Source organism: Rothia halotolerans, from assembly GCF_004136635.1.
In the GTDB taxonomy this organism is placed as follows: Bacteria; Actinomycetota; Actinomycetes; order Actinomycetales; family Micrococcaceae; genus Rothia; species Rothia halotolerans.
Genome location: NZ_NOIU01000001.1, coordinates 335,504 through 391,915, shown reverse-complemented (window position 1 = coordinate 391,915; position 56,412 = coordinate 335,504). Strand labels below are relative to the sequence as shown.

Here is a 56,412-nt window from a genome sequence, read left to right as displayed (position 1 = left end):
GCCCCCGCCAGCAGCCAGGGGTAGGCGGCGTCCTCGGCCGGGTCGTGGCCGCGGGGCAGGAGCATCGCCCGGACCCCCTCGCGGCGCTGGGCGATGGTCGCCTCGGGCACCGCGGTCACGATGACCATCCCGTACGGCCCCTCGGCGGGCGTGCCGCGGCTGACCAGCAGCTTCACCGTGTGCTCGGCGCCCAGCTCGCTCGGGGTCCCGGCGGGGGCGGCGCTCAGGGCGAGCCGGATCGCGGCCTCCCAGGCGGCGTCGTCGTACTGCGGCAGGTGCAGCAGGCGCGAGGACTGGGCGAGGCGGAGCAGGTGGAGGTCGAGCTTCCGGACGGTGAGGTCGAGGGCGAGCATGGTCTCGAAGGCGCCGTCGCCTCGGGTGTACCCCTCGTCCTCGATGCTGATGAGCGGGCCGGCGGCGTCGAGGAGACGGGGCTCGGGGGAGGACCGGTCGATGCGGACTGCGGTGGGTGTCATAGCCTCATTGTTCCCTCTGGCGCGGGGTCAGGGCGAGCGCGCCGACCGAGAGCGTGGCGCAGACCAGCATCGTGACGGCCATCGGCAGCACGGCGGTCTCCCCGCCGAGTCCCACCAGCGGCGAGACCAGAGAGCCGGTGCCGAACTGCAGCGAGCCCAGCAGCGCCGAGGCGGAGCCGGCGACGTCGCGCCCCTCGGTCACCGCCATCGAGGTGATGTTGCCGAAGATCAGCCCCTGCGCCGCCACGCACAGGAAGAGCATGATCAGCGTGGGGACCAGGCTCGGCCCGGCCAGGGCGAGCAGCACGATCCCGATGGCGCCCGCCAGCGAGATCAGCTGCCCCACCGTGGCCAGCCGCCGCGGATGCACCCGCCTGACCAGGACGCTGGAGACGATCGTGTTGCCCAGCAGCCCCAGCGAGTTCATCCCGAAGACGAGCGCGAACTGCGTCGGGCTCAGCCCCAGCACGTTCTGCAGCACGTAGGTGGAGCCCGAGACGTAGGCGAAGAGGGTCCCGAAGGAGAGGATGAACGCCAGGACGAAGCCGACGTATCGGGGCCTGCGCAGCAGCGCGAGGATGCCGCGCCCGGCCGAGAGCAGCCCGCCGGGGCGGCGCCGCTCGCGGGGGAGGGTCTCCGGGGCGAGGAGGAGCACCGCCAGCGCCAGCAGCAGCGTCAGGACGGTGAGGAACCAGAAGATCGCGCGCCAGTGGGCGAAGCTGAGCACGAGGCCGCCCAGGGTCGGCGCGAGGATCGGCGCGAGCCCGTTGATCATCATCATGAAGTTCATGTACCGCGCGGTCTGCGGCCCCGCCGTGAGGTCGGTGATCATGGAGCGGGCCAGCACCACGCCCGCCGCGCCGGAGAAGCCCATCACGAAGCGGCCGCCGATCAGCAGCTCGGCGCTCGGGGCCAGCGCGCACCAGACGGCGCTGAGGCAGCAGATGACGGACCCCGCCACCAGGGGCCGCCGCCGTCCCCATTGGTCGGAGAGCGCCCCGATGACGAACTGCCCCACGGCCAGCCCGAGCATGAAGGCGGAGAGGGTCAGCTGGATGGAGGAGGCCGGCGCCCGGAGGTCCTCGGACATGGCGGGGAAGGCGGCCAGGTACATGTCGGTGGCCAGGGGCGAGACGCCGCACAGGGAGCCCAGCAGGATCAGCAGGGGCAGGGACACGCGGGAGGACTGGTGGGACACGGCGGGACGGACTCCAAGGGTGGTGCGAGCGGGTGGCGGGGGACCTTCAGAGGGAGAAGAGGCGCTCCTCCTGCCCGGCCCACAGGTCCCAGTAGGGGCGGTACATCTCCCCGTCCCGGCGCAGCGCGCGGCGCCGGCGCAGGGGCTCCTCAAGGTGGAGCCACACGCCGAAGTCGGGGCGGGCCTCGGGATGGCCGGGCGCTGTCGAGCCGACGCCCTCCGTGATGAGCAGGGGGACGTCGGCGGAGAGCGTGCGGGGCCGCGGGTCGGTCCGGTCGTTCTCCCAGTCCCAGGCGTTCCAGTCGGCGTCCCGGCCCCGGTGCAGCTGGGCGAGCATCCCGGCGTAGAGGTCGACGCCGGCCGCCAACCCCTCCCAGCCGGGGTAGAGGACCTCCAGGTGGAAGACCCGGACCGAGTCCGCGCCGTCGCGCTGCTGGAGGCGGTCGCGCAGCAGCAGGGCGAGGCCGGACTTGCCGGCCCCGGAGCGCCCGTCGATCGAGACGATGAACGGCCCCGGCCCCGCGTGCCGGGCCCGGGCCCGGTCGATGCCGCGCAGGAGGTCGGAGACGTCCGCCTCGGAGATGCGCTGGGAGGGGATGACCCACACGACCGGGTGGCCCCCGGGCTCGCCCGGGCGGTCCAGGTGCTCGGGGATCACGCCGTCCCGCTCCGGGAGCCGGACTGCTGGGCGGCATGCTCGATCACGCCGGGCACGGCGTCGCGGATCATCGCGTAGGTGGCCTCGAAGTCGCCGGCGTCGCCGTACCAGGGGTCGTAGATGCCGAGGTCCTCGTGCTCGCGGTGGGCCGCGGCGGGGTCGAACTCGCGCAGGAGGCGGACCTTCCCGGCCTGGCGTCCGTCCGCGGCCATGCGCTTCAGGGCGCGCTCGTGGTCCACGTCCAGCGCCAGCACCAGGTCGGCGTCGGCGAGCTGGGCGGCTTCGAAGGGGCGGGCGGAGTGCTCGCTCGGGTCGATCCCCTCCCGCAGGAGGACGGTGCGGGCCCGGGGATCCACCGGATTGCCCTGCTCCTCGTCGCTGATGCCGGCCGACTCGACGACGACGCCGTCCAGCCCCGCCTCGGCGGCGGCCCGGCGGATCAGGTAGGCGGCCATGGGAGAGCGGCAGATGTTGCCGGTGCAGACGGTGATGATTCGGTACATGCCTCCAGGCTACTCATCCGCGCCGCCCGGCGCCCGGGGCGTCCGCCGCAGCGGGGCTTTGTCATCGGCCGGGGGTGGCGCCGCGGCGGGATGGGGCGGAGGATCGTGAGGTGAGGGCTCGTCCCGCGGCAGCGAGGCGGGCGCTCGGCGAGCCGTCCCCGGCCGCCGCCGACCGATCGAGAGGCAGGAACCGCCATGGGAGATTCCCCGCAGCAGCCGTCGCAGGAGCCGCCGGTCCCCGGTGGGCCGGAGGATCCGGAGACGCCGGCCAGTCCCGGCCCCGCTCCGTCACCCGGCGCCCCGGGGCGTCCGGAGGAGCCAGGAGGTCCGGAGGAGCCGGGCGGCCCTGAGACGCCGGGCCCGCCCGAGACGCCAGGCGCCCCGGAGACGCCGAGGGCCCCCGATGCCCCCGACGCACCCGCGACCCCGGGGGTCGACCCCGGCGGCCCGCAGGTCCCCGCCCGCCCGGCCGCTCCGGACGATCCGGCGGCCCCCGAGGACCCCTCAGAGCCCGCCAGCCCCGGCCGGGAGGAGGATCCCGCGGAGGAGGATCCCGGGAACCCCCGGCGGCCGGGAGGCCCGGGGGAGGAGGGCCGGGAGCGGCCTCCCGGTCCGGGGCCGGCGCCGGGCTCGTGGTAATTTGTCAGTTTGTCACCCGCCCGGTGCTCGGGAAGGGTGGCACCGACATCCACTGAACCGGCGCCGCGCCAGCGAGCGCGAGTGAGGAGAAGCCCTTGGCACAGAAGGTCAACGTCATCCTGGAGGACGACCTGGACGGCGGCGCGGCGGCCGAGACGGTGCGCTTCGCCCTGGACGGCAAGCAGTACGAGATGGACCTCTCCGCGGAGAACGCGGAGCGGCTGCGCGCCGAGCTGCGCCCCTTCGCCGAGAAGGCCCGCCGCTTCAAGGGCCGCTCCGGCCGGGCGGCGTCGGGCCGGGCCGAGTCCCGGTCCAGCTCCTCCGACACCGCCGAGATCCGCCGCTGGGCCCGGGAGAACGGCTACGAGATCTCGGACCGCGGCCGCATCCACAAGGACATCCGCGAGGCCTACTACGCGGCCCAGAAGGAGTCCTGAGCGCTCGCTTCCCGATGCACCCGCATCTCCTCCGGAGGGCGGGCGGGGCGACCACGTGCTGGTCGCCCCGCCCGCCCTCTGCCCGTTCGGGAGGGGGCGACGTCGTCCTCGCCCTCCCGCAGGGATGTGGCCTGGGGCGTCGTCGCCAGGGGCGGAGGGGTCATGCCGAGGCCCCAGGGCCAACAAGGCGCCGATGGCGGCCGAGGCAGGAAACTTGAGCGGATCTAACTCAGGTCTCTTGACATCTCCCCGGAACGTGGCAGACTTGAGTCAGGACAACTCAAGAAGTGAGACCTCCGGGTGCGCCGATCCGGATCGGACGGATCGGCCCCGGCCTTCGGACAACATGTAAGGAGCCAGAACATATGTCACGTGCAGTAGGCATCGACCTCGGTACCACCAACTCCGTGGTGTCCGTGCTCGAGGGCGGCGAGCCCTCGGTCATCGCCAACGCCGAGGGCGCCCGCACCACCCCGTCGGTCGTCGCGTTCGGCAAGGACGGCGAGACCCTGGTCGGCGACATCGCCAAGCGCCAGGCCGTCACCAACGTGGACCGCACCATCGCCTCCGTCAAGCGCCACATGGGCACCGACTGGAGCACCGAGATCGACGGCAAGAAGTACACCGCCCAGGAGATCTCGGCCCGCACCCTGCAGAAGCTCAAGGGCGACGCCGAGTCCTTCCTCAACGACCAGGTCACCGACGCGGTCATCACCGTCCCGGCCTACTTCAACGACGCCGAGCGCCAGGCCACCAAGGAGGCCGGCGAGATCGCGGGCCTGAACGTCCTGCGCATCGTCAACGAGCCCACCGCCGCGGCGCTCGCCTACGGCCTGGACAAGGGCAACGAGGACGAGCTCATCCTGGTCTTCGACCTCGGCGGCGGCACCTTCGACGTCTCCCTCCTGGAGGTCGGCAAGGACGAGGACGGCTTCTCCACCATCCAGGTCCGCTCGACCGCCGGCGACAACCGCCTCGGCGGCGACGACTGGGACCAGCGCGTCGTCGACTGGCTGCTGGAGCAGGTCAAGTCCAAGACCGGCGCCGACCTGTCCAAGGACAAGATCGCCCTGCAGCGTCTGCGCGAGGCCGCCGAGCAGGCCAAGAAGGAGCTCTCCTCGGCCTCCTCGACCAACATCTCGCTGCAGTACCTCTCGGTGACCTCCGAGGGCCCCGTCCACCTGGACGAGAAGCTGACCCGGGCCAAGTTCCAGGACCTGACCAAGGACCTGCTGGAGCGGACCAAGAAGCCCTTCCAGGACGTCATCAAGGAGGCCGGCATCAAGGTCTCCGACATCGCGCACATCGTGCTGGTCGGCGGCTCGACCCGCATGCCCGCCGTGGTGGAGCAGGTCAAGGAGCTGGCCGGCGGCCGCGAGCCCAACAAGGGCGTGAATCCGGACGAGGTCGTGGCCATGGGCGCGGCCCTGCAGGCCGGCGTCCTCAAGGGCGACCGCAAGGACGTCCTGCTGATCGACGTGACCCCGCTGTCGCTGGGCATCGAGACCAAGGGCGGCGTGATGACCAAGCTCATCGAGCGCAACACCGCGATCCCGACCCGCCGGTCCGAGACCTTCACGACCGCCGAGGACAACCAGCCCTCCGTGTCGATCCAGGTCTTCCAGGGCGAGCGCGAGTTCACCCGGGACAACAAGTCGCTGGGCACCTTCGAGCTGACCGGCATCGCCCCGGCCCCCCGCGGCGTGCCGCAGATCGAGGTCACCTTCGACATCGACGCCAACGGCATCGTCCAGGTCTCCGCGACCGACAAGGGCACCGGCACCGAGCAGTCGATGACCATCACCGGCGGCACCTCGCTGTCGAAGGACGACATCGACCGCATGGTCAAGGACGCCGAGGCCAACGCTGAGGCGGACAAGGCCCGCCGCGAGGCGGCCGACCTGCGCAACAACGCCGAGACCACCGCGTACCAGATCGAGAAGCTCCTCAAGGACAACGAGGACAAGCTCCCCGAGGACGTCAAGTCCGAGGTGCAGGGCGACGTCGACGAGGTCAAGAAGGCCCTGGAGGGCGAGGACGACGACGCCGTGAAGGCCGCGTTCGAGAAGCTCCAGGCCTCCCAGACCAAGCTCGGCGAGGCGATCTACTCGCAGGCCCAGGCCGCAGGCGCCGAGGGCGAATCCGCCGAGGCGAGCGCCGAGGACGACGACGTCGTGGATGCCGAGGTCATCGACGACGAGGACGAGAAGAAGAAGTAATCATGGCTGACAGCGAGAACACCAACAACCCCGAGAGCAGCGACCCGCTGGAGGACGCCTTCAACGCCCCCGACGCAGAAGGTGCTCCCGAGGCCGAAGGTGCGGAAGCTGGCGCCACCGCGGGGCAGGCGCCGGAGGCCGAGCAGGCCTCCGACGCCGCCGAGGCGGAGTTCATCGAGAACCCCGACTCCGAGGCCGAGAGGCTGGCCAACGAGCGGCTCGAGGACCTGCGCCGGCTGCAGGCCGAGTTCCTGAACTACAGGAACCGGACGCAGCGGGAGAAGGACCAGCTCCGCGAGTTCGTGGTCGCGGACGTCCTGAACACCCTGCTCCCGGTCATCGACGACATCGATGCCGCCCGGAAGCACGGGGACCTCGAGGACGGCCCGTTCGCCTCGATCGCCAACAAGCTCCAGGAGGCGCTGACCAAGCAGGGCCTCGAGGCGTACGGCGAGGTGGGCGAGGCCTTCGACCCCAAGGTCCACGAAGCGGTGATGCAGCAGCCCACCAGCGAGGTCTCGCCGGACCAGGTCTCCCTGGTCCTGCGCAGCGGCTACAAGGTCAAGGACCGCGTGCTGCGCCCCGCGCAGGTGGCGGTGGCCGTCGAGGAGTCCTGACCGGGCTCCCGCCGGGCATGGGCTGAACCGAACGACGACGCCGGGGTGACCCCGCTCCCGCCGCCCATCTGCGCGGCGGGTGCGGCCCCCGGCGTCGTCGTTTAATCGGGCGGTCGGCGCATCCGCGTCAGAAGAAGCGAAGAATGTCCGACACAGTGAAAGGAGGCGTCGATGGCTAGCGAAAACTGGCTGGAGAAAGACTTCTACAAGGTTCTGGGCGTCTCCAAGGAGGCCAGCCAGGACGACATCAAGAAGGCGTACCGCAAGCTGGCGCGCAAGTACCACCCGGATCAGAATCCCGGGGACCAGGCCGCGGAGCGGCGGTTCAAGGAGATCTCCGAGGCCAACACGGTGCTCGGCGACCCCGAGCAGCGCAAGCAGTACGACGCGATTCATGCGATGGGCTCCGGCGCGCGCTTCAGCGCGGGCGCCGGGGGCCAGGGCGGCGGGCCCACCGGGGCCGGCGGCTTCGAGGACCTGTTCGGCGACATCTTCGGCGGCGGGGGCCGCTCCTCGCGCGGCTTCGGCGGCGCCGGGGGGCCGCGGGTCCAGTACGGCTCCGCCGGCGGCGGGGACCCCTTCGCGGACCTGTTCGGCGGGGGCGGCGGCAGGAGCTACGGGGGCAGCCCCTTCGGCGCCCCGCGGCCCGAGCCCGCCCCCGACGCCGAGGCGCAGGTGAGCATCGACCTCGGCCAGGCGCTCGAGGGCGCCAAGGTCCGCGTGCACCGTCCCGACGGCACCAGCACCACCGTGCGCCTGCCCCAGGGCGTGCGCGACGGCCAGCGGGTGCGCCTGCGCGGCAAGGGCAACATCGGGCCGGGCGGGAAGTCCGACCTGATCGTGACGGTCCACGTGCGCCCGCACGAGGTCTTCGCCCGCGACGGCGACGACCTCACCATCCATGTCCCGGTGACCGTGGAGGAGGCGACGCTGGGCACCGTGCTGAGCGTGCCCGCCCCGGACGGATCCGTGGTCAAGCTCCGGCTGGCCCCGGGCCAGGAGGCCGGGAAGCGGATGCGCGTGAAGGGCCGCGGCGTGAAGACCAAGAAGCATACGGGCAACCTCTACGTGATCCCCGAGGTCACGGTGCCCACCGGGCTCAGCCCCGAGGCCGAGGAGGCGCTGCGGCGGTTCACCGAGCTCGCGGAGCAGCCCGACCCGAGGAAGAGCCTGTTCGACAAGGCGAAGGTGTGACCAGCCATGCAATTCAGTGATGCCAACCAGCCGCTCTTCGTGATCTCGGTGGCCGCTGAACTCGCGGAGATGCACCCGCAGACCCTGCGTCAGTACGACAGGATGGGACTGGTGACGCCCTCGCGCCTGCCGGGCCGTGCCCGCCGTTACTCGCAGCGCGACGTCGAGCGGCTGCAGCAGATCCAGCAGCTCTCCCAGGAGGGCGTGTCCCTCGAGGGCATCAAGCGGGTCCTGCAGCTGGAGAACCAGGTGGACGCCCTGCAGTCGCGGGTGCGGGAGCTGACCTCGGAGCTGCAGGAGGCCCGGGACCAGCTCAAGGAGTCCAGCCGCATCTTCGCGGCGGGGCTGGGGGGCGACGTCGTGCGGCTGGGCCGCGGGCAGCGTCCCGCCCCGCGCAGGTACTCCCGCGCGCTGATGCTCTACGATCCGTCCCGCGGCCGGGACGCCGCCCCCTGACCTGCTCCGGGCCCTCCTCCTCGTGTAACGCTCTCGTGAAAAGATCCGCCGGCCGCCGCGTCGAATTGCCGGTTGTTTCCTCGTCCCCCTAATGTGATCTAGATAATCACCGAATTTGACGAGGCGAGGCAGGCCTATGCTGGAGAATCTTGAATCCGTGCTGGGGGAGATCAGCGCCGTGGTGTGGGGCCCCTACCTCCTGATCCCGCTGCTGCTGGGCACGGGGGCGTACCTGACCATCCGGCTCGGGGGGCTGCAGTTCACCAAGCTGTTCGCCGCCCTGCGGCTGGCCTTCTTCCAGCGTAAGGACGCGGGGGCGAAGGGCGGGGACATCTCCCAGTTCCAGGCGCTCACGACCGCCCTGGCGGCCACCGTGGGGACGGGTAACATCGTGGGCGTCGCGACGGCGATCGCGGTCGGCGGCCCCGGCGCCCTGTTCTGGATGTGGGTCACCGCCCTGCTGGGCATGGCCTCCAAGTACTCGGAGGCCTTCCTGGGGGTCAGGTTCCGGTCGAAGGACGCCAAGGGCGAGGTCTCCGGCGGGCCGCAGTACTATCTCCAGCGGGGGATCCGCGGCGGCTTCGGCAAGTTCCTGGCGCTGTTCTTCGCGATCGCGGCGGTGATCGCCTCCTTCGGCATCGGGAACATGACGCAGGGCAACTCCATCGCCACCAACGTCGAGGGCTCCTTCGGCGTCCCCGTGTGGATCACGGGCGGGGTGCTCGCCGTCATGACCCTCCTGGTGCTGGTCGGCGGCATCAAGTCCATCGGCAGGGTCACCTCGGCCCTCGTGCCGGTCATGATCCTGCTCTACGTCCTCGGCGCCCTCTACATCCTGCTGGTCAACGTCGTCGACATCCCGGAGGCCTTCGGCCTGATCTTCACCAGCGCCTTCACCGGGCACGCCGCGGCGGGCGGCTTCCTCGGCTCGACGCTGATCCTGGCGGTGCAGATGGGCGTGGCCCGCGGCATCTTCTCCAACGAGTCGGGAATGGGCTCGGCCGCGATCGCGGCGGCAGCGGCGAACACCACGCACCCGGTCCGCCAGGGTCTGGTCTCGATGACCCAGACCTTCATCGACACGATCATCGTGGTCAGCTGCACGGGCCTGGTCATCATCACCACCGGCGTGTGGGACCGGGGGGAGGAGACGGCCGGGGTGATGACCAACCTCGCCTTCGGCCACGGCCTGCCCGGCGAGTACGGCGGCATGATCGTGACCGTGGGCCTGGTGCTCTTCGCCTACTCGACGATCCTCGGCTGGGCCTACTACGGCGAGCGCAACGTCGAGCGCCTGTTCGGCCGGCGGGGGGTCATGCCCTACCGGGTCTTCTTCTCCGCGGTCGTCTTCATCGGGGCCACCGTGCCGCTGAGCCTCGTCTGGACCTTCTCGGACCTGGCCAACGGGCTGATGGCGCTGCCCAACCTCGTCGGGCTGCTGATCCTCTCCGGCCTGATCGCCCGGGAGACCAGGCACTACCTCCGCAACGACCCGCAGCTGAGGGCCGACAAGGCCCAGGTGGACGCCTTCATGGAGGGGCGGCCGGGGGCCATCGACTCCTACGAGCTCGAGGTCGCGGACCGAAGGTAGCGGGAGGCCCCGCCCGTCGGAACGGGCGGGGCCAGGAGGTGAGAGCGGGGGCGCGTACATCGTCGCCCTCGCCGTTCCGCTGCCACCGCCGGGCCGAGGCTCGCTGGGGCCTGCTGGTCCCGGCGGAGGATCTCAGACCCTGCGGTAGGTCAGGTCGTGGGCGCGGCGCCCGGCCTCCCCGGCCTTCCGCTCGAAGCTGGTGAGGACGCGGCCCTCCCAGCGGGGGGCCCATCCGCCCTGCGGGTCCTCCTCGCTGGCTCCCGCTCCCGGGTGGACGTTCTCGAAGCGCTCCGAGGCCTCCAGGACGTCGCGCATCACCAGAGCGTACTCCTGCCAGTCGGTGGCCAGCCGCCACAGCCCGCCGGGCTTGAGCGCCCGGGCCGCCTTCTCCGCGAAGTCCGGTGAGACCAGGCGGCGCTTGTGGTGGCGGGTCTTGTGCCAGGGGTCCGGAAAGAAGACCCACAGCTCGTCCGCCGTCGCCTCCGGCAGGAGGTGGTCCAGCACCTCGGGGGCGTTGGCCTGGACGCATCGCACGTTCTCCACCCCGGCCTGGCCCATCTTCAGCAGCAGGTCGGCGATGCCGGGCTTGTACACCTCCACGGCGAGGTAGTCGTTCTCCGGGTGCTCGGAGGCGGCGTGGACCACGGCCTCGCCGAGGCCGGAGCCGATCTCCACGACCAGCGGCGCCCTGCGTCCGTAGATCCCCTCCTGGTCGAAGCGGGCCTCCGGCGCCACCGAGGTGTCGGTGAGCTCGCGGGGGACCTGCAGCACGTGGGTCGGGGAGTACTCGTCCCACGCGGCCTGCCGGCGGGCCGTCAGCCGGTCCCCGCGCCGGACGAAGGAGTACGGCTGGCGGTGGAACTTCTGCGGTACCTCGTTCATGGTCTCCCTCCGGGCGGTTCGGCGACGTCGCGCGGGCCTTCGGACGCCCATCGCGGCCGGTTCAGCTTACCGCACGCGTCCTCCTCCGGCCGGAGCGGCAGGGGAGTGAGCCGGTCTCAGCCTCGCGGCCCGTCCGTGCCTCCGTCGGCGGGGAGCGAGGCGGCTCCCTGCCCGGCCGGCTCCTCCCCGGCGGGGAGCTCGAGCGAGGGGTGGTCGGGGGAGAGGACGACCACGTGGTCGATCTGGGCGTCCAGGGCCCCGGGGTCGTCCCCCATGAAGCGCTCGATCTCCTCTGCCGAGGCCTCGAAGCGCGGGTCGTGGACCAGGTACTTCCTGGTCTCGCGGACCACCAGGCCCGAGAGGATGATCAGGCCGATGAGGTTGGGGATCGCCATCAGCCCGTTCATGATGTCGGAGAACGTCCACACGAGCGCCAGCGGGGCGACGGCGCCCAGCCCGCACGCCACCGAGAAGACCAGCCGGTAGACCGCGATGCCGCGCCGGGCGCCGCCGAGCCGCGCGACGCAGCGCTCGCCGTAGTAGGCCCAGCCGAGCACGGTCGAGTAGCCCAGCAGCACGAGGCAGATCGTCACGACGATCCCGCCCCATTGGCCGGGCAGCCCCGTGGCGAAGGCGACGGAGGTCATGGTGCCGGGATCCTCGCCGCGCCAGGCGCCGGTGGTGAGCAGCACGAAGCCGGTGATGGAGATGACCACGAGGGTGTCGACGAAGGTCTGCGTCATGGACACCAGCCCCTGGCGCACCGGGTGGCTGGTGCGCGCGATCGAGGAGGGGATCGAGGCGGTGCCCATGCCCGACTCATTGGAGAACAGCGAGCGGGCGACGCCGATCTGCGCCGTCATCAGCAGCGAGCCGAAGATGCCCCCGCCGACCCCGTGCGGGGTGAAGGCGTTGCCGAAGATCAGCCCGATCGCCTCGGGGAGGCCCTGGAGGTTGAGGAGGATGATGTACAGCCCGCCCACCAGGTAGAGCGCGATCATGAGGGGGACGCAGAGCACCGTGACCTTGGAGATCGACTTGATCCCGCCGATCAGGGCGAGCATCGTCAGGACGCCGACGACCACGGCGGTGACGACCGGCGCGACGCCGAAGGTGTCCTCGAGGTTCACCGCCATCGCGTTGGACTGCGTCATGTTCCCGATGCCGAAGGTCGCGACCACCGCACACGCGGCGAACATCACGGAGAGGAACCAGCCGAAGCGGTTGGGGATGCCGCGGACCAGGTAGGTCTGGGGGCCGCCGGTCATCTCCCCGTTCTTGTCCCTCGTCCTGAACCGCACGCCGAGGAAGCACTCGGCGTACTTCGAGGCCATCCCGATCAGGGCCGTGACCCACATCCAGAACAGCGCGCCCGGCCCGCCCATCTGGATGGACAGGGCCACGCCCACGATGTTCCCGGTCCCCACGGTGGCCCCGAGCGCGGTGGACATGGCCTGGTAGGAGGAGATCTCCCCCTTCTCCCCGTCCTGCCGGCGACGCCGCCCGAAGGCCAGGGACATCGCCTTGCCGAAGAGCCGCAGCTGGATCCCGCCCAGCCGGACGGTCAGGAAGAGCCCCGTGCCCAGCAGGAGGGGCAGGAGGAGCCACGGACCCCAGATGAAGCTGTCGAGGGCATCAAGGGCGGCGTTGAGGGTGTCCACAGGGGGTCCTTAGAGCGTGGGAGGGGGAAGCGGAGCCGGAAAACGCACGACGCCGCCCGCGAGACCACCATCCGCGTGGTGCGGGCGGCGCGTCTTGCGGGCGGCGTCGGGCGCACGGCGGGCGCCGTGCCCGCCGGGATGCAGCGGGGCCTACTTCCTCTTGGCCTTCTTGGCCTTCTTCTTGCCCTTCCCCTGGATCAGCAGAGCCAGCGCGATGGCGGCCAGCCAGGAGTCCTTGGCCAGGGGGGTGCCGGACTGGGAGGGGCGGACGCCGTCGTCGAGGGTCATCCCCTCGGTGCGGAAGTACATGGTGAGCATGCCCGCGGAGAAGGCGCCGAGGGCGAGGCCGGCCAGGCGGTTGGGGAGGATCGGGAGCAGCAGGGTCGATCCCACGGCGATCTCCGCTCCGGCGAGCAGCTTGCCGAAGGTCTCGGCGTCGAGGTCCTTCACGGCGGGGAAGGCGTTGGCCGCCATGGACTGCAGGCCTCCCGCGGACTCGGCGTCGAGCTCGAGCTTGCCGATGCCCGAGTTGAGGATGAAGGCGCCCGGTACGGCGCGCAGGGCGGCGTTGGCGAGATTGAAGGCCATGGTCGAATCCTTACTCTTACGGTGGTCCTGTGCTCATCGTCCGGGCGCTGGCGCGCTCCGCACTTAATGATTCAGCCTATACAACCTCCGGGCCCTGCGCGCTGCGGGGCGGCTGCGTGTTCTCCGTGCGGGGAACTCGTGGACGCAGGCGGGACACGCGAGGAGCCCGGCGGTCGCGCTGCGATCCGCCGGGCTCCACGCCGGTGTGTGCGATGTTCCGGCTCCCCGCGGAGCCGGAAGAATAGGGGGCTTACTTGTCCAGGACGCCCTCGTTGTTCTCCAGGTGGGCCCGGATGAACCACTGGAACTTCTCGAGCTCCGCGGTCTGGCCGATGAGGATGTCCTCGGTGATCGGGTCGATGTCCCGGCTCTTGGCCATGGCGACGCGGTGGTCCTCGATGACGCCGGTGTAGACGTCGTCCAGGGCGCGCAGGTGCTCGCTCACCAGGGCGCGGCCGAGCTTGTAGTCATCCCAGTTGCGGGTGGCGACGAGGTCGCCCGGGGTCCCGTTGGGGGAGACGCCGAGGGTGGCCATGCGCTCGGCCAGCTCGTCGGCGTAGCCGCGGACCAGGTCGATCTGGGGGTCCAGCATCTCGTGCACGCCGATGAAGTTGGGGCCCACCACGTTCCAGTGGGCGTGCTTGAGGGTGAGGTGGAGGTCGTTCAGCGCGTGCAGACGCAGCTGGAGGACCTCGCCGACCTGGTGGCCGGCGTCGGCGGAGAGGCCCGGGACGGTGTACGGTGCGTTCTTCTCAGACATGATCTTCCTTCCTGTATGACGCGGCGGCCGGGCGGGGGTGTGATGCGGGCCCCGGGCCGGACGCCTACTGTTATGAATGATTCATAACAACGTTATTATGAGTACATCATAATAGAGGGTCCCCGTCAAGCATTCGCCGCGAGGTTCTCCGGCCTCGGGGCGAGGCGGACGGGCGGCCTGCACGGCGGCTCAGAGCCCGGCGGGGACGGTCTCCTCGCGCACGGGGAACAGCGAGCGGATCCCCTGCAGGGTGAGCTCGGCGTGGGGGATGCGCAGATCCCCCAGCTCGGCGGGGACCTCGAGCATGCCCGGCACCACGACCACCTTCATGCCGGCCGCCGCGGCGCTCGCGGCGCCCGCGGGGGAGTCCTCCACCGCGACGCAGCACTCCGGCTCGACGCCGAGCCGCTGCGCCGCCATGAGGTACGGCTGGGGGTCGGGCTTCGGCCGGGTCACGTCCTCGTTGCCGATCACCGCGCGGATCAGCCCGGCGGGGGCGCGGCCGGCGGTCACGGAGGCGATCTCCGCCGTCGCGTTGGTGACGATGGCGGCGGGCACCTCCGCCTCCGCCAGCTCCTCCAGCAGCGGGGCGATGCCGGGCAGGAAGTCGATCCGGGTGCGGGCGACGACGTCCTGCGCCGCCGCGGAGAGCCGCTCCAGCAGCTCGTCCCAGGGGAGGTCCACGCCGATCTCCTGCAGCCTGTCGATCGTCTCCGACATGGGCCTGCCGAGGCAGTCGAGGGTGTCCTGCTGGGTCCAGACGGCGTCGTGCCGCGCTGACAGCTCGACCTTCGCCTCCTCCCACAGGGGCTCGGTGTCGACGAGGGTGCCGTCGTGGTCGAAGAGGACTGCGCTGAGGATGGGGTGGCTCATGGGTCCAGCCTATCCGGTGGGGGCGCCGCGCGCCGGGGGTCTCCGCCTCGGCGGTGGATCCGCCGGGAAGACGACGGGGCGGTGCCGGTGCGCGCGGACGGTGCGGAGGGTGGAGCCGGCGGCGTCCTCTGCACGGCCGGCGACGTGCCGCAGTGCCGCGGATCACACGATGCGAACACCCGTTTGCGCAGCGCACGTGCGCCATGCTGTTATGACGAGGCTCATAGGGCCTTCACGGCACGTGCGACGAGGGGAACGATCATGGCACAGGCGACGACGGCGGCTGCCGGCTTCGACCAGCGGCAGGCGCGGCGCGCGGCCGCCTCGAGCTTCGTCGGGGCGGTGGTCGAGTGGTACGACTTCCTGCTCTACGGCCTCGTCGCGGCGACCGTGTTCAACCGCCAGTTCTTCGCCTTCGAGAGCCCCTCGATGGACCTGCTCGCCTCGTTCGCCGTGCTCGGCGTCGGGTTCCTGTTCCGTCCGCTGGGCGGGCTGTTCTTCGGGCACATGGGGGACCGGCTGGGGCGCAAGCGCGTGCTCTACCTGACCATGACCATCATGGGCGTGGCCACGGTGGCCATCGGGCTGCTACCCGCCTTCGACGCCGTCGGCTGGTGGGCTCCGGTCTTCCTGGTCCTCCTGCGGGCCGTCCAGGGCTTCGCGGTCGGCGGGGAGTGGGGCGGCGCGGCGCTGCTGGCGGTGGAGAACGCCCCGCGGCACCGGCGCGCCCTCTACTCCTCCGGCGTGCAGGTGGGGTACGCCGTCGGCCTGGTCATGGCCACCGGCGCGGTGAGCATCATGCAGCGCGTCGCGGGCGAGGGGTACGAGCAGTGGGGCTGGCGGATCCCGTTCTTCGCGGCGGGCCTGCTGATCGCCGTCGGGCTGTGGGTCCGCTCCTCGGTCTACGAGGAGCCGCCCGCCCCCGCGGACAAGACCGCCGAGCTGCCGATCGTCACCGCGATCCGGAAGCACCCGCGCGCCTTCTTCGAGATCATCGGCCTGCGCTGCGTCGAGCTGTTCTCGATGTACATCGTGACCACCTTCGCCGTCAGCTACGCCAGCGGCGTGCTCGGGCTGGACCGCTCGTTCATGGTGGACATCGGGCTGCTGGTCGGCGTGCTGGGCATCTTCTTCATCCCCTTCTTCGCCTACATCTCGGACCGGATCGGCCGGCGCCGGGTGTACGTGGCGGCCTCGCTGGTCGCCGCGGCCGCGGCGGTCCCCTTCTTCCTCACCCTGGAGGCCGGCAGCGCGTGGGGAGTGGCCCTGACCGCCGTCATCCTCATCAACATCGGGCACGACGCCGTGGTCTCGACGCAGCAGCCCCTGATCACCGAGATGTTCGGCAGGGAGCACCGGAACTCGGGGGCCTCGGTCGGCTATCAGGTGGCCGCGGCGCTGGCGGGCGGCTTCACGCCGTTCATCGCGACCTGGCTGGCGGAGGTCGGCGGCGGGTGGCACCTGGTCGCCGCCTACCTGATCGCCGGCTCGCTCGTCTCGGCGGCCGTGGCCGCGTGGGTCACCCGTGAGAGGACCCTGCCGGAGGACCTAGAATCGGAAGGGTGAGCGAGCGACCCCAGAACCCCAGCCCCGGCCACCCGACGCGGGACGGCGCGCCCCCGGAGGAGCCGCCCCTGCTGGAGGGCCGCCGCGACAGCGCCTGGCTGAGGGCCTCGCTCTGGCTCTCGGCCCCCATGACCGTGCTGGCCGCGCTGTGGGTGACCGCCGGGCGCAGCCTCTTCGGGGCCGGCGGCGAGCTGCTGGGCATCTTCGCGATCAGCCTGGGCCCGCTCATGCTCGTGGTCATGGGCGCGGCCTCCGTGCTGATGCACCGGGACGCCCGCCGGTACACCCGCCGCGTGACGACGCCGCTGCTCTCCTTCACCCAGGCCGCGACCTGGGTCCTGGCCCTCTTCTTCGGGCTGCTGATCCCGGACCGGGTGGACGGGCGCACCGTCTCCGCCGTCTCCGAGATCGCGGGAGACCACCTCGTGGGGCTCTCGGCCGGCTTCGGGAACACCGTGGGGATCCTGACCTACGTCGCGGCCTTCGCGACCCTCATCATCGCCTCGACCGAGCAGCGTCGCAGCCGGCGCGCCATCGCGGGGGAGCCCGCCACGGAGGACGAGATGCTGGACCGCGCGCAGTACGACGGCGGCCCCTACAGCCCCCAGCGCCCCTTCTGACCTCCGGCCGGTCGGGTCGCGTCCTGCTTCCCGGCTCGGTCGGGCCGCTCAGCCCCAGGGTCGCCGATCCCCCTCCGGTCCCGGTCAGCTCGTTCGTCCTCCCGTCCCCAGCCGGCTCGCCCCTGATCCCGGGTGGCTCCCCGGCCTTTGCGGGCTCCGGACGGTCCGCGGAGGCCTCCTGCGCCGCCTCCGCCCCGCTGGTCCTCCGGCGCCGGCGGTTCCGCGGCAGCACGGGCGAAAACCTGTGGAAAACTTCTTCGCCCCTCTGTACTCACGAGCTTGAGCGTAGTAGACTCAAGTTAGCTGAACAGCGCAGAAGCAAGACCTTGCCCGCCGGATCGCGGCGCGGCGGGAGCCACCGACACGAAGGAGCCGGCATTGGACACCAAGTTCACCACCAAGAGCCAAGAGGCTCTGAACGCAGCCAACATGAACGCCCAGACCGCGGGCAACCCCCAGATCGAGCCCGCGCACCTGCTGAAGGCGCTGCTGGACCAGCGCGACGGCGTCGCGGTCGCCGTGCTGAAGTCGCTCGGCGTGGAGATCGACGCGCTCTCCGCGCGCGCCAGCGCCGCCATCAAGGCGCTGCCCGCCTCCTCGGGCTCCTCCGTGGCCCAGGCCCAGTTCTCTCGGCAGGCCCTGCGCGTGGTGCAGAGCGCCCAGGAGGCCGCGGCCAGCCTCGGCGACGAGTACGTCTCCACCGAGGTGCTGCTGCTCGGCCTCGCCCGGGCCGGCGAGGGCGAGGCCGCCCGCGCGCTCGCCGAGGCGGGCGCCACCGCCGAGGCCATCGAGGGCGCCATCCCCGCCGTGCGCGGGGACCGCACCGTGACCTCCCCGGATCCCGAGGGCAGCTTCCAGTCGCTGGAGAAGTACGGGACCGACCTGACCGCCGTCGCGCGCTCGGGCAAGCTGGACCCGGTCATCGGCCGCGACTCCGAGATCCGCCGCGTCATCCAGGTCCTCTCCCGGCGCACCAAGAACAACCCGGTGCTGATCGGCGAGCCCGGCGTCGGCAAGACCTCCGTGGTCGAGGGCCTGGCGCAGCGCATGGTCTCCGGCGACGTCCCGGAGACGCTGCGCGGCAAGACCCTCATCAGCCTGGACCTCGGCTCGATGATCGCCGGCGCCAAGTACCGCGGCGAGTTCGAGGAGCGGCTCAAGGCCGTGCTGGACGAGATCAAGCGCTCCGAGGGGCAGATCGTCACCTTCATCGACGAGCTGCACACCCTCGTCGGCGCCGGCGCCTCCGAGGGCTCGATGGACGCGGGCAACATGCTCAAGCCCATGCTGGCCCGCGGCGAGCTGCGCCTGATCGGCGCGACGACCCTCAACGAGTACCGCGAGAACATCGAGAAGGACGCCGCGCTGGAGCGCCGCTTCCAGCAGGTCTACGTGGGCGAGCCCTCGGTGGACGACACCGTGGGCATCCTGCGCGGGCTCAAGGAGCGCTACGAGGCGCACCACAAGGTGCAGATCGCGGACTCCGCGCTGGTCGCCGCCGCCAACCTCTCCAACCGCTACATCCAGGGCCGGCAGCTGCCGGACAAGGCGATCGACCTGGTCGACGAGGCGGCCTCGCGGCTGCGCATGGAGATCGACTCCGCGCCGGAGGAGATCGACCAGCTGCGCCGCGTCGTCGACCGGATGACCATGGAGGAGCTGGCGCTGAAGAACGAGACCGACCCGGCCTCGGTGGAGCGCCTCGAGTCCTTGCGGGCGGACCTCGCGGACAAGAGGGAGCAGCTGGACGCGCTCAACGCGCGCTGGGAGGCCGAGAAGGCCGGCCTGAACCGCGTGGGCGAGATCAAGACGCAGATCGATCAGATGCGCTCGCGGGCCGAGGTGGCCCAGCGCGAGGGCAACCTCGCCGAGGCCTCCCGCCTGCTCTACGGGGAGATCCCCGCGAAGCAGGAGGAGCTCGAGGCCGCCCAGCAGGCGGAGGAGGACATCGAGTCACAGGACACGATGGTCTCCGAGGAGGTCTCCGCGGACGACATCGCCGAGGTCATCTCGGCCTGGACCGGCATCCCGGCGGGCAAGATGCTCCAGGGCGAGTCGGAGAAGCTGCTCCACATGGAGGAGGAGCTCGGGCACCGGCTGATCGGGCAGAAGGCGGCCGTGCAGGCGGTCTCCGACGCCGTGCGGCGCTCCCGCGCCGGGATCTCGGATCCGGACCGGCCCATCGGCTCGTTCCTGTTCCTCGGGCCCACCGGCGTCGGCAAGACCGAGCTGGCCAAGGCGCTGGCGGAGTTCCAGTTCGACGACGAGCGGTCGATGATCCGGATCGACATGAGCGAGTACGGCGAGAAGCACTCCGTCTCGCGGCTGGTCGGGGCGCCTCCGGGCTACGTCGGCTACGAGGAGGGCGGCCAGCTGACCGAGGCGGTGCGGCGTCGTCCCTACTCCGTGGTGCTGCTGGACGAGGTGGAGAAGGCCCACGTGGAGGTCTTCGACATCCTGCTCCAGGTGCTCGACGACGGCCGGCTCACCGACGGCCAGGGCCGCACGGTCGACTTCCGGAACGTGATCCTGATCCTGACCTCCAACCTGGGCAGCCAGTTCCTGGTGGATCAGAGCCTCGACGCCGAGGCCAAGCGGGACGCGGTGATGAACGTGGTCAACGCCTCCTTCAAGCCGGAGTTCCTGAACCGCCTGGACGAGGTCATCATGTTCGACGCCCTCTCCGGCGACGACCTGACCCGGATCGTGACCCTGCAGGTCCAGGCGCTCGCGCAGCGGCTGGCGGCCCGCCGGCTCACGCTGGAGGTCAGCGACGCCGCGACCGAGTGGCTCGGGATCACCGGCTACGACCCGGCCTACGGCGCCCGCCCGCTGCGCCGGCTGGTGCAGAAGGAGATCGGCGACCGCCTGGCCAAGGGCATCCTGGCCGGGGAGATCCACGACGGCGACACGGTCCGCGTGGACGTGGACCCGGACCTCGCCGCGGACGGCCTGACCGTCACGGCGGAGCGGTAGCGCTCCGCCGGGCCCCGGACCGCCCGCCCAGCGCCTGACGCGCCGGGCGGACGGTCCGGGGCCCTTCGCCGCGCAGGCGGCACCGGGCCCGCGGCCTCCCGAGCCGCGGGCCGTACGAGAGGAAGAGGGGAACGCGATGGAATCCACGGCGCTCGACGACGCGCGGATCGGCGCCGCGCACCGGGCCGCCCTGCGCTCGATCGGCAGGGTGGTCGAGGAGACGGCCGAGCCGACCCCGCCCGGGGAGGCGCTGGAGGGGATCGCCGGCATGCTCGAGGCCGGCCCCGCTCTGGCGCTGACCGGCGCCGGCGTCTCGACCGACTCGGGGATCCCCGACTACCGGGGGCCGCGGGGGTCGCTGCGGAACCACCGCCCCATGACCTACCAGGAGTTCCGGCACGACGAGGCGGCATCGCACCGCTACTGGGCCCGCTCCTTCGTCGGCTGGCGGCTGATGAACCGGGCCCTGCCCAACCGCGTGCACTACGCGCTGGCCGAGCTCGAGCAGGAGGGGCGGCTGAGCGGCGTCGTGACCCAGAACGTCGACGGCCTGCACGCCCGCGCAGGCAGCCGACGCCTGGTGACGCTGCACGGGGACCTGGAGACCATCGTGTGCCTGCACTGCGGTGCGGTGGAGGATCGCACGCACCTGGACCTCCGGCTGCGCGAGCTCAACCCCGGCTACCTCGAGTCGGTCGAGCTGGACCCGAGCCAGGTCAACCCCGACGGCGACGTCGAGCTCACCGAGGACCGGGTGGAGCGGTTCCGGATGGCCGGATGCCTCGCGTGCGGCTCCCGCCTGCTCAAGCCCGACGTCGTCTACTTCGGCGAGCCGGTGCCGCCCGCCCGGAAGGCCGCCGGCTCCCGGATGCTCGCGGACTCGGCGTCGGTCCTGGTGGCGGGGTCCTCGCTGGCGGTGATGAGCGGGCTGAGGATCGTGCTGGACGCGCTGCGGCAGGGCAAGCCCGTGGCGGTGGTCAACGGCGGCCCGGGCCGGGCCGATGCCAGGGTCTCCTACCTCTGGCGCACGCCCGTGGCCCCGGCCTTCGACGCGCTGCTGGACCGGCTGGACCTGTGAGGCCGGAGGCGCCGGGCGGCGGGGCTGCCGGACTGGCTGGGCCCTGCAGGTCCGGAGCCGCGGGCGGAGGGGACTCGGGACGTCCTCGACTGTGATGCCCGACACTTCCGCAGGGATGTGGGGCTGGGATTTCATCACCGGCTGAATGCGGGCCCGTGTTACCGTGACCCGGCGGTGGGCAGAGGCGAGCCAAAACATGTAACCTTAAGGAACGAAAGATTGACAGATTTTCCGGGGCCTCGCTGTGTGCCCAATCAGCGTGTCCGGAAGCGAGCGATAAGAGGGGGTCACGCCATGGGGCGCGGCCGTCAAAAGGCTAAGGCAACGAGGCAAGCGCGGGAGATGAAGTACTACAGCCCGCAGACCGACTACTCGGCGCTCGAGCGCGAGCTGACCGGGTCGAAGTCCGGTCAGGGCTTCGAGCGCGAGCGTGAGAGCGCGGAGCGCGAGGAGTACTCGGACTACGAGGACCCCTATGACGAGGAGTACTCGGACGAGCGGTAGCCCTCACTCCCCCTGTGTCTGAGAAGGCCCCGGAACACATCCCATGTTCCGGGGCCTTCTGCTGTCTCGTGAAGCGGGGGGGGGCGGCACCGCAGCTGGGACGCCGTTCCGGGCGGGCATCGGACGCGCCCGCCCGGAACGGGTCAGGCGTAGGAGCCCAGCAGGCGCACGGCGCCGCCGTCGACGCCCTTGGCCCCCTGCACGTAGTCCACGTCCTGCTCGGCGGGCGGCTCGGCCGCGGCCACGGTGCCCATGGTCCACGCGGGCACGCCGCGGGCCGTCAGGTGGGCCACCGCGGCGTCGGCCGCCGAGGCGTCCACGATCGCGACCATGCCCACGCCCAGGTTCAGGGTGCGCTCCAGGTCGGCCTGGGGCACCTTGCCGAGCTCGCCGATGACGCGGAAGATCGCCGGGACCTCCCAGGTCGAGCGGTCGATCCGCGCCTCGAGGCCGCGCGGCAGCACGCGGGCGAGGTTCGCGGCGAGCCCGCCGCCGGTGACGTGGCTGAAGCCGCGCACGCCGGCGCCCTGCTCGCCGTCGGCGCCCAGGACCGGGAAGGCCCGGGCCAGGTCGAGCACGTCCGAGGCGTAGACCCGGGTGGGCTCCAGGAGCTCCTCGCCCAGGGTGCGGCCGAACTCGGAGACCTCGCGGTCCAGCGACCAGCCGGCCACGTTCACGACCTTGCGCACCAGCGAGTAGCCGTTGGAGTGGATGCCGGAGGAGGCCATGCCGATCACGACATCGCCCTGGCGCACCCGGTCCGGGCCGAGCAGCTCGTCGGCCTCGACGACGCCGGTGGCCGCGCCCGCGACGTCGTACTCGTGCTCGCCCAGCAGGCCCGGGTGCTCGGCGGTCTCGCCGCCCACCAGGGCCGTCCCGGCCGCCTCGCAGGCGCCGGCGATGCCGCGCACGATGTCCGAGATCCGCTCCGGCACGACCCGGCCGCAGGCGATGTAGTCGGTCATGTACAGCGGCTTCGCGCCGACCACCACGATGTCGTCCACGACCATGCCGACGAGGTCGTAGCCGATGGTGTCGTGCACGTCCATCGCCTGGGCGATCGCGACCTTGGTGCCGACGCCGTCGGTCGAGGTCGCGAGGTAGGGACGCCGGTAGGAGGTGAGCTCCGAGACGTCGAACAGCCCGGCGAAGCCGCCGACCCCGCCCACCACGCCGGGCGTGTGGGTGGCCTTGACGGCGTCCTTCATGAGCTCGACGGCGCGGTCTCCGGCCTCGACGTCGACGCCGGCGCTGGCGTAGGTCAGGCCGCTGCCGGGGTGCTGGGGATCAGCCATGTTTCGGGTCCTTCGGGGTATGGGTCAGGGGCGGGTGCTGGAAGGGCGGATATCGGGGGCCGGGACGACGACGCCGGGGCGGACGGGAGCGGGGCGGCGAGGCCCCGCGGCAGGGCTCAGTCCCGCGCGTCCCTCCGGTCCTTGGGCAGGACCAGGGACTCGAGGTCGGAGTCGGGGCCCGGCTCGCAGGCGCTGCCGGTCGCGGCGAGGTCGGCGGCCTCCTCGGCCGCGGCGGCTTCGGAGGTCCGCTCGCCCGCGGCGGGCGCGGACGGGGCGGCAGGAGCAGGCGCGGAGGCCCCCGGGGCGACGGCTTCGGCTTCCCCGCTGGAGGCGGCGGACACGCCAGCGGCGGCCCGTCCCGCGGCGCCGCCGGCGGACCGGCCGCCCGGCACCGAGGCCGCGGGCCGCGGCGCCTGCCGGATGCGGTGGACGTCGAAGAGGTTCTTGCCCAGGCGGGCGGCGTCGGGCAGCTCGATGGGGTACTCGCCGGTGAAGCACGCGGTGCACAGGCGGGAGCGCGGCTGCCCGGTGGACTCGATCATGCCGTCCTCGGAGATGTAGCCGAGCGAGTCGGCGCCGAGGGACTGGCAGATCTCCTCCGTGGACATCCCGTTGGCGATCAGCTCCGCCCGGGAGGCGAAGTCGATGCCGTAGAAGCAGGGCCACTTGACCGGGGGAGAGGAGATGCGCACGTGCACCTCGCGCGCGCCGGCCTCGCGCAGCATGCGTACCAGCGCGCGCTGGGTGTTGCCTCGTACGATCGAGTCGTCGATGACGATCAGGCGCTTGCCCTCCACCACGCTGCGCAGCGGGTTGAGCTTGAGCTTGATGCCCATCCGGCGCATCGTCTGGGTCGGCTGGATGAAGGTCCGGCCCACGTAGGCGTTCTTGACCAGGCCGTTGCCGTAGGGGATTCCGGACTCCTCGGCGTAGCCGATCGCGGCGGGGACGCCCGACTCCGGCGTCGGCATGACGAGATCCGCCTCGACGCGGTGCTCGCGGGCGAGCTGGCGGCCCATCTCGACGCGGGACTCGTAGACCACGCGGCCGTCGATGATCGCGTCCGGGCGGGAGAGGTAGACGTGCTCGAAGACGCAGCCGGCCGGCGTCGCCTCCGCGAAGCGCTGCGAGCGCAGGCCGTCCTCGTCCACGGCGATGAACTCGCCGGGCTCGACCTCGCGGACGAAGCTCGCGCCGACGATGTCCAGCGCCGCGGACTCCGAGGCCACGACCCAGCCGCGCTCCAGGCGGCCCAGCACCAGCGGGCGCACCCCGTAGGGGTCGCGGGCCGCGTAGAGGGTGTTCTCGTCCATGAAGGTCAGGCAGAACGCGCCCTTGAGCGTGGGCAGCAGCTCCAGGGCGGCCTGCTCCAGGGAGTCGTGCGGGTGCTCGGCGAGCAGTGCGGTGACCAGGGCGGTGTCCGTGGTGTTGCCCTGGGCGACCTCGCCGGCGGAGGGGAAGCCGGACTTGTCGATCAGCCGGTCGTAGAGGTCGGCCGAGTTGGTCAGGTTGCCGTTGTGGGCCAGGGAGACGGTGCCGTGCGGCGTGGAGCCGAGGGTCGGCTGGGCGTTGGCCCACGTCGTCGCGCCCGTGGTGGCGTAGCGGCAGTGCCCGACGGCGATGTGGCCGCGCAGGGTGCTGAGGATGGTCTCGTCGAAGATCTGCGAGACCAGGCCCAGGTCCTTGTAGACCGAGATGCGCTCGCCGTTGCTGGCGGCGATGCCCGCCGACTCCTGGCCGCGGTGCTGCAGCGCGTAGAGGGCGAAGTAGGTCAGCGTCGCGACGTCCTCGCCGGGCGCCCAGACTCCGAAGACGCCGCATTCATCCTGCGGGCCCTTCTCTCCGGGGAGCAGATCGTGTGACAGTTTTCCGTCCGGACGAACCACGAATACTTCTTCCTGAAGGTGTGCGGAAAGGGAAGAGGCGGCCGCGTGGGGCGGCCACGCACCAGTCTAGCGGCTTCCGCCATCCTCGGGATCCCTCGCGGGGCGCTCGGGAGCCGGGCCGGCCGGGGGCTCGGGGGCGGTGGCGGGGCCGCCGGCGGCGGGGTCCTCCGGCGTCCTCGGCTCCTCGTCCCCGCGCACGGCCCGGAAGCGCTGCGCCCGGCGCCGGGAGCGCCAGTCCAGCAGCAGGGCCACCAGCGCCCCCAGCAGGACGCCGGCGGTCCCGAAGATCACGGCGAGGATGCCGAAGATCGCGGGGCCGGTGTAGGCCTCGTCGGGCGGGCCGAACAGCGTCGAGAACAGGGCGACGAGCAGGCCCAGCACCAGCCCCAGGACCATGAAGGCGACGATGGAGGGGGCGCTGCGCACCGTCACCTCGCGCTCCCGCGGGGCGGTCTGGGGGGCCTCGCGCTCCTCGGGGGCGGGGGAGGGGCGCTCGCCGTTCGCTCCGGGGGCCTGCTCGGGGCGGTCGGACGGGGTCTCGGTCATCTCTGCTGGGTATCCTTCGTCGATGTCTCGGTCCTCCTCCGGGCCGCCGTCCGCGTCGCGAACAGGGGCAGGAGGGAGGAGATGTCGCTGCGGTTGCCGGAGGCGTCCAGCGCCCCGGCCTCGTGGGCCTCGGCCCACGTCGACGCGCCGGTCACCAGGCCGAGCCAGGTCCGCGCGTCGGTCTCCACCACGCTGGGCGGGGTGCCGCGGGTGTGCCGGGGGCCCTCGACGGCCTGGGTCACCCCGAAGGGCGGGACCCTCACCTCGACCGAGTTGCCCGGCGCCCGGTGCGCCAGCTCCTCCAGAGCGTAGCGCACCGCCAGCGCGAGGGTCCTGCGGTCGGTGCCGTCCGGGTCGGCCTCCCAGGCGCGGACGGCGGCCAGGCCGGCGTCGTCGGGGATCCTGCGCTTGGCCATCACGCCTCCCGGCCCGGGGCGTCGGCCCCCTCGGCGTCGCCGGCGGTCCGGCCGGCCAGCGCCGCCCCGAGCTCGATGCCCCCCACCGGCTCCTCACCGCCGAGGACCGGGCGGACCACCCGCTCCAGCACGGCCTCGACGCGGTCCCCCGGCAGGAAGCCGCTGCGGGCCAGGAGCGTCAGGGCCACCAGCGTCGTGGCGCGGGCGGAGCCGTCCAGGACCTTCACGGCGACGCCGGCGCCCTCCCGGGTGCCGACCGCGAGGATCCCCTCGGCGCCGAGCTTGGCGACGACGTCGAGCTCCTCCGAGACCACGGTGTCGGGCCGTCCCGGCCCCTCGACCATCTCGGGGTAGTCCACCATCGCGGTGGCCAGGGTCGCGGTGCGGGCCTCCGCGCCGATGTTGCGGATCGCACTGCCCAGGCGGCCGTAGCCGCGGGCCAGGGCCTCGAGCGGGAGCGCCGCGACCGGCGCGCCGCAGCCGTCGACGCCGACGTGGGCGGGCGCGGCGCCGGTCGTCTCCTCGATCACCTCCATGACCAGCCGCTGCAGCGGGTGCCCGGGGTCCAGGTAGCCGGCGGTGTCCCAGCCGTTCTCCACGCACGCGCGCAGGAACGCCGCGTGCTTGCCGGAGCAGTTCATGGCGATGCGCTGCTTCGGCTTCTCCCGGCCCAGCAGGTAGGCGCGGGCCCGGGGGTCGCTCGGGTAGGCGGGCGGGCAGGCGAGGTCCTCGGGGGTCAGCCCCGCCTCCTCGAGCATGCCCGCGACCACCGTCATGTGCTCGAAGGAGCCGGCGTGCGAGCCGGCCGCGATGGCGACCTGCGCCCCGCGCAGGGGCGCGCCGGCGGTGAGCGAGGCGATCGCCTGGAAGGGCTTGAGCGCCGAGCGGGCGTACACCGGGGCGCCCGGATCCCCGACGGCGTGCACGAGCCCGCCGTCCGGACCGGTGACGGCGGCCGAGCCGATGTGCCTCGACTCGGTGAAGCCGCTCCTGACGACCACGGCCAGCTCCGCCGCGGCATCCCAGCTGAAAGTCTGCATGGGGCCATTCTTCCACGGCGGGCTCCGCGGACCCTCCACGGCGGCGTCCTCGGCCTCCGCGGCGGGATCTCTCGGCCTGCCCCCGCGGGCCCTGACGGGCGGATGCGGGGCGGGCGCCGGGCCCTCGAGGCGGTGGGGGCCTGGCCGATTCGTTATGGTTGCTCCATGAAGGTTTTGGTGCTGGGCCCCGGGGGCCGTGAACACGCAATCATCAGCGCGCTGCTCAGGGACCCCGCCGTGACGGAGGTGCACTCCGCGCCGGGCAACGCCGGCATCGCCGCCCTGGTGCGGACCCACGCCGTCGACGCCGACAGCCCCGAGGAGGTCACCGCCCTGGCCGAGCGCCTGGCCGCGGACCTCGTGGTGGTGGGCCCCGAGGCGCCCCTGGTGGCCGGCGTCTCCGACGCGCTGCGCGAGGCCGGCTTCCCGGTCTTCGGCCCCAGCGCCGAGGCCGCCCGGCTCGAGGGCTCCAAGGCCTTCGCCAAGGAGGTCATGGCCGAGGCGGACGTGCCCACCGCCATGGCGCGCGTGGCCCACGACGAGGCGGGCGCCGCCCGGGCCCTCGACGCCTTCGGGCCGCCCTACGTGGTCAAGGACGACGGGCTGGCCGCCGGCAAGGGCGTCGTCGTCACCGAGGACCGGGAGGAGGCCCTGGCCCACGCCCGCTCCTGCTTCGAGTCCGGCTCGACCGTGGTGATCGAGGAGTTCCTGGACGGCCCCGAGGTCTCCCTGTTCGTGATCTGCGACGGCGCCCACACGGTCCCGCTCTCCCCGGCCCAGGACTTCAAGCGCATCTTCGACGCCGACCAGGGCCCCAACACCGGCGGGATGGGCGCCTACACGCCGCTGCCCTGGCTGCCCGAGGGCTTCACCGACGAGGTGGTCCGCCGGGTCGCCCAGCCGACCGTGGACGCGATGGCCCGGCGCGGCACGCCCTTCGTCGGCGTCCTCTACTGCGGGCTCGCGGTGACCAGCCGGGGCCTGCGCGTCATCGAGTTCAACGCCCGCTTCGGGGATCCGGAGACCCAGGCCGTGCTGGCCCGGCTCGCGACGCCGCTCGGGCAGCTGCTGCTCGCCGCGGCGGCCGGGGAGCTGGACGGGCAGGAGAGGCTCCGCTGGGACGTGCGGCCGGCGGTCGGCGTCGTCATGGCAGCCCAGAACTACCCGGACTCGCCCCGGAAGGGGGACGCGATCAGCGGGATCGCCGAGGCCGAGGCGCTCGAGGGGGTCTCGGTGCTGCACGCCGGCACCCGCTCCGAACGCGACGCCGAGGGGCGCGAGACCGTCCTGACCGCCGGGGGCCGGGTGCTCGCCGTCGTCGCGCTCGCCGAGGACCTGGAGCAGGCCCGGGCCCGGGCCTACGAGGGGGTCGGGCGCATCGCGTGGCCCGGCGCCCAGCACCGCACCGACATCGCCGCCCGCGCCGCCGCGGGCGAGATCAGCATTCCCACCGCCTAAGCGACGCAGCAGAGCAGGAGCCACGTCTATGTCCCACGAACCGGTCGAGATCCCGGGCTGGCAGCACATCTACTCCGGGAAGGTGCGGGACCTGTACGTGCCCGCCCAGGGGTGGGACGTCTCCGGCTCCTCGCTGGCCGACAACGCGGAGGTCCGGGCCGGCTCCGTGATGGTGGTCGCCTCCGACCGCATCAGCGCCTTCGACCACGTCCTGCCGTCCCTGATCCCCGACAAGGGCAAGATCCTGACCCAGCTGAGCCTGTGGTGGTTCCGCCAGCTCGAGGGCATCCCGAACCACGTGCTCTCCACCGAGGTCCCCGACGCCGTGCGCGGGCGGGCGATGATCTGCAAGTCGCTGTCGATGTTCCCGGTCGAGTGCATCGCCCGCGGGTACCTGACCGGATCCGGGCTCGCCGAGTACCGGCGCTCCGGGAGCGTGTGCGGCGTGGAGCTGCCGGACGGCCTGGTGGACGGCTCGCGGCTCGCCGAGCCCATCTTCACCCCCACCGGCAAGGCCGAGGTGGGCGAGCACGACGAGGCCATCACGTTCCAGGAGATGACCGAGGCCGTGGGGCGCTCGATGGGCGAGCGGCTGCGCGAGCTGACGCTGCAGATCTACTCCACCGCCGAGGCCGTGGCCCGGGAGCGCGGGATCGTCCTGGCGGACACGAAGGTCGAGTTCGGCCTCGACTCCTACCGGGGCGAGGTGACCCTCGGCGACGAGGTGCTGACCCCCGACTCCTCCCGGTTCTGGGACGGCGCGACCTGGGAGCCGGGAAGGGCCCAGGCGAGCTTCGACAAGCAGTACGTGCGGGACTGGCTCACCTCGGACGCCTCCGGCTGGGACCGGGCGACGACGCCGCCGGAGCTGCCGGGCGACGTCGTGGAGAAGACCCGACAGCGCTACGTCGAGGCCTACGAGCGGCTGACGGGCACCGAGTTCACCGCCTGAGCGGCGCCGCGCCCGAGGACGGGCCGGACACGCACTAGCGGCGGGCCCCGGCGCGGACGGAGGGGTGCGACATCGGCCGCCCACCCGGCGTCGTGCAGCAGGCGGGTCCCGGCGCGGATGAAGGAGCCCGGGTCAGCCCTCCGGGAAGGCCCGGGCGTGGAACCAGCGGATGTGCTCGGTCACGGCGCGGGCCGCGGCCTCGGCGTCGTGCCCCGCCACCGCGGCCAGGATCTCGCGGTGCTGGACCTGCAGACGGCGCCGCACCTCGGCCCAGTCGGTCAGCCGCAGGACGCCCTCCTGGACGTAGCCCACGGTCGCCTGGCGCAGCGACTCCAGGATCGTGCCGACCACGACGTTGCCGCCCAGCTCGCTGAGCATCACGTGGAAGCGGGCGTCGAGCTCGTGGAAGCGGGCGTCGGGCAGGTCCGGGTCGTCGAGCTCGTCCAGGACGCGGCCGGCGCGGGCCAGGACCTCCTCGGCGCGCTCCCCGGACCAGGCGGCGGCGGCCTTCGCGGCGGCGTCGGACTCCAGCAGCACGCGGGTGGAGACCATGTCCGCCACCGGCAGGAAGCGGGAGGCCAGGTGCATCCGCAGGCCCCAGCCCAGCGCGGCCGAGGGCTCGGAGATCACGACGGCGCCCGCCGATGGCCCCGAGCCGACCCCCGAGCGGACCAGCCCCATCGCGTCCAGCACCCGGATCGCCTCCCGCACCGAGGTGCGGGAGATCCCGAACTCCTCGGACATCGCCCGCTCGGAGGGGAGCCGGTCCCCCACGCTCAGCTCGCCCGAGCGGAGCCGCTCCTCGATGGCGCCCAGCACCACCTCGTACGTCTTGTTGCCGATGACGGCGCTCTTTCCCACATTAGGGAATCATCCACGCCAGGACCGTGGACTGCAAGAAGACGAGGACGCAGATGATGAGCAGCAGGGCGAAGCTCCACGGCAGGACCCGCTTGAAGATCTCCGACTCCTTTCCCTCCATCCGCACCGCCGTGGCGGCGATCGCGAGCGACTGCGGCGAGATCATCTTGCCGACGACGCCGCCCGAGGTGTTGGCCGCGAGCAGCAGGTTGGGGTCGATCCCCGCGTTGGTCGCCGCGGTGTGCTGCAGGTTGGAGAACAGCGCGTTGGCCGAGGTGTCCGAGCCGGTCACGGCCGTGCCGAGCCAGCCCAGCAGCGGGGAGAGGAATGCGAAGGCGCCGCCGAGGGAGGCCAGGTAGAAGCCGACGCTGACGGTCTGCCCGGAGAAGTTCATGACGTAGGCCAGGGCCAGCACGGCGACGATGGTGAGCGCGGCCCAGCGCATCCGGTGCGCGCACACCCAGATCTGCGCGAGCGCCGTCCCCATCCCGAGCCGGTACCGCCCGCCCTCGCTGAAGAGCGTGTAGACCACCGCCACGATGAGCCCGGCGATCAGCAGCATGGTGCCCGGGCTGGAGAGCCACCCGAAGGTGAAGGTCGCCCCGGAGATCGGGGTACCGTCCGCGGTGACGATGCGCTCCGAGATCACCGGCCAGGGGATCTTGACGTCGGTCGCCTCCAGCGCCTTCGGGACGTCCACGCCCAGCGTCCAGAGCTTGCCGACGGCGAAGACCCCGACGACGACCAGGTACGGCACCAGCGCCATCCACACCCGCACGGCCGGCAGGGCCTCGGCGGCCGGCGCCTCGCGGATGCCGAGGCGCTCCTTGAACTGCCGGGCCCCGCGGGGCCTCCAGACCTTGAGCAGCAGCACCGCGACGCCGAGGGAGACCAGGCAGGCCACGATGTCGGTGAGCTCGTAGGAGAAGTGCGTGGCCGACCACCACTGGGCGAGCGCGAAGGAGACGCCGATGACCAGGGCGGCGAGCCAGGCGTCCCGCAGGCCCCGGACGCCGTCGAGGATCCAGAGCAGGATGAAGGGGACGAGGACCGCCACGAACGGCGCCTGGTGACCGACGATGGCCCCGATGTGCGCGGGGTCCTCGCCGGTCAGGGTGCCGGCGGTGGTGATGGGGATCGCCAGCGCCCCGAAGGCCACCGGGGCGGTGTTGGCCAGCAGCACCGTCACCGCCGCGCGCAGCGGCTTCACCCCGAGCGCCATGATCATGGTCGCGGTGATCGCCACCGGGGCGCCGAATCCGGCCAGCGCCTCCAGCAGGCCTCCGAAGCAGAAGGCGATGAGGATCGCCTGGATGCGCAGGTCCCCTCCGCCGATCCGGTCGAAGGTCCGGCGGAGGTCCTCGAAGCGGCCCGAGCGCACGGTCAGCTCGTAGAACCACAGGGCCATGACGATGATCCAGACGATCGGGAAGACGCCGAAGGCGGCCCCCTGCGTCCCGGAGATCAGCGCCAGGTCCAGCGGCATCCCGAAGCCCAACCAGGCGACGAGCAGCGCGGCCGCCAGCGCGGCCAGCGCCGAGGTGTGGGCCCGCGCCTTGGCGCCCAGCAGCATCGCGAAGAAGGTCAGCAGGGGGATCAGGGCCACCAGGGCGGAGAGGCCGGCGGATCCGCCGACGGCGTCGGTGGTCGCGGTGAAGAGCTCCACGCGCACTCCTTACGTGTACGACCGTGCGCCTCCAGGCGGCATCGGCATTGATGCGGAAGTTCTGTTCCGACCACTGCGGATCGCAGTGATGTGAGATACGATACACACTGTGGTCGGACCACACGATACAGCACCTGAGGGAGGAGGTTAAGCCGGGTTTCCGGGCAGCCGGTGCCTCACGGCGTCGTGCCGCGGCAGGACGGAGCGGAATCGGATTAGAAAAGAAAAACATGATCTAAAAAGAGGCGCGTCATATTCGCGGACTTCCGGGATATCCTCGGGAATGACGCGCGGAGATATGTCTGAACGGCGCCCGCCGGTCACTATGGTGGAAGGAGGGCGCACCGGCCATCCCCGTGGAGAGGGGCCGGACCGGGCCACGCACGCCACCGGAATCGAACAACGGAGAACCATGCGGATCGCACTCTTCTCAACCTGCATCGTCGACGCCATGTACCCGCGCGTCGCCCGCGCCACGGTGGACATCCTGGAGCGCCTCGGCCACGAGGTGATCTTCCCGCCCGGCCAGACCTGCTGCTCGCAGATGCACGTCAACAGCGGGTACTTCGACGACGCGTACCCGATCGTGAAGAACCACGTGCAGGCCTTCTCCGAGTGGGACTACGACGTCGCCGTCGCCCCCTCGGGATCCTGCGTCGCCTCCCTGGGACACCAGCAGCCGATGATCGCCCGCCACGCCGGCGACGAGGCCACCGCGGAGGCCGCCGAGGACGTGGCCGGCCGGACCTTCGAGCTCTCCCGGCTGCTCGTCGACGTCCTCGGGATCACCGACGCCGCCCGCCAGCTGGGCTCGTACTTCCCGCACCGGGTCACCTACCACGCCAGCTGCCACGGGATGCGGCTGCTGCACCTGGGCACCCGGCAGTCGGACCTGGTCCGCACGGTCGAGGGCCTCGAGCTGGCGGAGCTGCCGGACATCGACCAGTGCTGCGGCTTCGGCGGCACGTTCTCCTTCAAGAACGCGGACACCTCGGGCGCGATGGTCGCGGACAAGGTCGCGAACATCGAGTCGACCGGAGCCTCCCTGTGCACCGGCGGCGACGTCTCCTGCCTCATGAACATCGGCGGGGCCCTGAGTCGCAAGGGCTCGGACGTGGCCACCCTGCACTACGCGGAGATCCTGGCCAGCACCCGCGAGAACCCGCTCGAGGTCCCGGCCTCGGCGCCCGTCAGCATCACAGAAGGGAAGTGACCATGTCCGTCACCCAGCTGGGAATGCCCAAGGTCTTCCACGGCAGCGGGAACATCGTCGCGGACGAGCCGTTCCCGGACTTCGCCCGCAGGGAGCTGAAGAACGAGCAGCTGCGGGCCAACCTCGGCTTCGCGACCCACACGATCCGCTCCAAGCGGGCCAGCGTGGTCGGGGAGCTGCCCGACTGGCAGGAGCTGCGCACCGCCGGCTCGGAGATCAAGCAGCGGGTCATGGCCCGGCTGCCGGAGCTGCTGGAGCAGTTCGAGGAGAACGTCACCGCCCGCGGCGGGCAGGTGCACTGGGCGCGCGACGCCGAGGAGGCCAACCGCATCGCCCTGGACCTGATCCGGGCCGAGGGCGCCGAGGAGATCATCAAGATCAAGTCCATGGCGACCCAGGAGACCGGGCTCAACGAGTACCTCGCCGAGCACGGCGTCGGCGCCGTGGAGACCGACCTGGCCGAGGAGATCGTCCAGATGGGCGAGGACAAGCCCTCGCACATCCTGGTGCCCGCCATCCACCGCAACCGCACGGAGATCCGCGACATCTTCCTGAAGCGGATGCCCGGCGTCGACCCCGGGCTCACGGACAACCCGCCCGAGCTGGCGGACGCCTCGCGCAGGCACCTGCGGGAGAAGTTCTTCCGCACCGGCGTGGCGGTCTCCGGAGCCAACTTCGGCGTGGCCGACACGGGGACGCTGGCCGTGGTGGAGTCGGAAGGCAACGGGCGGATGTGCCTGACCCTGCCCGACACCCTGATCACCTTCATGGGGATCGAGAAGCTGGTGCCGACCTTCGAGGACCTCGAGGTCTTCTTCCAGCTGCTGCCGCGCTCCTCCACCGGGGAGCGGATGAACCCGTACACCTCGCTGTGGTCGGGCAGGACCGAGGGCGACGGGCCGCAGAACCTCCACGTCATCCTGCTGGACAACGGGCGCACCGCCGCGCTCGCGGACGAGGTGGGGCGGCAGGCGCTGCACTGCATCCGCTGCTCGGCGTGCATGAACGTGTGCCCGGTGTACGAGCGCGCGGGCGGGCACGCCTACGGGTCGACCTACCCCGGGCCCATCGGCGCGATCCTCTCGCCGCTGCTGACCGGCGTCGAGGACCGCTCGAACAACTCCCTGCCCTACGCCTCCTCGCTCTGCGGGGCCTGCTACGAGGCGTGCCCGGTGAAGATCAACATCCCGGACGTGCTGGTCCACCTGCGCGGCAAGGACGTGGACGCCCGGCACGGCAAGGGCGAGGGCGGCAGGAAGCGGCGGATGCCGGATCAGATGGACGCGATGATGGCCGGGGCCAAGGCCGCGTTCAGCAACGCGAGCCTGCTGAGCCTGGCCGAGCGCGGGCTGCCCGCGGGCAAGCTCGCGGCGGGCCGGAAGCACCGGATCTCCAAGCTGCCCGGCGTGGTGAGCGGATGGACCCAGTACCGGGACGTGCCCGAGCCGCCCGCCCAGTCCTTCCGGCACTGGTGGAAGAAGAACCGGCAGAACGGGACCAGGCAGCGGCCGGCGGGCGAGCGCGCCGACGTCGAGGCGATGATCGAGGCCAACGCCGGGCTGGCGGATGAGCTGCACGAGCGGTTCGCCGCGGAGGCCGAGGAGCAGCAGCGCGCCGCGGACCGCGCGGCGTTGGAGGCGAAGGTCGAGGAGAAGGAGGAGGTCCAGGCGGGGGTCTCCCGGGAGCTCGACGCCGGCGGGGACGGCCCGCGGGACACCGAGGCCGGCAGCACCGAGCCCGAGCGCCCGAAGCCCGCCGCGGAGAAGATCGCGCGGGCGGCCTCCGAGGAGGCGGGGCCGGGCTCGGACCTGAGCGACAAGGGCCCCGGCCGGGCCGATCCGGAGCCGAAGGGCAACGCCCCGATGGAGAGCGAAGAGGAGCGCTGAGCGATGACGGAAGCGAAGGCAGAGATCCTGCGCAGGGTGCGCGCCGCGCTCGCCGACGGGCCCAGCGCCCCCGAGCCCGCGCGCGAGTACCGGCGGTCCTCGGACAAGCCGCTCGACGCGGTCCTGGAGATGCTGGTGGACCGCCTGGAGGACTACAAGGCCGCGGTGCACCGCGAGGACCTCGGCAGCGTCGCGGGACGGATCGAGCAGCTGCTGGGCCGCTCGAGCCGCTACGTGATCCCGAACGGGCTGGACCAGTCGTGGCTGCCGCGGGACAGCGCGGCACGGGTGCGCATGGTCGACTCGGGGCACGCCCGCAAGGCGGGCTCCCTGACCGTGCGCGAGCTCGACGCCGTGGACGCCGTGGTGACCGCATCCAGCGTCTCCTGCGCTGAGACCGGCACGATCTTCCTCAACGCCCGACCGGACGAGGGACGCCGCGCGATCACCCTGGTGCCCGACCACCACATCTGCGTGGTGCCGGTCTCCACGGTCGTGGAGCTCGTCCCCGAGGCCATGCGACGGGTGGGCCCCGAGCGGCCGATCACGATGATCTCGGGCCCCTCGGCGACGTCGGACATCGAGCTGCAGCGGGTCGAGGGCGTGCACGGGCCGCGGCGGCTGGACGTCATCATCCTGGACGACGGCGACGAGGCCCCCGGCGGCGACGGCGCCGGCGGGGCTTCCGGGGACCGCTAACCGGGGCGGCGCCGGCCAGGACGGGGTTCCCGGGGCGTTACGAGGCGGGGAGAGAACCGGCCCGGAGAGCCCGGTGGAACCGGAAGCGTCGATCCGCTGCCGTCCCCAGCCGTCTCCGAACCCTGGCTCGCCCGGCCTCGTCCACAGATCCGGTCTCCGAGGCCCCTGCCCACGGTGGGCGGGGGCCTCGCCGTGCCAGCATGCGGTCATGGGGGAGAGGACGACGCCGCTCGGGCGGCCGGGAGCAGGAGGTCGGCGGGTGCCCGCGCCCGGCCGGCGGACGCGGGGGAGCCGTGTGCCGGGGCTCCTTGCCGGTGCGGCCCGGCCGGCGCCGTGGGTCGTGCTCGCGCTGCTTCTCCTGGCGGCCGCGCTCGCCTGGCGGGTCTGCGGCGGATGGGGGCCGCAGGGGCCGGGCGGCGTCGTGCTGTCCCAGCAGTCCGCGGAGAGGATCGCCGGGCTGCCGGTCCGGGAGAAGGGCGGGCCGGAGTACAGCCGGGAGGAGTTCGGTCCCGCGTGGGCCGACGTCGACCGCAACGGGTGCGACACCCGCAACGACATCCTCGCCCGGGACCTCTCGGAGGCGGAGCGCGGCCCCGGCGAGCGGTGCGAGGTGGCCCGGGGCGTCCTGGAGGACCCCTACACCGGCAGGCGCATCGACTTCGAGCGGGGGAGGACCTCGCGGGACGTTCACATCGACCACGTGGTGGCCCTCTCCGACGCCTGGGCCTCCGGCGCGCACGCCTGGGACCGGCCGGCGCGGCAGAGCATGGCCAACGACCCGGCGAACCTCCTGGCGGTCGAGGGCCGGGCCAACACGGACAAGGGGGCCTCCGACGCCGCGGGCTGGCTGCCGCCGCGTCGCGAGTACCGATGCGCCTACGTCGGCCGGCAGATCCTGGTGAAGTCCGTCTACGGGCTCAGCGTGACCGAGGCGGAGCGCGAGGCGATGCTGGGAGCCCTGGCGGACTGCCCGGGCTACGAGCTGGGCGAATGAGGGGGCGATGTCCTGCTCCTCCTCGTCGCTCCGGCCGAACGGGCCGGGATGCAGAAGGGGCGCGGCCCGCGTGCGCGGGCCGCGCCCCTTCCAACAGGTGCGGTGTTGTCAGCAAGTATACAGGTCCGGAGGGCGAATGCTCAGGTTCGCCCTCCGGATCCGGAGCTGGCGATGGGTCACGGGCTCGGGGTCAACCCCCGAGGACCCCCACCACGGCATCCCACACCTGGTAGATGCCGAGGATGCCGAAGAGGACGGCGCACACCGCGAGGCAGAGGTTGGTGAACCAGCCGTTGCGCCATCGCACCGGCACGCGGCGGGTGTTGAGGATCCACAGCAGCGTCACCGCCAGGAACGGCATGAAGAGGGCGCCCAGGACGCCGTAGAGAAGGATCAGGAAGATCGGCCGGTCCAGCAGGAGCAGCAGCATCGGCGGGAAGGTGATCCACAGCAGGAAGAACTTGAAGTACTTGCCGCCGGTCACGGTGTCCGGGTGCCCCGCGGGCTTCTTGCGGACGTTGCCCCAGAAGTCGGCGAACATGAGCGAGACGCCGGACCACACGCCGATCACGGAGGAGAACGACGCCGCCCAGAACCCGATCAGGAAGGTGTGGCCGATGATCGTGCCGTACCGCTCGTCGAGCACCGCGGAGAGGTCCAGCAGCCCGCGGTCGCTCGCGGAGACGGCAAGCCCGGCGGAGTAGAGCACCTCGACGCCGAGGATCAGGGTCGCGATGACGAAGATGCCGGACATGATGTACGCGACGGTGTTGTCCAGCTGCATCACCCGCATGAACCTCGGCCGGTCCCAGCCCTTCTCCCGGAGCCAGTAGCCGTATGCGGCCAGGGTGATGGTGCCGCCGACGCCGCCGGCCAGCGCCAGCGTGTAGGTGAGCCCGCCGCTGGGGATCAGCGGGACGAGGCCCTTCAGCGCCTCCGGGACGTTGGGCACGGTGTAGATCGCCAGGCCGACGATGACCAGGAACATCAGCCCGATCATGATCGCGGAGACCTTCTCGATGACGTGGTACCGGCCCAGCCAGACCAGGGTGAAGCCGATCAGGCCCATGATGATGGCCCACGCCCACAGCGGCAGGAAGGGGAAGAGGACGGCGAGCGGCATCGCGGAGGCGCTCATCGCCGTCGCGCCGTACACGAAGCCCCAGATCATGATGTACGGGCCGAAGTAGACGCTGGTCCAGCGCCCCAGCGAGCGCCAGCCCTCGAAGATGGTGCGGCCGGTGGCCAGGGTGTAGCGCCCCGCGCCCTCGACCAGGACGATCTTCATGACGACGCCGACGAACACGGCCCACAGCAGGGCGTAGCCGTAGCGCGAGCCGGCCACGAGCGTGGCGACCAGGTCGGCGGCGCCGATGCCGGTGGCCGCGACCACGAGCCCGGGGCCGACGATCTTGTACCGCTTCGGCGACTCGACGGCCTCGTCGGGGTCGACCAGCGGCGGAGGGAAACGGGTCTCTCGGGCGAGTGGCATGGGCGGGCACCTCGTGGGGTCGGCCGGTGCGAGGGAGGTCGGGGACGACGTCGGGATCCTCGGGCGCAGGACGGCGGGCGGATGATCTGGCTCAGCCTACCCGAGGTGATCTCGACCACGGAAAGTCGGGGGTGGAGCAGCGCGGCTCGCCGTCCGCCCCCGCGCTGGGCATCCCAGGCTCCCTTCCCGGCTCCGGGGCCTCGAGGCTCCTCCTCGTCTTCCCCGGCTCTGGGGTTTCCCGCTTCCCTAGCCCTCGGCCCCCGAGACCGTCCGCGTCGACCCTTCCTCCAGGGCCCCGTCGAGCTGCCGCTGGATCCTGTGGATCAGCATGTCCAGGGCGACGAGGTTGCCGCCGCCCTCCGGGATGATCAGGTCCGACCGCCGCTTGGAGGGCTCCACGTGCAGCTCGTGCATCGGCTTGACGGTGCCGAGGTACTGGCTCTCGACGGACTCGACCGAGCGGCCGCGCTCCAGGACGTCGCGCTTGATCCGGCGCAGGATCCTCACGTCGGCGTCGGTGTCCACGAAGAGCTTGATGTCGCAGCGCGAGCAGATCTCCTCCTCGGCGAAGATCAGGATGCCCTCGACGACGACGATCGGCTGCGGCTGGATCCGCGCGGTGGCCTCGGAGCGGTTGTGGATGCTGTAGTCGTAGACCGGTCCCTCGACGGCGGCGCCGGCGATGAGCCGGTCCAGCTGGTCCACCAGCAGGTCGTTGTCGAAGGCCTCGGGGGCGTCGTAGTTGAGCTCGCAGCGCTGGGCGTAGGTCAGGTCGTCCCGGCGCCGGTAGTAGTTGTCGTGGAAGACGACGGCGACGCGGCCGTGGAAGGCTGCGATCAGCTCGCGCGTGAGCGTCGTCTTGCCCGAGCCCGTTCCGCCGGCGATTCCGATGACGAGCGGCTTCATGGCGGGGTCCTCCTGGGCGGTGACGAGCTTCGGGTACATTCTGCCGCACGGCTCGGCACCGCCCAAGACGAGCGGGCCGGGGCGGGGATCCGACCCGGCCCGTCTGCCGGCCCCGGTCCGCCTGCCGGTCCTCAGAGTCGCAGGCTGGTCCTCAGGCCCGCCAGCCGGTCCTCAGGACCACCGCGGCTCGGCGTCGAGCAGCCGGAGCCAGATCTCGCTGGCCGTCGGGTAGCTCGGCACGGCGTGGCGCAGGGTCTCCAGCGTCATCCGCCCGACGACGGCCACGGTCGCCGAGTGCAGCAGCTCGGCGGTCCCCGGCCCGACGAAGCTCGCGCCGATCAGCTCGCCGGTCCCGGCCTCGACCACCAGCCGGGCCCGGCCGGAGGCGTCGTCGCGCAGCAGGGCGGCTCCGGCGGCGGAGGCGTAGTCGGCGTCGTGGACCACGACGTCGACGCCGGCCTCCCGGGCCGCCGCGGCGGTCCGCCCCACCCAGCTGACCTGCGGATCGGTGAAGACGACCTGCGGGACGGGCTCGGCTGCGTCGCCGGGGTCGAAGGCCGCGACGGGATCCTCCCCGGCGGCGGCCGAGGCGATCGCGAGCCCGACCTGACGGGCACGGTACTTCCCCCAGTGGGTCAGAGGCGCCTCGCCGGCGGCGTCGCCGACCAGGTAGAGCCACTCCGGCAGGGGAGAGGCGCCGCCGGCGTGCGTCCAGCCGCGCAGCTCGCGGGCGGAGAGGCCGATGCCGTCCAGGCCGAGGCCCTCCAGGACAGGACGGCGTCCGGTCGCGATCAGGACCTCGTCCACGGTCAGCAGCGAGTCCTCGCCCTCGGCGCTCGGCGGAGCGTCCTCGGCTGACGAGCCGTCACGTCCCTTGGACGAGCCGTCACGGTTCCTCGGCGACTCGTCATGGGCCACTGGCGAGTCGTCACGCAGCGCTGACGAGTCGTCGCTTCCAGAGGCTGACGGGGCGCCGCCTCCACCCGGCGCGGAGGACGCCCTCGAGGTCAGGAACAGCCTCGCGGGACCGCCGTGCGGCACGCCCGTCCCCGCTTCGGGGTCCGCAGCCGGCCGTTCGGCGCGTTCGGCCTCCACTCCGAACAGGATCCGCACGCCCTGCTCCCGCAGCGAGGCGGCGACCGCCTCCCCGGCGAAGGGCTCCGCGGAGCCGAGGAGGGAGCCGCCCCGGACCAGCATCGTCACCCGGGAGCCGAGCGCGCTCATCCAGCGCGCGGCCTCGCAGGCCACGACGCCGCCACCGACGATCGCGAGCCGCTCCGGCACCTCGCGGACCCCGGTGGCGTCCCGGGAGCCCCACGCCGCGATCCCGCGCAGCGCCTCCGGGACCACGGGGGCGGAGCCGGTCGCCAGGACCACGGCCTCCCGGGCCTCGATCCGCCGCGTCGACCCGTCCTGCCCCTCGACCTCGACGAGGCGCGGCCCGGCGATCCGTCCGCGCCCTCGCACCGGGACGATCCCGGCCGAGCGCGTCCACTCCTCCTGACCGGCGTCGTCGTAGTGCGAGACCCACTCGTCGCGGCGGGCGAGCAGGGCCTCGGGGGAGACGCGGACCGGTTGCTCGACGCCGCTCAGGTGGTTCGCCTCGGCGATGACGTCGAGCGGGTGCAGCAGCGCCTTGGAGGGCATGCACGCCCAGTAGGAGCACTCGCCTCCGTACCGCTCCGCCTCGACCAGCGCCGCGGTGCGGTCGGTGCCGCGGATCGCGTAGTCGGCCGCGTTCTCTCCCACTGGCCCGCCGCCGATCACCACGACGTCGTAGACCTCGGCAGGGGCATCCGCCCGCGCGGCCTCCGCGCGCCGGGCGTCCGGCCGCTCCGCCTGCGGCCGCCGTTCCTCGCCTCCTCCGTCCTGCTCGGTGTCCCGCTCGGTGCCCTGCTGCTCGTTCATGGTTCCTCCTGATGATCCGCGTGCCTGGAAGGCTCTGGAATGCAGGAGGGCCCCGCCCGGACGGCTGCCCGGGCGGGGCCCTCCCCCTAGGGTCGGGGTCTCATCGCCGGCTCACGCCTCGACCTCGGCGTCGGCGAACGCGGTGGTGTCGATGACGCAGCGGAAGTGCACGTCGCCGGCCACCACCCGGTCGTAGGCGGCGTCGACCTCGTCCAGGCCGACCTTCTCGATCCGCGCGGCGAGGCCGTGCTCGGCGCAGAAGTCGAGCATCTCCTGGGTCTGGGCGATGCCGCCGATGTTGGATCCCGAGAGCACCTTGCCGCCGCGGATCACGGAGCCGAAGTGCAGCGGCTGGGCGGCCGGCGGCAGGCCGACCACCGTCATGACGCCGCGGGGTTTGAGCAGCCCCATGTAGGCGTCCACCGGGATGTCGGCGCTGATGGTGTTGAGGATCAGGTCGAACTCGCCGCGGTGCTCCTCGAAGAAGCCCTCCTCGGTGGTGGACAGCACGCGGCTCGCACCGAGCTCCTTGGCGACCTGCTCCTTGCGCAGCGAGCGGGAGAGCACGGTGACCTCGGCGCCCTTGGCGGCGGCGATCTGCACGCCCATGTGGCCGAGCCCGCCGAGCCCCAGGATCGCGACCTTCTGGCCCTCGGAGACGTTCCACGTGGCCAGCGGGGAGTATGTGGTGATGCCGGCGCAGAGCAGGGGAGCGGCGACGTCGAAGTCGAGCGCGTCCGGGATGCGCAGCACGAAGCCCTGGTTCACCACGACCTTCTCCGCGTAGCCGCCCTGGGTGATGCTGCCGTCCACGTCCTCGGAGTCGTAGGTGCCGACGTTGCCGCGCAGGCAGTTCTGCTCCTGGTCCGCCCGGCACTCCTCGCACTCGCCGCAGGAGTCGACCAGGCAACCGACGCCGACGCGGTCCCCGACCGAGAAGCCGGTGACCTCGGAGCCCACGGCCTCCACGACGCCGGCGATCTCGTGCCCCACGGTCAGCGGGAAGTGGGCCTCGCCCCACTCGTTGCGGATGGTGTGGATGTCGCTGTGGCAGATGCCCGCGGCCTTGATGTCGATGACGACGTCGTCCGGGCGGGGATCGCGCCGTTCGATCTGCGCCACCCGGAACGGCTGGTCCGGGCCCGTCTTCTGGAGCGCCTTGACGGTGATGGGCATGCGTTTCCTCCTGATGCCTGGCGAATTGGTATCCATATATATACCTACGCTTATACGACGTCGATGTCAGCGGGGTTCGCGGAGGGGAAAGCCTGGAGAAGGCTGGGAGGAAGGAGGCGAGGACGACGAAGGCCCCGGACCGCCTGAGCGATCCGGGGCCTTCCGAGTGGTCGGGATGACAGGATTTGAACCTGCGACCTCGTCGTCCCGAACGACGCGCGCTACCAAGCTGCGCCACATCCCGATGTTGAACCTGTCCGCTGTCCGCGCCAAGCAACTTCTCAATGGTAACGGACCAGCGCGGCGGCGGCAAACCGAGGGCGCTGCAGCTCCGTGAGCGCGCCCGGCCCGCTCTCCCGGGTCGCGCTCCGGCCCGCCTCCGGGGGTGCGCTCCGGCTCGGACCCCGGACCCATCGAGCAGTCCGTCCCCGCACCTCGGCCACCGACCCGGCCCACGGCCGGGCCGGGCGGATCAGCCCTGCGACTCCTCCCAGGTCCGGTGCAGGCCCGCGAACCGCCCGCCCGCGGCGATCAGCTCGGCCGGGCTGCCGTCCTCGACCACGGAGCCCTCCTCGACCACCAGCACCCGGTCCGCGTCGAGCACCGTGGAGAGGCGGTGGGCGATGACGATCGCGGTGCGCCCGGACAGCAGCTCCCTCAGGCCGCGCTGGACCCGGCGCTCGGAGGGCAGGTCCAGGGAGGCGGTGGCCTCGTCGAGGATCAGCACGGCGGGGTCGGCGAGGAAGGCCCGGGCGAAGGAGATGAGCTGCCGCTGGCCGGAGGAGACCCGGCCGCCGCGCTTCTGCAGGTCGGTCTCGTACCCCTCCGGCAGGGCCCGGATGAACTCGTCGGCGCCGATGCGCCGCGCCGCCTCCTCGACCTCGGCCCGCGTGGCGTCCGGCCGGCCCAGCGTGATGTTCTCCGCCACCGTCCCCGAGAACAGGAAGGCCTCCTGGGTGATCATGGTGACCTCGCGCCGCAGGTCCTCGTCGCGCAGCTCGCGCAGGTCGACGCCGTCCAGGCGGATGGCGCCCCGGTCGACGTCGTAGAAGCGCGCCAGCAGCTTGGCCACCGTCGACTTCCCGGCCCCGGTCCGGCCCACCAGCGCGACCTTCTGCCCCGGCGGGATGCTCAGCGAGAGGGGGCGCAGGGCCTGCTGCCCGGCCTCGCCGCCGTAGCCGAAGGCGACGTCGTCGAACTCGATCCCGCCCCGGCTGCCGGGCCGCCCGCCGGGAGCGCGCGGGTGCTCGGGCTCGGCGACGTCGGGCTCCTCCTCCAGCAGGCCCGAGACCTTCTCCAGCGCCGCGGCCGCCGACTGGAGCGTGTTGTAGAAGTTCGACAGCTCCATCACCGGTCCGAAGATCCGCTGGGTGTAGAGCACCAGTGAGAGCAGCGTCCCGACGGCGAGGGTCCCGTCCAGGACGTTGAAGCCGCCGAGGAGCAGCACCGCGGCCACGGTGAGGTTGGACAGCAGCATGACGCCGGGCATGTAGATCCCGAAGATCCGGACGACCTTGAGGTTCTCGACGCGGTACTCGTCCGCGCTGCCCAGGTAGGCCCGACGGACCCGGGGCTGGTTCCGGAAGGCCGAGACCGCGCGGATCCCCGTCACGGTCTCCATGAACCTGCCGACCAGCCGGGCCGAGGAGACGCGCTGGGCCCGGTACTGGACCTCGGAGGCGCTGCGGAACCACAGCGTCATCGCGACCATGGGGACCATCGCCACCAGCAGCACGAGGCCGGTGCGCCAGTCCAGGAGGACTACCAGCACGCTCATCGCGACCATCGAGACCAGGGCCGAGGCGATCTGGGAGAGCCCCGAGTCGAGGAACTGCCGCATGGCCTCCAGGTCCGAGGTCAGGCGGGAGATGACGCGTCCGGAGGTGTAGGTCTCGTGGAACCGCAGGCTCAGCCGCTGGACGTGGCGGTAGGTGCGGCGCCGCAGCCGCAGGAGGATCGCCTGGGAGATCCTGGCCGTCACCGTCTCGTTGAGGTAGACGCACAACGCCGAGACCGCCGAGGAGGCGACGAAGAAGCCCGCGATCCACAGCAGCGGGGCGGGATCGCCCGCGGCCATGGCGGGGAAGCCGTGGTCGATGCCCCACCCGGTCAGGGCCGGGCCGAGCGCGCCCAGCACCTGGGCGAGGACCACGAGCAGCAGCGTCCCCAGGGCGGGCCAGATCACCGGCCGCAGCATCGAGCGCAGCAGGCGGAAGGTGCGCCGCCGGATCGCGCGGCGCTCGGCGGGGGTCAGGCGGACGGCGTCCTCTCGGCTCACCCCGCCTGCGGAGATGACGGGCCTAGGCACGGGAGCCTCCTCGGCGGGCGGCGGGGCAGTCCGGGGACGAGGCCGGCGCCTCCGCCGCGGGAGCCCCGGCGGACATGAGGTGCCGGTACTCAGGCAGCCGCATCAGCTCGGCGTGGGTCCCCGCCGCCACGAGCCGGCCCTCCTGCAGCAGCGCGACCCGGTCGGCTAGGGCCACCGTGGAGGCGCGGTGGGCGGTGATGATCGTGGTGGTCCCGCGCAGGGTGCTCCGCAGGTTCTGGACCACCGCGGCCTCCGTCTGGGTGTCGAGGGCGGAGAGGGGGTCGTCCAGCAGGAGCAGCCGGGGGTGCGGGGCGATGGCCCGGGCCAGCGCGATCCGCTGCCGCTGCCCGCCGGAGAGGCTCAGCCCCTCCTCGCCGATCCGGGTCTCGACGCCCTCGGGCAGCGCCAGCGCGAACTCGGCGGCCGCGGTCCGGAGCGCCTCGGCGAGGGCCCGCTCGCGGCGCACGGCGTCGTGCGGGGAGGAGGGCTGCGGCTCCGGCAGGCCCATGAGGACGTTCTCGCGGACCGAGGCGGAGAAGAGCGTGGGCTCCTCGAAGGCCACGGAGATCCGGGCCCGCAGCTCGTCGAGCCCCATCGCGACGACGTCGCGGCCGTCGAGCAGGATGGTGCCCGAGGTCGCCTCCCGCAGCCGCGGGATGAGGGAGAGCAGGACGGACTTGCCGGAGCCGGTCCCGCCCACCAGCGCGAGGGTCTGGCCGGGCTCGACGACGAGGTCGACGTCGCGCAGCAGCGTCGCCCCGGACGCGGACGCGGACCCGGACGCGGACCCGGACCCGGACCCGGACCCGGGCCCGGCTCCGGCCCCGCGTCCGGCCTCGGCGGCCCGCGGGGAGGCCCGGTCCTCTCCACTGCGCTCGCCGCGGTCGATGGAGGCATAGGAGCCCTCGGCGGGCAGCTCCAAGCCGACGCCGCGCAGCTCCAGCCGGGCGCCGTGTCCGGTGGTCGTGTGCCCGGTGGTCATGTGTTCGTGGGTCGTGTGCTCAACGGTCGTGGGCTCGGCGGTCGGCGTCCGCTCGCCGTCGGACGCCTCCGCGGGGTCCTCGAGCGGCACGTCCTCGGCCCCCTCGGCCCGGAGCACCTGGTAGTGGCGGTCCCGGGCCACGCGCGCGCCGAGGTACATGGTCATGATCCCCGAGGCGTCGCGCACGCGCGTGGTCACGATGACCGCGGTCGCGAAGAAGGCGACCACCGCGCCCGTGCTGATGGTGCCGCGGGCCACGAGCCAGCCGGCCAGCGCGAGGCAGACGGCCATCGCCAGCTCGGGCAGCAGCCATGTCCGGGCCGAGAGCGCCGCGAGGGTCCGGGCCCGGTCCACCTCGGTCCGGCGCAGCGCCTCGGCGCGGACGGAGAAGCGCTCCAGCGAATGCCGCCCCCGCCCCAGCGCCTTGAGCACGCGGATGCCGCGCACGCCCTCCTCGACGCCGGTGGCCAGGTCGCCTGCCTGCTGCTGGGTCCTGCGCGTCAGCGAGCGGGCGCGCGGCACGGTGCGCGCCACGACCCACACCACCGGCAGCACGGCGAGCAGGTAGATCAGCGAGAGCTGCCACGAGCTGGTGAGCATCAGGACGAGGCCGAGCGCGATGGTGGCGATCGTCGTGACGGTCTGGGCCAGGCCGAAGGAGATCCAGTGGCGGGTCAGCGAGAGGTCGGACATCGAGCGCTGGAGCAGCTGGCCGGAGGGCCACTGGTCGTGGAAGGAGCTGGGCAGGCGGAGGAGCCGGTCGAACAGCGCCATGCGCATCTGCAGCTCCACGCGGGTGGAGGGGACCAGGAGGAGGAAGCGGCGGAGCCACTGGAAGAAGACCTGCAGCAGGCCGAGGCCCGCGATGACGCCGGCGCTCAGCCAGACAGAGGCCGGGCCGGCGTCGGCCCCCAGCACCTCGTCGACGAGGTAGCGCAGGGCCTGCGGGATCGCGAGCGCCATGACGGCCCCCGCGAGGGCGCAGGCCATCCCGCCCAGGAGCTTGGCGCGGATGGGCGCCATGTACTCCGACATCAGACGATCGGCAGGGGTCGTCCTGCCCGGACGGGGTGAACGCACCCGACCAGGCTACTCCGTCACGCCGAGGCGGCGTCCCCCGCCCCGGCGGATTCATCTGAGGGCCGAGCCGTCAGGGTCACCAGGACCGCCTCGGGCGGGCAGAACAGCCGCACGGGGGCGAAGCGGGAGGTCCCCAGCCCGGCGGAGACCTGGACCGGGATGCCCTCGTCGTGGGAGACGCCCTTGGCGCGGGAGGGCGGGAGGTCGCAGTTGGAGACCAGGGCCCGCCCGCCGGGCAGGCAGATCTGGCCGCCGTGGGTGTGCCCGGCGAACACCGCCTCGGCGCCGTCCCGGGCGAAGCGCTCGAGGGTGCGCAGGTACGGGGCGTGGGCGACGCCGAGCCGCACCGACGGCGCCCCGGCCGCCTGGACCGAACCGTCCCCATCCCGCCCGGGCCGCGGGGCGAAGCCGGGATGGCGGTCGTAGCCCAGGTGGGGGTCGTCCACGCCGGAGAAGTCGATCCGCACGCCGTTGACCACGAGCTCGCCGGTGGTGTTGACCAGCCCCAGCCAGCCGCGGGCGTCGAAGGCCTCGTGCATCTCGCGGAACGGCAGCAGCGCGGCGGGGTCCTCGCGGCGCCGTCCGACGCCGGTCCCCAGGCTGGTGTGCAGCCACAGGTAGCGCGCGGGGTTCTTCGGCTGAGGGGCGAAGTAGCAGTTCGACCCCGGCACGTAGGCCCCCGGCAGGTCCAGCAGCGGATCCAGCGCCTCGAGGAGCCAGGGGAGGGCATCCAGGTGGCTGAAGTTGTCCCCGGTGTCCAGCACCAGGTCGGGCTCCAGCTCGGCGAGGCCGCGCACGAAGTCGACCTTGCGCCGCTGCCCCGGGATCATGTGCAGGTCCGACAGGTGCAGGACGCGGACGTCGCGGGCCCCCGGGGGCAGCACGGCCAGGGTCTCGCGGCGCACATGGAAGCGGTTCAGCTCCACGAAGCGCCCGTAGGCCAGGGTCGCGCCCGCGGCCGCGGCGCCCGCGCCCAGCAGGGTCATGGCGCCGCGGAGGGCCTGCCCCCCACCGGTGCGGACGCTGCGCCCGCGATCGTCGGACATCGTGGGCTAGGCCTTATCCGACTCGATGTCGTCCCCGCGGACCTTCTCGGAGGGGTCCGTGAACCGGTCGGTGTTGTGGTCGCCCTTGACGGCGTTCATGTAGCGCTGCCACTGCATGCCGGCGAAGGAGGAGCCGTCCACGTACTCGCGGGACTGGCCGCCGATGTTGAGGCCGTTCAGGGAGCGGCTCTGCTCGTTGACGTTGCCGACCCACGAGGCGGTGGAGATGCCGCGGGTGTACCCGACCATCCAGGTCTGGGTCGAGTTGTCGGTGGTGCCGGTCTTGGCGGCGGAGGCGTCGTCGAGGTCGATGTCCCGCTCGTAGCCGGAGCCGCGCTTCAGGACCTCCTTGAGGACGTAGTTGACGCCCCGGGCGACGTCCTGGTCCAGCGCCTGGTTGCACTGGCTCGCGGGCATCTCGATGTTCTGGCCGCGGCGGTCGGTCACGCTCTGGATCGCGCGCGGCTGGCAGTACTTGCCCTCGGCGGAGAAGGTCGCGAAGGCGTTGGCCATGGACATCGGGGTGACCTGCGAGGTGCCGATCAGCGAGGCGAGCGACTGCTCGGTCGCGATGCGGGTCCGCTGGGCCGGGTTGTCCTCGGAGGGGGTGGTCACGCCGAGGTCCTCGGCGGTGTCTCCGATGCCGCACAGGTCCAGGTACTCGGCCGTGGCGTACAGGGCCGAGTTGATGGAGTTGTAGATGCCCTCGTTGACGGTCATCTGCCGCTCGTACCCGGAGGTGGCGTTCTGGAAGGACCAGGCCCCGTTGGCGCCGGGGTTGATGACCCTGCCGCCGTCCACGCAGGAGGCGTTCCAGGCGGTACCGGCGGGATAGCTCAGGCGCCTGGCGTCGATCTGTGCGTTGACGCCGTTGCCCTCCTTGATCCACTGGGCGAGCGTGAAGGGCTTGAAGGTCGATCCCGGCTGGAAGCCGGGGGTGCCGCCCACGGCGGTGTCCACGTTGTAGTTGTACAGGGTGTTGCTGGCCCCCTCCTCGCCGGCGTAGTTGGAGTTCTGCGCCATGGCCAGGACGTTGCCGGTGCCCGGCTCGACCGAGACCAGCGAGGTGTTCACGCCGTCGGTGTTGGAGTCCAGCGGCTGGGTCTGCTCGACCTGCCGCTGCGCCTCGCGCTGGGCCTTCATGTCCAGGGTGGTCTTGATCGTCAGGCCGCCGCGGGTGAGCTGGACCTGGCGGTCCTCGGGCGTGTCGCCGAAGGAGTCGTCCTGGAGCACGAGGTTCTGGACGTAGTCGCAGAAGTACGGGGCGTCATCGGCCGCGGTGCAGCCGGAGCGGGTCTCGTGGATGTCGAGGTCGAGGCCGGAGTCGACGGCGGCGTCGTACTCGGCCTGGGTGATGCGGTCGTTCTGCAGCATCGTGTACAGCACGGTGTTGCGGCGCTCGGTCGCGGCGTCGGGGTTGACCGTGGGGTCGTAGTAGGTGGGGGACTGCACCATGCCGGCCAGCAGCGCCGACTGCTGGATGCTCAGCTGCGAGGCGTCGACGCCCCAGTAGTACTGGGCCGCGGCCTGCACCCCGTAGTTGCTGCCGCCGTAGTTCACGATGTTCAGGTAGCCGTTGAGGATCTCGTCCTTCGACTTGTTCTGCTCCATCGAGATGGCGAGCTTCATCTCCTTGATCTTGTCCATCAGCCCCTTGTTGGAGCCCATCGTCTCGTACGGGTCCCCGCCGTTCTGGGTGGCCGAGTCGATCAGCAGGTTATTGACGTACTGCTGGGTGATCGTCGAGGCGCCCTGGCGGCTGTTGGGGTTGACGATGTTGTTCAGGAAGGCGCGGCCGATGCCCATGGCGTCGACGCCGCCGTGCTCGTAGAAGTCGTCGTCCTCGATGGACAGCTGCGCATCGACCATGTTCTCCGAGATCTCGTCCAGCGGGACCTCGTCGCGGTTCTCCGAGTAGAACGTGGCGATCTGCTCGCCGTCTCCGGCGAGCACCACGGAGGGCTGGGAGAGCGGGCCCTCCGAGAGGTCGTCCGGCAGACCCTTGAACCAGTTGATCGAGGCGTTGGCGGTCAGCCCGAGCGCGGCGGTCGGCGGGATCAGCAGACCAGCGGTCACGAAGCCGGCCACGATGCTCAGCGCGATGAACTGGGTGAGGTCGCTCAGCGGGCGCCGGCCGCGCTTGCCGGGAGGTGTGGTCGATGAAGCCATGCGCACCAGGATACAAGTCAATCCTGAGAGCCCCTATCGAGGAGGCCGCCCGCGTCGCGTGTGACATCCGGCGCCCCGCCCGCCTCCCCTGCCCGCGGCCCGGGGGAATAGCGCGCGCCGGGGCCCGCGGATAGGCTGGGGCACATGGAGAAATGGGAATACGCAACCGTGCCGCTGATGATCCACGCGACCAAGCAGATCCTGGACAACTGGGGCGAGGACGGCTGGGAGCTCGTGACCGTGCTGCCCGGCTCTGCTCCCGCCGGGGAGACGCCGTCGGGCAACATGGTGGCGCCGACGCAGTCCAACCCGATCGCGTACTTCAAGCGCCGGAAGGAGGCCTGAGATGGGCGCGTCGCAGGTGGAGGCCCGCCTCGCCGAGGCCGGCCTGACGGTCCCCGACGTCGCGACGCCGGTCGCGGCCTACGTCCCGGCGGTCACCTCGGGACACTACGTCTACACCTCCGGCCAGATCCCCGTCCGGGACGGGAAGGTCGAGGTGACCGGGAAGGTCTCGGCGACGGGGGAGCCGGGCACCGTCAGCCTCGAGGAGGCGCAGCGCCAGGCCCAGACCTGCGCGCTGAACACCCTCGCCGCCGTCAAGTCCGCGATCGGGGACCTCGACCGCGTCCGGCGGGTGGTGAAGGTCACGGGGTTCGTCAGCTCGGATCCCGGCTTCACCGACCAGGCGCTGGTGCTCAACGGCGCCTCGGAGCTGTACCGGGAGGCCTTCGGGGAGGCGGGGGTGCACTCCCGCTCAGCGGTCGGCGTCGCCGTGCTGCCGCTGGACGTGCCCGTGGAAGTGGAACTGATCGTTGAATACGCATGACGCATCCCTCGGGCCTGTGACCGGCCCGGTGGACGGCGGCGCGGGGCGCCCGACCTGTTCGGGCGCCCCGCGCCGGTTCGCGTTGTCCTCCCGTGAGACGGCCGCGGCCCGGGCCTGGCTCGAGGAGGGCGAGCAGGTTCCCAGCTGCCCCCTGCGGACCGCCGCCTCGGTGGTCTACACCCGCGAGGGCGAGGACGGGCTGGAGACCTTCCTGACCTATCGTCCGACGCCGGCCTCGCCGCTGGGCAGGGTCGGGTTCCCGGGCGGCGTCGTCGAGCCCCGGGACGGCGAGCCGATCGGCTGGTACGGTCCCACGCCCGAGCAGTGGGCGCAGAAGTTCGGCGGGGAGGACCTGAGCCTCGCCCGCGGGGCGGTGGTGGCCGCCATCCGGGAGAGCTTCGAGGAGATCGGGATCCTGCTGGCCGGGCCGGATCAGCTCGCCACCGTGGAGCACAACGAGGCCAGCGAGACCATGGCCAGCCGCGAGGCGGTGGCCGGGCAGGAGCTCAGCTTCGCGGACCACCTCCGGCGGGGCGGGCTCAAGCTGCGCACGGACCTGCTCAAGCCGCTGGGCCGCTGGCAGTCGCCGGACTTCAGCCACCGGCGCTTCGACACGCACTACTTCGCCGCGGCGGTGCCCGTGGGGCAGCGGGCGCGGCTGCTCGGCTCCAAGGGGGTGTGGGGCCGCTGGGTCAGCGCCCGAGCCCTGATGCGGGATCCGGAGTCGACGGCCCTCGGCGAGGAGATCGAGACGCCGGAGACCCGGGGGCAGCGGGTCGCGGACCTCGTCACGCCCGGCTGCCTGTGCCTCCTGGAGTCGCTGAGCCGGTGCGAGACCACGGTCGCGTTCCTGACTCGCAAGCGTCCCGTGCGGGTGAAGAAGGCGGAGCTGGTCCGGGCCGAGGGCGGGCTGTTCCTGGAGTTCACCCCGCCGCCCGATTTCAGCCGGGCCCGGGAGAAGGGCGCCTGAGCGGTGCCGCCGGGGACGGCGGATCCGCGGGCGGGGCGGATCTCCTCATCTACGACTGAGGGGCCGGGGGATGATCCCCCGGCCCCTCGTGCGTGCTCCCGTGAGGAACGGGTCAGCGGCTGCGCTGGCGCAGGCGCTGCAGGTCCAGGATCACCACGGCGCGGGCCTCCAGGCGGATCCAGCCGCGCTGGACGAACTCCGCCAGGGCCTTGTTGACGGTCTCGCGCGAGGCGCCGACGAGCTGCGCGAGCTCCTCCTGCGTGAGCTCGTGCGCGACCAGGATGCCGTCGGTGGCGGGGCGGCCGAAGCGGTCCGCGAGGTCCAGGAGCGCCTTGGCGACGCGGCCCGGGACGTCCGAGAAGACCAGGTCTGCGAGGTTCTCGTTGGAGCGGCGCAGACGCCGCGCGAGCGCCTGAAGCACCTGGGCGGAGATCGAGGGGCTGCGCTCCATGGCCTTCTTCAGGCTCGAGTGCTTGACCCCGGCCAGGCGCGCCTCGGAGACCGCGGTCGCCGAGGTGGAGCGGGGGCCCGGGTCGAAGAGGGCCATCTCGCCGAAGATCTCGCCCGGCCCCATGATGGCCACGAGGTTCTCACGGCCGTCGGAGGCGGTGCGGCCCAGCTTGATCTTCCCCGAGATGACGAAGTACAGCTGGTCGCCGGGATCGCCCTCGTAGAAGAGCGAGGCGCCGCGGGAGAGGTCCACCTCGGTGAGCTCGTCGGTCAGGGCCGCGAAGGCCTCGTCGTCCAGGGAGGCGAAGAGGGGCGCTCGGCGCAGAACCTCAATATCCATAATTCTCCTTGTGCAGGCATGCGATGAGACGGCGAATCGGCAGGGGCCGCGATTTCCCGAAGGGGCCGCGAGGCCTAAAACCGCCGAGTCGTCGACCGGGATTTCCTTACCACTGTATAAGTTGAAGGTTGAATATGCCACATGCGGGCGGGAATCGGGTGAAACCGGGATCCGCCGCTCAGCACGGTTCAAGCTCGCTGTCAGGAATCCCGCCTACACTAGGGGCTCACCGTTCCGTCGTCCCGCCTCCGCGCGGGCGGGGGAGACCCCGTGCCCCGGAGGCCTCTCCCCACACCCAGATAGGCGCCGATGCTCCAGAACCTCACCGTGCTCGACTGGATCCTGCTCGTGGTCCTGCTGCTCTATCTCGTCGGCGGGTACGCGCGGGGATTCTTCATGACCCTGGGCTCGGTCATCGGATTCGCGGCGGGCGCCGTCGCGGCCTTCTATCTCACGCCGATGCTGGTGGAGATGGCGAGCGGGTGGTGGCGCCTGCTGGTGGCGGTGATCAGCATCCTGGTGCTGATCGCGGTCGGGCAGGTGCTCGGGGCCATGATCGCCCGGCCGTTCCGCAGGCTCTCGGACCGCACCGGCCTGGGCTTCATCGAGCGAATCGCCGGAGCTATTCTCAACGTGCTCGCCTGCGCATTGGTGATCGTCATTCTGAGTTTCTCCGCAGGACAGCTCGGAGTTGCGTCCATCACCATGGCAATTAACAATTCCCGGGTGATTTCGACGCTCGAATCCTGGACGCCGGCGGGCGTGCAGCAGGCCATCGCCCAGGCCCGGGCCGCCGTCCTCGCGCAGTCGGGCATCCCGGAGGTCTCCGAGCGGCTGTTCCCCGAGCAGCAGGCGCCCTCCGAGACGGTCCGGAACGATGCGCTCACGGCCGCCTCCGACTCCGTCATGCGGGTCAACGGCACGGCGGAGGCCTGCCGCCAGAACCAGTCGGGCTCGGGCTTCGTCGCGGCCGAGGGCCTCGTGGTCACCAACGCGCACGTCGTCTCGGGCGTCGACGAGCCCCTGGTGGAGGCCCCGGGCGGGCGGACCTACCGGGGCGACGTCGTGTACTTCGACCCGGACACCGACCTCGCCGTGATCTCCGCCCCGGACCTCCCCACGGAGCCCCTGGAGACCGGCGGCTACGCCGCGGAGGGCGACCTCACGACCTTCATGGGCTACCCGCTCGGCGGGCCCTTCAAGTCCTCCTCCGCGACCGTCCAGGGGCTGGGGTACACCTCGACGGTCTCGGAGGGGCAGCCGAGCGTGCCCCGCGAGGTCTATCAGCTGGCCGCGGACGTCCAGCAGGGCAACTCCGGCGGCCCGCTGCTGGACCAGGACGGACGCGTGATCGGCGTGATCTTCGCGAAGGCCTCCGGCGGGGAGACGGGCTACGCGCTCTCCCTCACCGAGCTGGACCCCGTGCTGGACCAGCTGGGCTCGCTCACCGCCCCCGTCAGCACCGGCGCGTGCACGCGGGGCTGACCGGTGGCGCGGGGCCTCGGCGCCGGGAGGCGGGCGACGTCGTCGGGTCCAGGGTCCTTCAGCGGCGGGCGAGGTGGTCCAGGGCCATCAGGTAGCCCTGCGGCCCGGCGCCGGCGATCACGACCTCCGCCTGGGGCGAGATGAACGAGCGGTGGCGGAACCCCTCCCGGCGGTGCACGTTGGAGAGGTGGACCTCGACGACCGGCAGCTCGGCGGCCTCCAGCGCGTCGTGCAGCGCGACCGAGGTGTGGGTGTAGGCGGCGGCGTTGATGACGATGCCGGCGGCCTCGGTGCGAGCGCGCTGGATCTCGTCGACCAGGGCGCCCTCGTGGTTGGACTGCATGAACTCGACCTCGAGGCCCAGCCGCCCGGCGTGCTCCCGGACCGAGCGCTCGAGATCGGCGAGCGTGGCGTGCCCGTAGACCTCCGGCCTGCGGGTGCCGAGCAGGTTCAGGTTGGGGCCGTTGAGGACGAAGATCGGTTTGCTCATGGTCCCATTGTGCCCTCCGCTCGCCTTCTCGCGCTCAGGGCGGGGCCGCCCGGACGGCGCACCGCCCGCCCCGGCGCGCGTGCGGCCGGGACGGGCGGTGCGCTGCCTCGTCAGCTCTGGGGCGGGCGGTGCCCTCCCGCGTCAGCTCTGGAGCGATCGGGTGATCTGGTCCATGACCGTCTGGTCGGCCAGGGTCGAGACGTCGCCCACCGGGCGCTCCTCGGCCACGTCCTTGAGCAGGCGGCGCATGATCTTCCCCGAGCGGGTCTTGGGCAGCTCGGGCACGATCAGCACCTTCTTGGGCTTGGCGATCGGGGAGATCTCCTCGCCGACGTGGGCCCGGATCTCCTGGCTCAACTCCTCCTTGTCGCGGCCCTCCTCGACGGCGGCGTCGGAGAGGATCACGAAGGCGAAGACGGCCTGGCCGGTGGTCTCGTCCGCCGCGCCGACCACGGCCGCCTCCGCGACCGCGGGGTGGGAGACCAGCGCGGACTCGATCTCCGGCGTCGAGAGCCGGTGCCCGGAGACGTTCATGACGTCGTCCACGCGGCCCAGGACCCAGATGTCGCCGTCCTCGTCGCGCTTGGCGCCGTCGCCGGCGAAGTAGGTGCCCCGGTCGAAGCGGGACCAGTAGGTGTCGATGAACCGCTGGTCGTCGCCCCAGATGGTGCGCAGCATCGAGGGCCAGGGCCGGGTCAGCACCAGCAGCCCCTGCTTCTCCTGCTCCAGCTCCCCGCCCATCTCGTCCACGACGTCGGCGTGGATGCCCGGCAGCGGGCGCTGGGCGGATCCCGGCTTGGCCTCGGTGACGCCGGGCAGCTGGGAGATCATGATCGCGCCGGTCTCGGTCTGCCACCAGGTGTCCACGATCGGGCAGCGGCCGTGGCCGATCACCCGGTGGAACCACATCCAGGCCTCGGGGTTGATGGCCTCGCCGACGGTGCCGAGCAGGCGCAGCGAGCCGAGGTCGTACTCGTCCGGGATCTCCTCGCCCCACTTCATCATGGTGCGGATCGCGGTGGGGGAGGTGTAGAGGATGCTGACGCCGTAGCGGTCCACGATCTCCCAGAAGCGCCCGCGGTGCGGGGAGTCGGGGGTGCCCTCGTAGATCACCTGGGTGGCGCCATTGAGCAGCGGGCCGTAGACGATGTAGGTGTGCCCGGTGACCCAGCCGACGTCGGCGGTGCACCAGTAGACGTCCGTCTCGGGCTTGAGGTCGAAGACGTTGCGGTGGGTGAACGCCGCCTGGGTGAGGTAGCCGCCGGTGGTGTGCAGGATGCCCTTGGGCTTGCCGGTGGTGCCGGAGGTGTACAGGATGAACAGCGGGTCCTCGGCGCCCTGCGGGACCGGCGTGTGCTGGCTGGAGGCCTGCCCGACCGTCTCGTGCCACCAGAGGTCGCGGCCGTTGGCCCACTCGACGTCCTCGCCGTTGCGCTGCACGACCAGGACGTGCTCCACGCTCGAGGCGCCGTCGCCCAGCGCGCGGTCCACGGCGGGCTTGAGCGTGGTGGGCTTGCCGCGGCGGTAGGAGCCGTCGGCGGTGACCACGAGCTTGGCCTGTCCGTCGTCGATCCGGGAGCGCAGGGCCTCGGCGGAGAAGCCGCCGAAGACCACCGAGTGGATGGCCCCGATCCTGGCGCAGGCGAGCATGGTGATCACGGCCTCGGGGATCATCGGCAGATAGACCGCGACCCGGTCGCCCTTGGTCACCCCGAGGTGCTCGAAGGTGTTCGCGGCCCGGGAGACCGCGTCCTTGAGGTCGGCGTAGGTGTACTCGGCGCGGTCGCCCGGCTCGCCCTCGAAGTGGAGGGCGACACGGTCGCCGTGCCCGGCCTCGACGTGGCGGTCCACGGCGTTGTAGGCCGCGTTGAGGGTGCCGTCCCGGAACCACTTCGCGAACGGCGGGTTCGACCAGTCAAGCGTCTCGGTGAAGTCGGTGTCCCAGTCCAGCAGCGCGCGCGACTGCTCGGCCCAGAACTCGGGGCCCTTCTCCTCGGCCTCGTCGTACATCGCCGCGGTGGCGTTGGCCTGCGCCGCGAACTCCTCGGTGGGCGGGAAGGTCTGCCGGGTCTCGCTCATGATTCCCCTTTCCTGTCGGTGCGGATGAGGCGTGCCAGCGCACCGGCAGCCCCGGGCCGGTGATGCGGCCCACGTCTTCACGGATTCAACTCTATCCGAGGCTCGTGACGGCGATCACCCGGCGGGACCGTGTTTCACGGGACGAGAAACCGCGCCCGAGCCGGGGCCCGGGGCGCGGGTACGCTGGGGGACCATGAGCGCATCGCACCAGGAGAGCAGCACGGACGTGAGCTTGGAGATCCGCCACGTCCCCGAGGCGAAGGCCCGCGCCGGGGCCGCGCGGCGGCGTCGGAG

Annotated in this window: 49 protein-coding genes and 1 tRNA gene (2 of these 50 only partly in view); 22 read left to right on the top strand and 28 right to left on the bottom strand. The window is 72.1% G+C overall.

Annotation, left to right across the window (positions count from 1 at the left end; all coding sequences use genetic code 11):
* The 4 genes in view from EWV39_RS01875 to EWV39_RS01865 are tightly spaced (at most 46 nt apart) and all read right to left on the bottom strand, a layout consistent with a single transcriptional unit that may run on beyond the window.
* Window positions 1–476, bottom strand: the 5' portion of a protein-coding gene (locus tag EWV39_RS01875) for an aminotransferase class IV (protein ID WP_129656598.1). The gene continues 406 nt to the left of window position 1, outside the view; only the first 476 of its 882 coding nucleotides appear in the window; the start codon lies at window positions 474–476; its stop codon lies beyond the left edge, outside the window.
* Window positions 477–480: 4 nt separating this feature from the next.
* Entirely contained in the window at window positions 481–1,674 is a 1,194-nt protein-coding gene (locus EWV39_RS01870) for a multidrug effflux MFS transporter (protein ID WP_165313080.1), read from the bottom strand.
* A gap of 46 nt (window positions 1,675–1,720) precedes the next feature.
* Window positions 1,721–2,332 carry a nucleoside/nucleotide kinase family protein gene (locus EWV39_RS13755; RefSeq protein ID WP_165313078.1) on the bottom strand — a complete coding sequence of 204 codons (612 nt, stop codon included), beginning with the start codon at window positions 2,330–2,332 and terminating at the stop codon, window positions 1,721–1,723.
* Entirely contained in the window at window positions 2,329–2,835 is a 507-nt protein-coding gene (locus tag EWV39_RS01865) for a low molecular weight protein-tyrosine-phosphatase (protein WP_129656596.1), read from the bottom strand. Before EWV39_RS01865 ends, EWV39_RS13755 begins: the two co-directional genes overlap by 4 nt.
* Before the next feature lie 734 nt (window positions 2,836–3,569).
* Here EWV39_RS01865 and EWV39_RS01860 point away from each other — a divergent pair.
* The 6 genes from EWV39_RS01860 (at window position 3,570) to EWV39_RS01835 (ending at window position 9,988) form a co-directional block, all read left to right on the top strand.
* Window positions 3,570–3,911 carry a histone-like nucleoid-structuring protein Lsr2 gene (locus EWV39_RS01860; RefSeq protein ID WP_129656595.1) on the top strand — a complete coding sequence of 114 codons (342 nt, stop codon included), beginning with the start codon at window positions 3,570–3,572 and terminating at the stop codon, window positions 3,909–3,911.
* Between the two features lie 365 nt (window positions 3,912–4,276).
* Window positions 4,277–6,130 carry a molecular chaperone DnaK gene (gene dnaK, locus EWV39_RS01855; protein WP_129656594.1) on the top strand — a complete coding sequence of 618 codons (1,854 nt, stop codon included), beginning with the start codon at window positions 4,277–4,279 and terminating at the stop codon, window positions 6,128–6,130.
* Between the two features lie 2 nt (window positions 6,131–6,132).
* On the top strand, window positions 6,133–6,747 hold the full coding sequence (locus EWV39_RS01850; RefSeq protein ID WP_129656593.1) for a nucleotide exchange factor GrpE: 615 nt from the start codon (window positions 6,133–6,135) through the stop codon (window positions 6,745–6,747).
* Between the two features lie 171 nt (window positions 6,748–6,918).
* Entirely contained in the window at window positions 6,919–7,941 is a 1,023-nt protein-coding gene (locus EWV39_RS01845; RefSeq protein ID WP_129656592.1) for a DnaJ C-terminal domain-containing protein, read from the top strand.
* A 6-nt stretch (window positions 7,942–7,947) separates the two neighbouring features.
* Entirely contained in the window at window positions 7,948–8,397 is a 450-nt protein-coding gene (locus EWV39_RS01840; protein WP_129656591.1) for a heat shock protein transcriptional repressor HspR, read from the top strand.
* 136 nt (window positions 8,398–8,533) lie between these two features.
* Window positions 8,534–9,988, top strand: coding sequence for an alanine/glycine:cation symporter family protein (locus tag EWV39_RS01835; RefSeq protein ID WP_129656590.1), 1,455 nt, complete (start codon window positions 8,534–8,536; stop codon window positions 9,986–9,988).
* A gap of 132 nt (window positions 9,989–10,120) precedes the next feature.
* On the opposite strand, the gene trmB is transcribed toward EWV39_RS01835, so the two are convergent.
* From trmB to EWV39_RS01810, 5 genes are all read right to left on the bottom strand, one after another.
* Window positions 10,121–10,870 carry a tRNA (guanosine(46)-N7)-methyltransferase TrmB gene (gene trmB, locus EWV39_RS01830; protein ID WP_238147968.1) on the bottom strand — a complete coding sequence of 250 codons (750 nt, stop codon included), beginning with the start codon at window positions 10,868–10,870 and terminating at the stop codon, window positions 10,121–10,123.
* Window positions 10,871–10,986: 116 nt separating this feature from the next.
* On the bottom strand, window positions 10,987–12,531 hold the full coding sequence (locus tag EWV39_RS01825) for an alanine/glycine:cation symporter family protein (protein ID WP_129656588.1): 1,545 nt from the start codon (window positions 12,529–12,531) through the stop codon (window positions 10,987–10,989).
* Window positions 12,532–12,681: 150 nt separating this feature from the next.
* Complete coding sequence (locus EWV39_RS01820) at window positions 12,682–13,119, bottom strand: hypothetical protein (RefSeq protein ID WP_129656587.1); 438 nt, start codon at window positions 13,117–13,119, stop codon at window positions 12,682–12,684.
* Window positions 13,120–13,369: 250 nt separating this feature from the next.
* Complete coding sequence (locus tag EWV39_RS01815) at window positions 13,370–13,879, bottom strand: Dps family protein (protein WP_129656586.1); 510 nt, start codon at window positions 13,877–13,879, stop codon at window positions 13,370–13,372.
* Between the two features lie 189 nt (window positions 13,880–14,068).
* Complete coding sequence (locus EWV39_RS01810; RefSeq protein WP_129656585.1) at window positions 14,069–14,752, bottom strand: HAD family hydrolase; 684 nt, start codon at window positions 14,750–14,752, stop codon at window positions 14,069–14,071.
* Between the two features lie 261 nt (window positions 14,753–15,013).
* Between EWV39_RS01810 and shiA the strand changes: the two genes are divergently transcribed.
* The 5 genes from shiA to EWV39_RS01785 all read left to right on the top strand — a co-directional run bounded on the left by shiA (window position 15,014) and on the right by EWV39_RS01785 (window position 21,496).
* Window positions 15,014–16,318, top strand: coding sequence for a shikimate transporter (gene shiA, locus EWV39_RS01805; RefSeq protein WP_129656584.1), 1,305 nt, complete (start codon window positions 15,014–15,016; stop codon window positions 16,316–16,318).
* Window positions 16,315–16,938, top strand: coding sequence for a hypothetical protein (locus tag EWV39_RS01800; protein ID WP_129656583.1), 624 nt, complete (start codon window positions 16,315–16,317; stop codon window positions 16,936–16,938). The genes shiA and EWV39_RS01800 overlap by 4 nt, the downstream gene beginning before the upstream one ends.
* A gap of 378 nt (window positions 16,939–17,316) precedes the next feature.
* Window positions 17,317–19,914, top strand: a complete 2,598-nt coding sequence (gene clpB / locus EWV39_RS01795) for an ATP-dependent chaperone ClpB (RefSeq protein WP_129656582.1) — start codon at window positions 17,317–17,319, stop codon at window positions 19,912–19,914.
* 136 nt (window positions 19,915–20,050) lie between these two features.
* Complete coding sequence (locus tag EWV39_RS01790) at window positions 20,051–20,992, top strand: Sir2 family NAD-dependent protein deacetylase (RefSeq protein ID WP_129656581.1); 942 nt, start codon at window positions 20,051–20,053, stop codon at window positions 20,990–20,992.
* Between the two features lie 294 nt (window positions 20,993–21,286).
* Window positions 21,287–21,496 (top strand): DUF3073 domain-containing protein, encoded by a 210-nt coding sequence (locus EWV39_RS01785; RefSeq protein WP_129656580.1) that lies wholly within the window; start codon window positions 21,287–21,289, stop codon window positions 21,494–21,496.
* Between the two features lie 143 nt (window positions 21,497–21,639).
* Here EWV39_RS01785 and purM read toward each other — a convergent pair whose 3' ends face one another.
* From purM to EWV39_RS01760, 5 genes are all read right to left on the bottom strand, one after another.
* Window positions 21,640–22,791 carry a phosphoribosylformylglycinamidine cyclo-ligase gene (purM, locus tag EWV39_RS01780; RefSeq protein ID WP_129656579.1) on the bottom strand — a complete coding sequence of 384 codons (1,152 nt, stop codon included), beginning with the start codon at window positions 22,789–22,791 and terminating at the stop codon, window positions 21,640–21,642.
* 116 nt (window positions 22,792–22,907) lie between these two features.
* Window positions 22,908–24,677: an amidophosphoribosyltransferase gene (purF, locus tag EWV39_RS01775; protein WP_129656578.1), complete on the bottom strand. Its 1,770-nt coding sequence runs from the start codon at window positions 24,675–24,677 to the stop codon at window positions 22,908–22,910.
* 66 nt (window positions 24,678–24,743) lie between these two features.
* Window positions 24,744–25,223, bottom strand: coding sequence for a hypothetical protein (locus EWV39_RS01770; protein ID WP_193554667.1), 480 nt, complete (start codon window positions 25,221–25,223; stop codon window positions 24,744–24,746).
* Complete coding sequence (locus EWV39_RS01765) at window positions 25,220–25,639, bottom strand: sterol carrier family protein (RefSeq protein ID WP_129656577.1); 420 nt, start codon at window positions 25,637–25,639, stop codon at window positions 25,220–25,222. Before EWV39_RS01765 ends, EWV39_RS01770 begins: the two co-directional genes overlap by 4 nt.
* Window positions 25,639–26,679 carry an asparaginase gene (locus EWV39_RS01760; protein ID WP_129656576.1) on the bottom strand — a complete coding sequence of 347 codons (1,041 nt, stop codon included), beginning with the start codon at window positions 26,677–26,679 and terminating at the stop codon, window positions 25,639–25,641. Before EWV39_RS01760 ends, EWV39_RS01765 begins: the two co-directional genes overlap by 1 nt.
* 165 nt (window positions 26,680–26,844) lie before the next feature.
* Here EWV39_RS01760 and purD point away from each other — a divergent pair, with 165 nt between their 5' ends.
* Together purD and EWV39_RS01750 are read left to right on the top strand one after the other, a co-directional pair.
* Entirely contained in the window at window positions 26,845–28,137 is a 1,293-nt protein-coding gene (gene purD / locus EWV39_RS01755; protein WP_129656575.1) for a phosphoribosylamine--glycine ligase, read from the top strand.
* Window positions 28,138–28,165: 28 nt separating this feature from the next.
* Window positions 28,166–29,089, top strand: coding sequence for a phosphoribosylaminoimidazolesuccinocarboxamide synthase (locus tag EWV39_RS01750; RefSeq protein WP_129656574.1), 924 nt, complete (start codon window positions 28,166–28,168; stop codon window positions 29,087–29,089).
* 132 nt (window positions 29,090–29,221) lie between these two features.
* Here EWV39_RS01750 and EWV39_RS01745 read toward each other — a convergent pair whose 3' ends face one another.
* Together EWV39_RS01745 and EWV39_RS01740 are read right to left on the bottom strand one after the other, a co-directional pair.
* Complete coding sequence (locus EWV39_RS01745; protein ID WP_238147967.1) at window positions 29,222–29,950, bottom strand: FadR/GntR family transcriptional regulator; 729 nt, start codon at window positions 29,948–29,950, stop codon at window positions 29,222–29,224.
* A gap of 1 nt (window position 29,951) precedes the next feature.
* Window positions 29,952–31,616 (bottom strand): L-lactate permease, encoded by a 1,665-nt coding sequence (locus EWV39_RS01740; protein ID WP_129656573.1) that lies wholly within the window; start codon window positions 31,614–31,616, stop codon window positions 29,952–29,954.
* Window positions 31,617–32,028: 412 nt separating this feature from the next.
* Here EWV39_RS01740 and EWV39_RS01735 point away from each other — a divergent pair, with 412 nt between their 5' ends.
* From EWV39_RS01735 to EWV39_RS01720, 4 genes are all read left to right on the top strand, one after another.
* The gene (locus EWV39_RS01735) at window positions 32,029–32,829 is read left to right on the top strand and encodes a (Fe-S)-binding protein (protein WP_129656572.1); all 801 of its coding nucleotides are present in this window, start codon (window positions 32,029–32,031) and stop codon (window positions 32,827–32,829) included.
* A 2-nt stretch (window positions 32,830–32,831) separates the two neighbouring features.
* Window positions 32,832–34,715 (top strand): LUD domain-containing protein, encoded by a 1,884-nt coding sequence (locus EWV39_RS01730; RefSeq protein ID WP_193554666.1) that lies wholly within the window; start codon window positions 32,832–32,834, stop codon window positions 34,713–34,715.
* A 3-nt stretch (window positions 34,716–34,718) separates the two neighbouring features.
* A complete protein-coding gene (locus EWV39_RS01725; protein WP_129656571.1) occupies window positions 34,719–35,414 on the top strand; it encodes a LutC/YkgG family protein in 696 nt (231 codons plus the stop codon).
* 295 nt (window positions 35,415–35,709) lie between these two features.
* Window positions 35,710–36,408 (top strand): HNH endonuclease family protein, encoded by a 699-nt coding sequence (locus EWV39_RS01720; RefSeq protein WP_238147966.1) that lies wholly within the window; start codon window positions 35,710–35,712, stop codon window positions 36,406–36,408.
* Between the two features lie 190 nt (window positions 36,409–36,598).
* On the opposite strand, the gene EWV39_RS01715 is transcribed toward EWV39_RS01720, so the two are convergent.
* From EWV39_RS01715 to EWV39_RS01675, 9 genes are all read right to left on the bottom strand, one after another.
* On the bottom strand, window positions 36,599–37,900 hold the full coding sequence (locus EWV39_RS01715; protein WP_129656569.1) for an Nramp family divalent metal transporter: 1,302 nt from the start codon (window positions 37,898–37,900) through the stop codon (window positions 36,599–36,601).
* A gap of 246 nt (window positions 37,901–38,146) precedes the next feature.
* The gene (gene udk / locus EWV39_RS01710; RefSeq protein ID WP_129656568.1) at window positions 38,147–38,806 is read right to left on the bottom strand and encodes a uridine kinase; all 660 of its coding nucleotides are present in this window, start codon (window positions 38,804–38,806) and stop codon (window positions 38,147–38,149) included.
* 171 nt (window positions 38,807–38,977) lie between these two features.
* On the bottom strand, window positions 38,978–40,714 hold the full coding sequence (locus EWV39_RS01705) for a dihydrolipoyl dehydrogenase family protein (protein WP_129656567.1): 1,737 nt from the start codon (window positions 40,712–40,714) through the stop codon (window positions 38,978–38,980).
* A 111-nt stretch (window positions 40,715–40,825) separates the two neighbouring features.
* Entirely contained in the window at window positions 40,826–41,890 is a 1,065-nt protein-coding gene (locus EWV39_RS01700) for an NAD(P)-dependent alcohol dehydrogenase (RefSeq protein WP_129656566.1), read from the bottom strand.
* A gap of 167 nt (window positions 41,891–42,057) precedes the next feature.
* Window positions 42,058–42,134: transfer RNA gene (locus tag EWV39_RS01695), tRNA-Pro, on the bottom strand.
* A gap of 228 nt (window positions 42,135–42,362) precedes the next feature.
* Window positions 42,363–44,198, bottom strand: a complete 1,836-nt coding sequence (locus tag EWV39_RS01690) for an ABC transporter ATP-binding protein (protein ID WP_238147965.1) — start codon at window positions 44,196–44,198, stop codon at window positions 42,363–42,365.
* Window positions 44,191–46,203, bottom strand: a complete 2,013-nt coding sequence (locus EWV39_RS14060; protein ID WP_165313076.1) for an ABC transporter ATP-binding protein — start codon at window positions 46,201–46,203, stop codon at window positions 44,191–44,193. Before EWV39_RS14060 ends, EWV39_RS01690 begins: the two co-directional genes overlap by 8 nt.
* Window positions 46,204–46,277: 74 nt before the next feature.
* Window positions 46,278–47,306, bottom strand: coding sequence for a metallophosphoesterase (locus tag EWV39_RS01680; RefSeq protein WP_129656564.1), 1,029 nt, complete (start codon window positions 47,304–47,306; stop codon window positions 46,278–46,280).
* A 6-nt stretch (window positions 47,307–47,312) separates the two neighbouring features.
* The gene (locus EWV39_RS01675; protein ID WP_129656563.1) at window positions 47,313–49,475 is read right to left on the bottom strand and encodes a transglycosylase domain-containing protein; all 2,163 of its coding nucleotides are present in this window, start codon (window positions 49,473–49,475) and stop codon (window positions 47,313–47,315) included.
* A 144-nt stretch (window positions 49,476–49,619) separates the two neighbouring features.
* Here EWV39_RS01675 and EWV39_RS01670 point away from each other — a divergent pair, with 144 nt between their 5' ends.
* The 3 genes from EWV39_RS01670 to EWV39_RS01660 all read left to right on the top strand — a co-directional run bounded on the left by EWV39_RS01670 (window position 49,620) and on the right by EWV39_RS01660 (window position 51,274).
* Complete coding sequence (locus EWV39_RS01670) at window positions 49,620–49,820, top strand: DUF4177 domain-containing protein (protein WP_129656562.1); 201 nt, start codon at window positions 49,620–49,622, stop codon at window positions 49,818–49,820.
* 1 nt (window position 49,821) lies between these two features.
* Window positions 49,822–50,304 carry a RidA family protein gene (locus EWV39_RS01665; protein WP_129656561.1) on the top strand — a complete coding sequence of 161 codons (483 nt, stop codon included), beginning with the start codon at window positions 49,822–49,824 and terminating at the stop codon, window positions 50,302–50,304.
* An 82-nt stretch (window positions 50,305–50,386) separates the two neighbouring features.
* Entirely contained in the window at window positions 50,387–51,274 is an 888-nt protein-coding gene (locus EWV39_RS01660) for an NUDIX hydrolase (RefSeq protein ID WP_129656560.1), read from the top strand.
* A 112-nt stretch (window positions 51,275–51,386) separates the two neighbouring features.
* Here the strand turns inward: EWV39_RS01660 and EWV39_RS01655 are convergent, their stop codons facing one another.
* Window positions 51,387–52,064 (bottom strand): Crp/Fnr family transcriptional regulator, encoded by a 678-nt coding sequence (locus tag EWV39_RS01655; RefSeq protein ID WP_129656559.1) that lies wholly within the window; start codon window positions 52,062–52,064, stop codon window positions 51,387–51,389.
* 309 nt (window positions 52,065–52,373) lie between these two features.
* Between EWV39_RS01655 and EWV39_RS01650 the strand changes: the two genes are divergently transcribed.
* Complete coding sequence (locus EWV39_RS01650) at window positions 52,374–53,549, top strand: MarP family serine protease (RefSeq protein WP_129656558.1); 1,176 nt, start codon at window positions 52,374–52,376, stop codon at window positions 53,547–53,549.
* Between the two features lie 58 nt (window positions 53,550–53,607).
* On the opposite strand, the gene aroQ is transcribed toward EWV39_RS01650, so the two are convergent.
* Both aroQ and acs read right to left on the bottom strand, forming a co-directional pair.
* Complete coding sequence (gene aroQ, locus EWV39_RS01645) at window positions 53,608–54,039, bottom strand: type II 3-dehydroquinate dehydratase (RefSeq protein ID WP_129656557.1); 432 nt, start codon at window positions 54,037–54,039, stop codon at window positions 53,608–53,610.
* A 141-nt stretch (window positions 54,040–54,180) separates the two neighbouring features.
* Window positions 54,181–56,118, bottom strand: a complete 1,938-nt coding sequence (gene acs / locus EWV39_RS01640; RefSeq protein WP_129656556.1) for an acetate--CoA ligase — start codon at window positions 56,116–56,118, stop codon at window positions 54,181–54,183.
* A 193-nt stretch (window positions 56,119–56,311) separates the two neighbouring features.
* Between acs and nth the strand changes: the two genes are divergently transcribed.
* Window positions 56,312–56,412: the 5' end (the start) of an endonuclease III gene (gene nth / locus EWV39_RS01635; RefSeq protein WP_129656555.1), read on the top strand. Its footprint extends 784 nt past the window's final position; only the first 101 of its 885 coding nucleotides appear in the window; its start codon is at window positions 56,312–56,314; the stop codon falls past the right edge of the window.

Bases quoted from the DNA above. Each gene is read 5' to 3' on its own strand.
- EWV39_RS01785 (WP_129656580.1), top strand. From the start codon at position 21,287: ATGGGGCGCGGCCGTCAAAAGGCTAAGGCAACGAGGCAAGCGCGGGAG.
- EWV39_RS01790 (WP_129656581.1), top strand. From the start codon at position 20,051: ATGGAATCCACGGCGCTCGACGACGCGCGGATCGGCGCCGCGCACCGG.
- EWV39_RS01680 (WP_129656564.1), bottom strand. From the start codon at position 47,306: ATGTCCGACGATCGCGGGCGCAGCGTCCGCACCGGTGGGGGGCAGGCC.
- EWV39_RS01810 (WP_129656585.1), bottom strand. From the start codon at position 14,752: ATGAGCCACCCCATCCTCAGCGCAGTCCTCTTCGACCACGACGGCACC.
- acs (WP_129656556.1), bottom strand. From the start codon at position 56,118: ATGAGCGAGACCCGGCAGACCTTCCCGCCCACCGAGGAGTTCGCGGCG.
- EWV39_RS01700 (WP_129656566.1), bottom strand. From the start codon at position 41,890: ATGCCCATCACCGTCAAGGCGCTCCAGAAGACGGGCCCGGACCAGCCG.
- EWV39_RS01760 (WP_129656576.1), bottom strand. From the start codon at position 26,679: ATGCAGACTTTCAGCTGGGATGCCGCGGCGGAGCTGGCCGTGGTCGTC.
- EWV39_RS01865 (WP_129656596.1), bottom strand. From the start codon at position 2,835: ATGTACCGAATCATCACCGTCTGCACCGGCAACATCTGCCGCTCTCCC.
- EWV39_RS01665 (WP_129656561.1), top strand. From the start codon at position 49,822: ATGGGCGCGTCGCAGGTGGAGGCCCGCCTCGCCGAGGCCGGCCTGACG.
- purD (WP_129656575.1), top strand. From the start codon at position 26,845: ATGAAGGTTTTGGTGCTGGGCCCCGGGGGCCGTGAACACGCAATCATC.
- udk (WP_129656568.1), bottom strand. From the start codon at position 38,806: ATGAAGCCGCTCGTCATCGGAATCGCCGGCGGAACGGGCTCGGGCAAG.
- purM (WP_129656579.1), bottom strand. From the start codon at position 22,791: ATGGCTGATCCCCAGCACCCCGGCAGCGGCCTGACCTACGCCAGCGCC.
- shiA (WP_129656584.1), top strand. From the start codon at position 15,014: ATGGCACAGGCGACGACGGCGGCTGCCGGCTTCGACCAGCGGCAGGCG.
- EWV39_RS01725 (WP_129656571.1), top strand. From the start codon at position 34,719: ATGACGGAAGCGAAGGCAGAGATCCTGCGCAGGGTGCGCGCCGCGCTC.
- dnaK (WP_129656594.1), top strand. From the start codon at position 4,277: ATGTCACGTGCAGTAGGCATCGACCTCGGTACCACCAACTCCGTGGTG.
- EWV39_RS01750 (WP_129656574.1), top strand. From the start codon at position 28,166: ATGTCCCACGAACCGGTCGAGATCCCGGGCTGGCAGCACATCTACTCC.
- EWV39_RS01765 (WP_129656577.1), bottom strand. From the start codon at position 25,639: ATGGCCAAGCGCAGGATCCCCGACGACGCCGGCCTGGCCGCCGTCCGC.
- EWV39_RS01835 (WP_129656590.1), top strand. From the start codon at position 8,534: ATGCTGGAGAATCTTGAATCCGTGCTGGGGGAGATCAGCGCCGTGGTG.
- EWV39_RS01650 (WP_129656558.1), top strand. From the start codon at position 52,374: ATGCTCCAGAACCTCACCGTGCTCGACTGGATCCTGCTCGTGGTCCTG.
- EWV39_RS01670 (WP_129656562.1), top strand. From the start codon at position 49,620: ATGGAGAAATGGGAATACGCAACCGTGCCGCTGATGATCCACGCGACC.
- EWV39_RS01815 (WP_129656586.1), bottom strand. From the start codon at position 13,879: ATGTCTGAGAAGAACGCACCGTACACCGTCCCGGGCCTCTCCGCCGAC.
- EWV39_RS01770 (WP_193554667.1), bottom strand. From the start codon at position 25,223: ATGACCGAGACCCCGTCCGACCGCCCCGAGCAGGCCCCCGGAGCGAAC.
- EWV39_RS01820 (WP_129656587.1), bottom strand. From the start codon at position 13,119: ATGGCCTTCAATCTCGCCAACGCCGCCCTGCGCGCCGTACCGGGCGCC.
- EWV39_RS01705 (WP_129656567.1), bottom strand. From the start codon at position 40,714: ATGAACGAGCAGCAGGGCACCGAGCGGGACACCGAGCAGGACGGAGGA.
- EWV39_RS01730 (WP_193554666.1), top strand. From the start codon at position 32,832: ATGTCCGTCACCCAGCTGGGAATGCCCAAGGTCTTCCACGGCAGCGGG.
- EWV39_RS01840 (WP_129656591.1), top strand. From the start codon at position 7,948: ATGCAATTCAGTGATGCCAACCAGCCGCTCTTCGTGATCTCGGTGGCC.
- EWV39_RS01715 (WP_129656569.1), bottom strand. From the start codon at position 37,900: ATGCCACTCGCCCGAGAGACCCGTTTCCCTCCGCCGCTGGTCGACCCC.
- trmB (WP_238147968.1), bottom strand. From the start codon at position 10,870: ATGAACGAGGTACCGCAGAAGTTCCACCGCCAGCCGTACTCCTTCGTC.
- EWV39_RS01675 (WP_129656563.1), bottom strand. From the start codon at position 49,475: ATGGCTTCATCGACCACACCTCCCGGCAAGCGCGGCCGGCGCCCGCTG.
- EWV39_RS01850 (WP_129656593.1), top strand. From the start codon at position 6,133: ATGGCTGACAGCGAGAACACCAACAACCCCGAGAGCAGCGACCCGCTG.
- EWV39_RS01655 (WP_129656559.1), bottom strand. From the start codon at position 52,064: ATGGATATTGAGGTTCTGCGCCGAGCGCCCCTCTTCGCCTCCCTGGAC.
- aroQ (WP_129656557.1), bottom strand. From the start codon at position 54,039: ATGAGCAAACCGATCTTCGTCCTCAACGGCCCCAACCTGAACCTGCTC.
- EWV39_RS01735 (WP_129656572.1), top strand. From the start codon at position 32,029: ATGCGGATCGCACTCTTCTCAACCTGCATCGTCGACGCCATGTACCCG.
- EWV39_RS14060 (WP_165313076.1), bottom strand. From the start codon at position 46,203: ATGGCGCCCATCCGCGCCAAGCTCCTGGGCGGGATGGCCTGCGCCCTC.
- EWV39_RS01845 (WP_129656592.1), top strand. From the start codon at position 6,919: ATGGCTAGCGAAAACTGGCTGGAGAAAGACTTCTACAAGGTTCTGGGC.